General features: G+C 48.7%; 73 protein-coding genes and 1 tRNA gene (1 of these 74 only partly in view). 23 read left to right on the plus strand and 51 right to left on the minus strand.

Annotated elements, in window-relative coordinates:
- Nucleotides 1–492, plus strand: a 492-nt coding sequence (locus KNO91_RS13850) for an RNA-guided endonuclease TnpB family protein (protein ID WP_214818478.1), incomplete at its 5' end; no start/stop codon positions are given.
- Between the two features lie 122 nt (nt 493–614).
- Here the strand turns inward: KNO91_RS13850 and KNO91_RS13855 are convergent.
- A complete protein-coding gene (locus KNO91_RS13855) occupies nt 615–1,628 on the minus strand; it encodes an ABC transporter permease (protein ID WP_214818480.1) in 1,014 nt (337 codons plus the stop codon).
- The gene (locus KNO91_RS13860; protein WP_214818482.1) at nt 1,621–2,349 is read right to left on the minus strand and encodes an ABC transporter ATP-binding protein; all 729 of its coding nucleotides are present in this window, start codon (nt 2,347–2,349) and stop codon (nt 1,621–1,623) included. The genes KNO91_RS13855 and KNO91_RS13860 overlap by 8 nt, the downstream gene beginning before the upstream one ends.
- A 171-nt stretch (nt 2,350–2,520) precedes the next feature.
- Here KNO91_RS13860 and KNO91_RS13865 point away from each other — a divergent pair, with 171 nt between their 5' ends.
- Nucleotides 2,521–3,129, plus strand: coding sequence for a TetR/AcrR family transcriptional regulator (locus KNO91_RS13865; protein ID WP_214818484.1), 609 nt, complete (start codon nt 2,521–2,523; stop codon nt 3,127–3,129).
- 32 nt (nt 3,130–3,161) lie between these two features.
- Here KNO91_RS13865 and KNO91_RS13870 read toward each other — a convergent pair whose 3' ends face one another.
- Nucleotides 3,162–3,545 (minus strand): hypothetical protein, encoded by a 384-nt coding sequence (locus KNO91_RS13870; RefSeq protein WP_214818486.1) that lies wholly within the window; start codon nt 3,543–3,545, stop codon nt 3,162–3,164.
- Between the two features lie 188 nt (nt 3,546–3,733).
- On the opposite strand from KNO91_RS13870, the gene KNO91_RS13875 reads away from it, so the two are divergent.
- From KNO91_RS13875 to KNO91_RS13885, 3 genes are all read left to right on the plus strand, one after another.
- Nucleotides 3,734–5,230: a phytoene desaturase family protein gene (locus KNO91_RS13875; protein WP_214818489.1), complete on the plus strand. Its 1,497-nt coding sequence runs from the start codon at nt 3,734–3,736 to the stop codon at nt 5,228–5,230.
- 113 nt (nt 5,231–5,343) lie between these two features.
- Nucleotides 5,344–6,069 (plus strand): hypothetical protein, encoded by a 726-nt coding sequence (locus KNO91_RS13880; protein ID WP_214818492.1) that lies wholly within the window; start codon nt 5,344–5,346, stop codon nt 6,067–6,069.
- Between the two features lie 9 nt (nt 6,070–6,078).
- A complete protein-coding gene (locus KNO91_RS13885) occupies nt 6,079–6,807 on the plus strand; it encodes an AAA family ATPase (RefSeq protein ID WP_214818494.1) in 729 nt (242 codons plus the stop codon).
- A 123-nt stretch (nt 6,808–6,930) separates the two neighbouring features.
- Here the strand turns inward: KNO91_RS13885 and KNO91_RS13890 are convergent, their stop codons facing one another.
- The 13 genes from KNO91_RS13890 to KNO91_RS13950 form a co-directional block, all read right to left on the minus strand.
- Nucleotides 6,931–7,392, minus strand: coding sequence for a hypothetical protein (locus KNO91_RS13890; protein WP_214818496.1), 462 nt, complete (start codon nt 7,390–7,392; stop codon nt 6,931–6,933).
- Entirely contained in the window at nt 7,385–7,876 is a 492-nt protein-coding gene (locus KNO91_RS13895; RefSeq protein ID WP_214818498.1) for a hypothetical protein, read from the minus strand. Before KNO91_RS13895 ends, KNO91_RS13890 begins: the two co-directional genes overlap by 8 nt.
- A 58-nt stretch (nt 7,877–7,934) precedes the next feature.
- On the minus strand, nt 7,935–8,729 hold the full coding sequence (locus KNO91_RS13900; protein ID WP_214818500.1) for an SMI1/KNR4 family protein: 795 nt from the start codon (nt 8,727–8,729) through the stop codon (nt 7,935–7,937).
- A 6-nt stretch (nt 8,730–8,735) separates the two neighbouring features.
- Nucleotides 8,736–9,206: a hypothetical protein gene (locus tag KNO91_RS13905; RefSeq protein ID WP_214818502.1), complete on the minus strand. Its 471-nt coding sequence runs from the start codon at nt 9,204–9,206 to the stop codon at nt 8,736–8,738.
- A gap of 129 nt (nt 9,207–9,335) precedes the next feature.
- A complete protein-coding gene (locus KNO91_RS13910) occupies nt 9,336–9,809 on the minus strand; it encodes a DMT family transporter (RefSeq protein ID WP_214814721.1) in 474 nt (157 codons plus the stop codon).
- A 12-nt stretch (nt 9,810–9,821) separates the two neighbouring features.
- Complete coding sequence (locus KNO91_RS13915; RefSeq protein ID WP_214818504.1) at nt 9,822–10,481, minus strand: Crp/Fnr family transcriptional regulator; 660 nt, start codon at nt 10,479–10,481, stop codon at nt 9,822–9,824.
- A gap of 12 nt (nt 10,482–10,493) precedes the next feature.
- Nucleotides 10,494–10,919, minus strand: coding sequence for a DMT family transporter (locus tag KNO91_RS13920; RefSeq protein WP_214818507.1), 426 nt, complete (start codon nt 10,917–10,919; stop codon nt 10,494–10,496).
- A gap of 12 nt (nt 10,920–10,931) precedes the next feature.
- Nucleotides 10,932–11,909 carry a DMT family transporter gene (locus KNO91_RS13925; RefSeq protein ID WP_214818510.1) on the minus strand — a complete coding sequence of 326 codons (978 nt, stop codon included), beginning with the start codon at nt 11,907–11,909 and terminating at the stop codon, nt 10,932–10,934.
- 68 nt (nt 11,910–11,977) lie between these two features.
- Entirely contained in the window at nt 11,978–12,460 is a 483-nt protein-coding gene (locus KNO91_RS13930) for a hypothetical protein (protein ID WP_214818513.1), read from the minus strand.
- Nucleotides 12,435–12,935, minus strand: coding sequence for a hypothetical protein (locus KNO91_RS13935; protein WP_214818516.1), 501 nt, complete (start codon nt 12,933–12,935; stop codon nt 12,435–12,437). Before KNO91_RS13935 ends, KNO91_RS13930 begins: the two co-directional genes overlap by 26 nt.
- Nucleotides 12,932–13,435, minus strand: a complete 504-nt coding sequence (locus tag KNO91_RS13940) for a hypothetical protein (RefSeq protein WP_214818518.1) — start codon at nt 13,433–13,435, stop codon at nt 12,932–12,934. Before KNO91_RS13940 ends, KNO91_RS13935 begins: the two co-directional genes overlap by 4 nt.
- A 9-nt stretch (nt 13,436–13,444) precedes the next feature.
- Nucleotides 13,445–13,903 (minus strand): hypothetical protein, encoded by a 459-nt coding sequence (locus KNO91_RS13945; RefSeq protein ID WP_214818522.1) that lies wholly within the window; start codon nt 13,901–13,903, stop codon nt 13,445–13,447.
- Nucleotides 13,904–13,916: 13 nt separating this feature from the next.
- The gene (locus tag KNO91_RS13950) at nt 13,917–14,366 is read right to left on the minus strand and encodes a hypothetical protein (RefSeq protein WP_214818525.1); all 450 of its coding nucleotides are present in this window, start codon (nt 14,364–14,366) and stop codon (nt 13,917–13,919) included.
- Between the two features lie 162 nt (nt 14,367–14,528).
- Here KNO91_RS13950 and KNO91_RS13955 point away from each other — a divergent pair, with 162 nt between their 5' ends.
- Nucleotides 14,529–15,734: an MFS transporter gene (locus KNO91_RS13955; RefSeq protein WP_214818528.1), complete on the plus strand. Its 1,206-nt coding sequence runs from the start codon at nt 14,529–14,531 to the stop codon at nt 15,732–15,734.
- A gap of 7 nt (nt 15,735–15,741) precedes the next feature.
- Nucleotides 15,742–16,185 (plus strand): MarR family winged helix-turn-helix transcriptional regulator, encoded by a 444-nt coding sequence (locus KNO91_RS13960; protein ID WP_251126672.1) that lies wholly within the window; start codon nt 15,742–15,744, stop codon nt 16,183–16,185.
- Nucleotides 16,186–16,225: 40 nt separating this feature from the next.
- Here the strand turns inward: KNO91_RS13960 and KNO91_RS13965 are convergent, their stop codons facing one another.
- Entirely contained in the window at nt 16,226–17,257 is a 1,032-nt protein-coding gene (locus KNO91_RS13965; protein ID WP_214818531.1) for a flavin monoamine oxidase family protein, read from the minus strand.
- A 58-nt stretch (nt 17,258–17,315) separates the two neighbouring features.
- Between KNO91_RS13965 and KNO91_RS13970 the strand changes: the two genes are divergently transcribed.
- Nucleotides 17,316–17,624 carry a hypothetical protein gene (locus KNO91_RS13970; protein WP_214818534.1) on the plus strand — a complete coding sequence of 103 codons (309 nt, stop codon included), beginning with the start codon at nt 17,316–17,318 and terminating at the stop codon, nt 17,622–17,624.
- Here the strand turns inward: KNO91_RS13970 and KNO91_RS13975 are convergent.
- Together KNO91_RS13975 and KNO91_RS13980 are read right to left on the minus strand one after the other, a co-directional pair.
- Complete coding sequence (locus tag KNO91_RS13975; RefSeq protein ID WP_214818538.1) at nt 17,621–18,364, minus strand: nucleotidyltransferase domain-containing protein; 744 nt, start codon at nt 18,362–18,364, stop codon at nt 17,621–17,623. The two genes, KNO91_RS13970 and KNO91_RS13975, sit on opposite strands and share 4 nt — an antisense overlap.
- Nucleotides 18,361–18,897 (minus strand): DUF3841 domain-containing protein, encoded by a 537-nt coding sequence (locus KNO91_RS13980; RefSeq protein ID WP_214818541.1) that lies wholly within the window; start codon nt 18,895–18,897, stop codon nt 18,361–18,363. Before KNO91_RS13980 ends, KNO91_RS13975 begins: the two co-directional genes overlap by 4 nt.
- A gap of 127 nt (nt 18,898–19,024) precedes the next feature.
- Between KNO91_RS13980 and KNO91_RS13985 the strand changes: the two genes are divergently transcribed.
- Nucleotides 19,025–19,249, plus strand: a complete 225-nt coding sequence (locus KNO91_RS13985) for a hypothetical protein (RefSeq protein ID WP_214818544.1) — start codon at nt 19,025–19,027, stop codon at nt 19,247–19,249.
- Between the two features lie 25 nt (nt 19,250–19,274).
- Here KNO91_RS13985 and KNO91_RS13990 read toward each other — a convergent pair whose 3' ends face one another.
- Complete coding sequence (locus KNO91_RS13990) at nt 19,275–19,910, minus strand: DUF3841 domain-containing protein (RefSeq protein WP_214818548.1); 636 nt, start codon at nt 19,908–19,910, stop codon at nt 19,275–19,277.
- 86 nt (nt 19,911–19,996) lie between these two features.
- Nucleotides 19,997–20,419, minus strand: a complete 423-nt coding sequence (locus KNO91_RS13995) for an Lrp/AsnC family transcriptional regulator (protein WP_214818550.1) — start codon at nt 20,417–20,419, stop codon at nt 19,997–19,999.
- 145 nt (nt 20,420–20,564) lie between these two features.
- On the opposite strand from KNO91_RS13995, the gene KNO91_RS14000 reads away from it, so the two are divergent.
- Nucleotides 20,565–21,146 carry a cysteine hydrolase family protein gene (locus KNO91_RS14000; RefSeq protein ID WP_214818552.1) on the plus strand — a complete coding sequence of 194 codons (582 nt, stop codon included), beginning with the start codon at nt 20,565–20,567 and terminating at the stop codon, nt 21,144–21,146.
- A 180-nt stretch (nt 21,147–21,326) separates the two neighbouring features.
- Here the strand turns inward: KNO91_RS14000 and KNO91_RS14005 are convergent, their stop codons facing one another.
- Nucleotides 21,327–21,794: a hypothetical protein gene (locus KNO91_RS14005; RefSeq protein ID WP_214818555.1), complete on the minus strand. Its 468-nt coding sequence runs from the start codon at nt 21,792–21,794 to the stop codon at nt 21,327–21,329.
- 79 nt (nt 21,795–21,873) lie between these two features.
- Between KNO91_RS14005 and KNO91_RS14010 the strand changes: the two genes are divergently transcribed.
- Nucleotides 21,874–22,317, plus strand: coding sequence for a DUF4279 domain-containing protein (locus tag KNO91_RS14010; protein WP_214818558.1), 444 nt, complete (start codon nt 21,874–21,876; stop codon nt 22,315–22,317).
- 4 nt (nt 22,318–22,321) lie between these two features.
- Here the strand turns inward: KNO91_RS14010 and KNO91_RS14015 are convergent, their stop codons facing one another.
- The 10 genes from KNO91_RS14015 to groES all read right to left on the minus strand — a co-directional run bounded on the left by KNO91_RS14015 (nt 22,322) and on the right by groES (nt 29,295).
- A complete protein-coding gene (locus tag KNO91_RS14015) occupies nt 22,322–22,519 on the minus strand; it encodes a hypothetical protein (protein ID WP_214818560.1) in 198 nt (65 codons plus the stop codon).
- Nucleotides 22,516–22,836 carry a nucleotide pyrophosphohydrolase gene (locus KNO91_RS14020; protein ID WP_214818563.1) on the minus strand — a complete coding sequence of 107 codons (321 nt, stop codon included), beginning with the start codon at nt 22,834–22,836 and terminating at the stop codon, nt 22,516–22,518. Before KNO91_RS14020 ends, KNO91_RS14015 begins: the two co-directional genes overlap by 4 nt.
- A 179-nt stretch (nt 22,837–23,015) precedes the next feature.
- The gene (locus tag KNO91_RS14025) at nt 23,016–23,537 is read right to left on the minus strand and encodes a VOC family protein (RefSeq protein ID WP_214818565.1); all 522 of its coding nucleotides are present in this window, start codon (nt 23,535–23,537) and stop codon (nt 23,016–23,018) included.
- Nucleotides 23,521–24,489: a Gfo/Idh/MocA family protein gene (locus KNO91_RS14030; protein ID WP_214818567.1), complete on the minus strand. Its 969-nt coding sequence runs from the start codon at nt 24,487–24,489 to the stop codon at nt 23,521–23,523. The genes KNO91_RS14025 and KNO91_RS14030 overlap by 17 nt, the downstream gene beginning before the upstream one ends.
- The gene (gene rpiA, locus KNO91_RS14035) at nt 24,486–25,175 is read right to left on the minus strand and encodes a ribose 5-phosphate isomerase A (protein WP_214818569.1); all 690 of its coding nucleotides are present in this window, start codon (nt 25,173–25,175) and stop codon (nt 24,486–24,488) included. The genes KNO91_RS14030 and rpiA overlap by 4 nt, the downstream gene beginning before the upstream one ends.
- Before the next feature lie 4 nt (nt 25,176–25,179).
- Nucleotides 25,180–26,127 carry a sugar-binding transcriptional regulator gene (locus KNO91_RS14040; RefSeq protein WP_214818571.1) on the minus strand — a complete coding sequence of 316 codons (948 nt, stop codon included), beginning with the start codon at nt 26,125–26,127 and terminating at the stop codon, nt 25,180–25,182.
- A gap of 131 nt (nt 26,128–26,258) precedes the next feature.
- A complete protein-coding gene (locus tag KNO91_RS14045; RefSeq protein ID WP_214818573.1) occupies nt 26,259–26,480 on the minus strand; it encodes a hypothetical protein in 222 nt (73 codons plus the stop codon).
- A 157-nt stretch (nt 26,481–26,637) separates the two neighbouring features.
- Nucleotides 26,638–27,207 (minus strand): YdeI/OmpD-associated family protein, encoded by a 570-nt coding sequence (locus tag KNO91_RS14050; RefSeq protein ID WP_214818575.1) that lies wholly within the window; start codon nt 27,205–27,207, stop codon nt 26,638–26,640.
- A gap of 129 nt (nt 27,208–27,336) precedes the next feature.
- Complete coding sequence (groL, locus tag KNO91_RS14055) at nt 27,337–28,971, minus strand: chaperonin GroEL (protein ID WP_214697033.1); 1,635 nt, start codon at nt 28,969–28,971, stop codon at nt 27,337–27,339.
- A 39-nt stretch (nt 28,972–29,010) separates the two neighbouring features.
- Complete coding sequence (gene groES / locus KNO91_RS14060) at nt 29,011–29,295, minus strand: co-chaperone GroES (protein WP_074032569.1); 285 nt, start codon at nt 29,293–29,295, stop codon at nt 29,011–29,013.
- 258 nt (nt 29,296–29,553) lie between these two features.
- Between groES and KNO91_RS14065 the strand changes: the two genes are divergently transcribed.
- Nucleotides 29,554–30,204, plus strand: a complete 651-nt coding sequence (locus KNO91_RS14065) for a CPBP family intramembrane glutamic endopeptidase (RefSeq protein ID WP_214791019.1) — start codon at nt 29,554–29,556, stop codon at nt 30,202–30,204.
- Nucleotides 30,205–30,220: 16 nt separating this feature from the next.
- Nucleotides 30,221–30,430: a YdiK family protein gene (locus tag KNO91_RS14070; RefSeq protein ID WP_015880600.1), complete on the plus strand. Its 210-nt coding sequence runs from the start codon at nt 30,221–30,223 to the stop codon at nt 30,428–30,430.
- Nucleotides 30,431–30,444: 14 nt separating this feature from the next.
- On the opposite strand, the gene KNO91_RS14075 is transcribed toward KNO91_RS14070, so the two are convergent.
- Both KNO91_RS14075 and KNO91_RS14080 read right to left on the minus strand, forming a co-directional pair.
- Nucleotides 30,445–30,846, minus strand: coding sequence for a hypothetical protein (locus tag KNO91_RS14075; RefSeq protein ID WP_214818576.1), 402 nt, complete (start codon nt 30,844–30,846; stop codon nt 30,445–30,447).
- Between the two features lie 11 nt (nt 30,847–30,857).
- The gene (locus KNO91_RS14080; protein WP_214818577.1) at nt 30,858–32,483 is read right to left on the minus strand and encodes an ABC transporter substrate-binding protein; all 1,626 of its coding nucleotides are present in this window, start codon (nt 32,481–32,483) and stop codon (nt 30,858–30,860) included.
- Between the two features lie 101 nt (nt 32,484–32,584).
- Here KNO91_RS14080 and KNO91_RS14085 point away from each other — a divergent pair, with 101 nt between their 5' ends.
- On the plus strand, nt 32,585–33,820 hold the full coding sequence (locus KNO91_RS14085) for an MDR family MFS transporter (RefSeq protein ID WP_214818578.1): 1,236 nt from the start codon (nt 32,585–32,587) through the stop codon (nt 33,818–33,820).
- Nucleotides 33,821–33,896: 76 nt separating this feature from the next.
- Here the strand turns inward: KNO91_RS14085 and KNO91_RS14090 are convergent, their stop codons facing one another.
- Nucleotides 33,897–34,055, minus strand: coding sequence for a hypothetical protein (locus tag KNO91_RS14090; RefSeq protein WP_015880595.1), 159 nt, complete (start codon nt 34,053–34,055; stop codon nt 33,897–33,899).
- Between the two features lie 104 nt (nt 34,056–34,159).
- Between KNO91_RS14090 and KNO91_RS14095 the strand changes: the two genes are divergently transcribed.
- Entirely contained in the window at nt 34,160–34,495 is a 336-nt protein-coding gene (locus KNO91_RS14095; protein ID WP_214814791.1) for a TM2 domain-containing protein, read from the plus strand.
- Between the two features lie 39 nt (nt 34,496–34,534).
- Here KNO91_RS14095 and KNO91_RS14100 read toward each other — a convergent pair whose 3' ends face one another.
- The 5 genes from KNO91_RS14100 to KNO91_RS14120 form a co-directional block, all read right to left on the minus strand.
- Complete coding sequence (locus KNO91_RS14100; protein ID WP_214818579.1) at nt 34,535–35,113, minus strand: NADPH-dependent F420 reductase; 579 nt, start codon at nt 35,111–35,113, stop codon at nt 34,535–34,537.
- Between the two features lie 3 nt (nt 35,114–35,116).
- Entirely contained in the window at nt 35,117–35,590 is a 474-nt protein-coding gene (locus tag KNO91_RS14105; protein WP_214814795.1) for a hypothetical protein, read from the minus strand.
- A 95-nt stretch (nt 35,591–35,685) separates the two neighbouring features.
- Nucleotides 35,686–36,492, minus strand: coding sequence for an ABC transporter ATP-binding protein (locus KNO91_RS14110; protein WP_214818580.1), 807 nt, complete (start codon nt 36,490–36,492; stop codon nt 35,686–35,688).
- A complete protein-coding gene (locus tag KNO91_RS14115) occupies nt 36,489–37,535 on the minus strand; it encodes a FecCD family ABC transporter permease (protein WP_214818581.1) in 1,047 nt (348 codons plus the stop codon). Before KNO91_RS14115 ends, KNO91_RS14110 begins: the two co-directional genes overlap by 4 nt.
- Nucleotides 37,532–38,512, minus strand: coding sequence for a FecCD family ABC transporter permease (locus tag KNO91_RS14120; protein WP_214818584.1), 981 nt, complete (start codon nt 38,510–38,512; stop codon nt 37,532–37,534). The genes KNO91_RS14115 and KNO91_RS14120 overlap by 4 nt, the downstream gene beginning before the upstream one ends.
- A gap of 122 nt (nt 38,513–38,634) precedes the next feature.
- Between KNO91_RS14120 and KNO91_RS14125 the strand changes: the two genes are divergently transcribed.
- Both KNO91_RS14125 and KNO91_RS14130 read left to right on the plus strand, forming a co-directional pair.
- A complete protein-coding gene (locus tag KNO91_RS14125) occupies nt 38,635–39,567 on the plus strand; it encodes an ABC transporter substrate-binding protein (RefSeq protein ID WP_214814803.1) in 933 nt (310 codons plus the stop codon).
- Between the two features lie 84 nt (nt 39,568–39,651).
- Nucleotides 39,652–39,834, plus strand: a complete 183-nt coding sequence (locus tag KNO91_RS14130) for a PspC domain-containing protein (RefSeq protein WP_214814804.1) — start codon at nt 39,652–39,654, stop codon at nt 39,832–39,834.
- Between the two features lie 36 nt (nt 39,835–39,870).
- On the opposite strand, the gene KNO91_RS14135 is transcribed toward KNO91_RS14130, so the two are convergent.
- From KNO91_RS14135 to KNO91_RS14150, 4 genes are all read right to left on the minus strand, one after another.
- The gene (locus KNO91_RS14135; RefSeq protein ID WP_214814806.1) at nt 39,871–41,217 is read right to left on the minus strand and encodes an FAD-dependent oxidoreductase; all 1,347 of its coding nucleotides are present in this window, start codon (nt 41,215–41,217) and stop codon (nt 39,871–39,873) included.
- A gap of 222 nt (nt 41,218–41,439) precedes the next feature.
- Nucleotides 41,440–42,228 (minus strand): twin-arginine translocase subunit TatC, encoded by a 789-nt coding sequence (gene tatC / locus KNO91_RS14140; protein WP_214742996.1) that lies wholly within the window; start codon nt 42,226–42,228, stop codon nt 41,440–41,442.
- A gap of 3 nt (nt 42,229–42,231) precedes the next feature.
- Nucleotides 42,232–42,450, minus strand: coding sequence for a twin-arginine translocase TatA/TatE family subunit (tatA, locus tag KNO91_RS14145; RefSeq protein WP_034770678.1), 219 nt, complete (start codon nt 42,448–42,450; stop codon nt 42,232–42,234).
- A complete protein-coding gene (locus KNO91_RS14150) occupies nt 42,450–43,106 on the minus strand; it encodes a redox-sensing transcriptional repressor Rex (protein ID WP_214790854.1) in 657 nt (218 codons plus the stop codon). Before KNO91_RS14150 ends, tatA begins: the two co-directional genes overlap by 1 nt.
- Before the next feature lie 150 nt (nt 43,107–43,256).
- On the opposite strand from KNO91_RS14150, the gene KNO91_RS14155 reads away from it, so the two are divergent.
- From KNO91_RS14155 to KNO91_RS14175, 5 genes are all read left to right on the plus strand, one after another.
- Nucleotides 43,257–45,158 (plus strand): ABC-F family ATP-binding cassette domain-containing protein, encoded by a 1,902-nt coding sequence (locus KNO91_RS14155; RefSeq protein WP_214790852.1) that lies wholly within the window; start codon nt 43,257–43,259, stop codon nt 45,156–45,158.
- Nucleotides 45,155–45,562, plus strand: a complete 408-nt coding sequence (locus KNO91_RS14160; RefSeq protein WP_214790850.1) for a hypothetical protein — start codon at nt 45,155–45,157, stop codon at nt 45,560–45,562. Before KNO91_RS14155 ends, KNO91_RS14160 begins: the two co-directional genes overlap by 4 nt.
- Before the next feature lie 156 nt (nt 45,563–45,718).
- A complete protein-coding gene (locus KNO91_RS14165) occupies nt 45,719–46,381 on the plus strand; it encodes a type 1 glutamine amidotransferase domain-containing protein (protein ID WP_214818586.1) in 663 nt (220 codons plus the stop codon).
- Between the two features lie 86 nt (nt 46,382–46,467).
- Nucleotides 46,468–46,761, plus strand: coding sequence for a putative quinol monooxygenase (locus tag KNO91_RS14170; RefSeq protein ID WP_214818588.1), 294 nt, complete (start codon nt 46,468–46,470; stop codon nt 46,759–46,761).
- Between the two features lie 3 nt (nt 46,762–46,764).
- Nucleotides 46,765–47,928 (plus strand): iron-containing alcohol dehydrogenase, encoded by a 1,164-nt coding sequence (locus KNO91_RS14175; RefSeq protein ID WP_214818589.1) that lies wholly within the window; start codon nt 46,765–46,767, stop codon nt 47,926–47,928.
- 26 nt (nt 47,929–47,954) lie between these two features.
- Here the strand turns inward: KNO91_RS14175 and KNO91_RS14180 are convergent, their stop codons facing one another.
- Nucleotides 47,955–48,818 carry a LysR family transcriptional regulator gene (locus tag KNO91_RS14180; protein ID WP_214818591.1) on the minus strand — a complete coding sequence of 288 codons (864 nt, stop codon included), beginning with the start codon at nt 48,816–48,818 and terminating at the stop codon, nt 47,955–47,957.
- Nucleotides 48,819–48,931: 113 nt separating this feature from the next.
- Between KNO91_RS14180 and KNO91_RS14185 the strand changes: the two genes are divergently transcribed.
- Entirely contained in the window at nt 48,932–49,915 is a 984-nt protein-coding gene (locus KNO91_RS14185; RefSeq protein WP_214818593.1) for a zinc-binding dehydrogenase, read from the plus strand.
- Nucleotides 49,916–49,959: 44 nt separating this feature from the next.
- Here the strand turns inward: KNO91_RS14185 and KNO91_RS14190 are convergent, their stop codons facing one another.
- The 6 genes from KNO91_RS14190 to KNO91_RS14215 form a co-directional block, all read right to left on the minus strand.
- Nucleotides 49,960–50,526: a hypothetical protein gene (locus KNO91_RS14190; protein WP_214818595.1), complete on the minus strand. Its 567-nt coding sequence runs from the start codon at nt 50,524–50,526 to the stop codon at nt 49,960–49,962.
- Nucleotides 50,527–50,540: 14 nt separating this feature from the next.
- Nucleotides 50,541–51,563, minus strand: coding sequence for a tRNA (adenosine(37)-N6)-threonylcarbamoyltransferase complex transferase subunit TsaD (gene tsaD, locus KNO91_RS14195; RefSeq protein WP_214818597.1), 1,023 nt, complete (start codon nt 51,561–51,563; stop codon nt 50,541–50,543).
- Nucleotides 51,560–52,021 carry a ribosomal protein S18-alanine N-acetyltransferase gene (rimI, locus tag KNO91_RS14200; RefSeq protein WP_214814822.1) on the minus strand — a complete coding sequence of 154 codons (462 nt, stop codon included), beginning with the start codon at nt 52,019–52,021 and terminating at the stop codon, nt 51,560–51,562. The genes tsaD and rimI overlap by 4 nt, the downstream gene beginning before the upstream one ends.
- Entirely contained in the window at nt 52,014–52,670 is a 657-nt protein-coding gene (gene tsaB / locus KNO91_RS14205) for a tRNA (adenosine(37)-N6)-threonylcarbamoyltransferase complex dimerization subunit type 1 TsaB (protein ID WP_214818599.1), read from the minus strand. The genes rimI and tsaB overlap by 8 nt, the downstream gene beginning before the upstream one ends.
- A complete protein-coding gene (gene tsaE / locus KNO91_RS14210; RefSeq protein WP_214790828.1) occupies nt 52,667–53,116 on the minus strand; it encodes a tRNA (adenosine(37)-N6)-threonylcarbamoyltransferase complex ATPase subunit type 1 TsaE in 450 nt (149 codons plus the stop codon). Before tsaE ends, tsaB begins: the two co-directional genes overlap by 4 nt.
- A gap of 103 nt (nt 53,117–53,219) precedes the next feature.
- Nucleotides 53,220–53,229, minus strand: a tRNA-Met gene (locus KNO91_RS14215) (it continues 67 nt past the right edge of the window).

The raw sequence follows: 53,229 nt of genomic DNA on the forward strand, positions 1-53,229 counted from the left end.
ATCGACAACCCCCGACTCCTCCGGAAGTCCGAAGAAAAGGTCAAGAAGGCACAACGGACGCTGTCACGCAAGAAGGCCGGGAGCCGGAACCGGGAGAAGGCCAGGCTGATCCTCGCTAAGAGACATGAGAAGATCGCGAACCAACGCAAGGACTTCCTTCACAAGCTGTCGAGACGGATCGTTGACGAGAACCAAGTCATCGTCGTGGAGACATTGAAATCGAAGGACATGATGAAGGATCACAAGGTGGCGAAGTCGATTGGAGATGTCAGTTGGTACGAGTTCGTCCGTCAACTCGAATACAAATCAAACTTCTACGGACGGACGCTCATCAAGGCAGACCCCTGGTTCGCATCGACGCAGATCTGTTCTTCTTGCGGCGTAAAAGGCGAGAAGAAGGCGATGGATGTCCGTGAATGGACGTGTGCCTGTGGCGCGCATCATGACCGTGACATCAATGCGAGCCTCAACCTATTGATGTTGGCCGACTGACAATCCTTCAGGGCAGGGACTGCCCGACGAGCTTGGTCCATAACCGTGGCTGGTAAAAGCACGGTCTTCCCAAGAAGCTCCCACTTCCATTTGTGAAACAAATAAGTGGTGAGTAGTTCACCTTAGTGTCCTCTGTATTTCCCGAGCGCACGCATGTTCAAGAGATATAAGACACCTGCATAAAGAATCAACCCGAGTAAATACATCCAAATGCCTGAGAAACCACTTCCGTATACCATCACTTCCTTGATTGCCGTTGCCCCGTAAAAGATTGGCATGACGTAACTCAAGTTTCCGAGACCGTAAGGAATCAAGTCGAGTGGAATGAGTCCTGAGAAGAACACTTGCGGGATGATCGTAAATGGAATCATCTGAACGACCTGTAGTTCCGATCGGGCAAACACGGAGATGGTCGCCCCGAAGAGGACGGCTGTTCCCGCCATGAGTAGCATCGTCAGCATGACCCACGCCATATTCCCGAGCGAAGACAGCCCGAGTACATAAATCGAATAGAGTACGATGAAAATCGACTGAACGACCGCAAATACACCGTATCCGAGCGTATATCCTAAAATGACTTGTCCCCGCTTGATCGGCGTCATCAAGAGTCGTTCAAGCGTGCCCCCGCTCCGTTCTTTGACGAGTGCCATCGCAGAAAGGATGAACACGAAGAAGAATGAGAAGAGTGATAGGAAGACGAAGCCAAACGAATCGAACGTAGATTGGTCTTCTTCACCGTAGACGAATGACGTATCGATCTCGGCTGCCGGGTTGAGCGTCGTCAACGCATCTTGAATTTCACGAACTGCCTTTGAAGACTTTGTCGACGGTTCACGTAACGTGATGGCCGTGCCTTCCTGATCCATTTCAAAAACGGCATCGACCTGTTCATTGTCTTCGATATACATTTTCGGATCATCAAATGATGCCTGTTCCACCTCGAGCGTCTCGTCCTCAAATGCAGTGACGAGCTGTTCTGGTGCATTTTCATCGAGAACGACGGTCGGCACGTAATCCGAGTCTCCAAGTAAGAAGTAGACGAGTGTCAAAATGAGAAGCGGTGCGATTAAAATCAAAGCGACACTGCGCTTGTCGTTCAACGTTTGGAAGATGACACGTTTCGCTAAGTTACGCATGGTCACCCACCTCCTCTTTCCCAGCAATTAAGAACAGTTCTTCGACGCGACCGTTCTCGGTCTGGTCGAGCAAGTCTTGCACATGATCGTACGCAATCAATCGTCCATTATAGACGAGTGCAGCACGGTCACACTCGAGCACTTCATCCATGACGTGTGTCGAGACGATGATGGTCGTCCCTTCCGCTCGAATCGTTTGGAACTGATCCCAAATCTGGCGGCGTAAAATCGGATCAATCCCGACCGTCGGCTCATCGAGAAACAACACGTCCGGCTTATGAAGGATCGCAATGGCTAAGGAAAGACGCTTCTTCATCCCTCCCGAAAAATTACGGACGAGTTTATGCCGATCGTTTGTTAAATCAACAAGCGCGAGCACTTCGGTGATCCGTTCCTGAAGCGCCTTTTTCCCTAACTTATAAATCGAACCGAAGAAGGCAAGGTTCGCCTCGGCCGACAGGTCTTCGTACAACCCATCGTTTTGCGGCATAAATCCGATTTGTTGGAGCATGGCCATATTCGGCATCTTTGTTTCCCCGATATGGACACTTCCTTTGTCCGGTGCAAGTGCGCCAATCATGAGTCGAATGAGCGTCGTCTTTCCCGATCCGGATGGCCCGAGCAAGCAACAAATCTCTCCAGACGGGATGGTAAAGTCGATGTTGTCGATGGCGAGCTGGTCACCGAACGACTTCTCGACATGTTGCAATTGAATGTTCATGCCTATCACTCCTTTTCGGCGCCTCATCGTGTATACTCAAGATAATCGACACCGTGTTGGTTTATATGTTCAGTATAGACCTCGTTCAGAACAGCAACAATCGTCAATATTGGTCATCGTGTCGGTTTTCCGACAGATGGATGGATTGTGTTGAGAAAAAGGAGAAATAATATGGAACAAACCGATTTACGCGTCATCCGTACGAAAAAATTGATTAAAGATGCTTTCTTCAGTCTCATCGAAGAGCAAGGATTCGAAGCCGTCACCGTCAAGCAATTGACCGAACGAGCTGGAATCAATCGAGGTACGTTCTATAGTCACTATGTGGATAAGTTCGAGTTGATGGAGAAATGTGTCAACGAAATCTTTCGAGAGGCCGAACAAAAGTTGATTCATCATTTGCCACATATCTTCGGAGACGAACGGACCGACAACTCGTACCATTACCTCATTCCGTTCATCCGCTTCATCGAAGACAACCAAATCATCATGAAGCCACTTCTTGGACCGAACGGAGACCCGACATTTCAGACGAAGCTCCGTGCATTCATGCAGGCCGCCTTGTTTCAGCGTTCACCCGCAACGTTGTTTGACCTAGACAAGATGATGGTCCCGCCCCCGTATCTCGTCGCCTATCTCTCTTCGGCGCACATGGGGGTCATCTACGAATGGTTGAATAATCCGTCAGCAGAAGAGACAGCAGAGGACATCGCTCGCATCATCTATACAATCACGTTTGAAGGACCGCTCGTCGCTGGCGGTGTGAAATCAAACGACTAAAGCCTCCCGCATATTTTTGCGAGAGGCTATTTTTACAAAACTCGAACATGCACGTGCAAGCTTCCATTCTCTTCCGTTGTCGTCTGGTAAGCGTTCTGTATCGCCTCTAGATCATGCCACGCGATGCGGTACGACTTCCCTCGCATCCCTTCAAACTCAAAAGTGAGGTGCTGTAAGTCCGCGATTCGACGCAGACGGTCAAACGGTTCCTCGTGTCCGCTCCATTCGACTTGATTCGCTGAATCCTTCAATACGAGGTCGAGTCCATGCATCACTTTTTCTTTAATCACCTGACCATCCGTCGCTACACGCATCCCGTCTTTTATATCATGCATCCGACATGACTCAATGTCGTCAAACGGGATTATGATCTCATCGCCGTTCGCAAATTGAAGTGTAATTGTTTTTACGATCATCCTACATTCCTACTTTCGTTCAGACTCTGTTCCCTTACTATACAAAACTTTTCTCCGTTCAGGGATGACATCTTTGTGTGGATGTGGCAAATCCGTAAAAGCATGTTCAATTCATTTGGAAACGGGAATAGAAGAGGTAGCAATTATTCTGTTTTTTGAAAATAACACTTCGGAAAGGCGGCGAATATATGCCATCAGTGGATAAGTCAGTCATCGTCATCGGTGGAGGGCTCGGCGGATTGTCTGCAGCCATCTCGCTCACTCAAAAAGGTTACGACGTCTCGCTCTATGAAAAGAACGACCATCTCGGCGGGAAAGTGAATCGGCTCGAACAGGATGGGTTCGGTTTCGACCTCGGGCCCTCGATTTTAACGATGCCTCATATCTTCGATAAGCTGTTCCGCGGAAGCGACAAACGCATGGAATACTATGTGTCCATCAAACGATTAGAGCTCGAATGGCGCTCGTTCTTCCCGGACGAGACCGTACTCGATTTGTACCATGACCTCGAACACATGCAACGCGCAAATCCTTCCCTCTCTCGAAAAGACATGCAGGAATATCGTGAGCTGCTGAATTACGCAGCACGCATTTATAAGACGACGGAAAAGGGATACTTGGCCGAAGGCTTTGAGTCCCCTTTAGAAGCGGTCATGAAGACAGGTATTTTCCCAACTCTCTTCGGGTTCGATTTGACGTCGACCATGTATAGCGCCATCAAGAAGCGCATCAGTAATCCGCATCTTCGGGATATGCTGTCGTATTACGTCAAATATGTCGGGTCATCTCCATATAACGCACCGGCCGTCTTAAACATGATGATATACATGCAGTATGCCCAAGGCTGTTGGTACGTTGAAGGCGGGACCCACAAGCTCGCGGAAGGATTGACGAAGCTTGCCGAGGAAATCGGTGTGAAGTTACATACCGGAGAAGGCGTCGTTCGTGCCCATACGGTAAATGGAAAGATTTCAGCGATCGAGCTTGAGGATGGACGTCTCCGATCAGCCGATTATTTCGTCTCGAACATGGAAGTGATCCCGTTCTATCAGAAGATGGTCGACGCGGACGAACAGTACGTCGACAAACTCGTCGATAAATACGAACCAGCAAGCTCAGGCTTCGTCCTCCATCTCGGGGTAAAGAAAGCTTATCCACAACTCGCACATCATAACTTCTTCTTCTCCGAAAACTTGCATGAACAAATGGACAAAATTTTTGAGAAACATGAATTGCCGGACGACCCGACGATTTATCTCGTCAACGTCAACAAGACCGACCCGACTCAAGCACCACCAGGACATGAGAACATTAAAATCTTGCCACACATCCCGTATATCCAAGACAATCCGTTCACCGCAGAAGAGTACGCCGCCTTTGAAGAGCGTGTACTCGATAAGTTAGAACGGATGGGACTCGAGGGCTTGCGTGAACATACGGTGACGCGTGACGTATGGACACCTCACGATATCGAGCGGACATATGGATCGGACCGAGGTGCCATTTATGGAACGGTCGCCGACAAGAATCGGAATGGCGGCTTCAAACATAAGAAGCAGAGCGAACTCTATCATAACCTCTACTTTGTCGGTGGAACCGTCAACCCGGGCGGCGGTATGCCGATGGTGACGCTCAGCGGTCAGCAAGTGAGTGACAAAATCGCGAAACGCGACAAAGTGAAATGATTATCTTCAATCCCTCATTCGATGTGAGGGATTATTTTTTGAAACTTTTTCCAATCAACTTCCGTATATTGTGCTACGATACAAACATTCAAACATACAAACGGAGGAACAGGATGCATCAAATCACAAGTTATTTCTTTATGTATGCCAAAGTTGTCGTCACTGATAAAGTTCCATTCATCTGGACATTCGGAATTCCGCTCATGATCGCCTTGACGCAGTCGTTTTCAGATATTCGCCAAGCGACGACAGCCGAATACTACCCAGGGCTCTCTTATTTCTGGGTGTATATTATTCTTGCTACATATGTGAACGGGGTCGGCATCGAACTCGCCCGTATGCGTGAATACGGACTGATGAAAACGTACGTGATGATTTCTGGGAACAAACTGACGTATGTCATCGCCGTCATCTTGGCGCAGCTCTTATTCGCCTCCATCAGCCTACTCTTATTCACAACGATCGTCACGCTCGTACACGGGTTCTTCTCGTTCAAGTTGATTGCAACGTCTCTACTCGTATTGATCGGTAGTATCCCGTTCGCGATCGCAAGTGTCGCCATTACGGCACTTCCAGTGAAAGTATCGAGTCTCGGGACATTCGTGAACATACTGATGTTTCCGCTCTTTTTATTGGCAATCAAGTCACCTGATCAATGGTTCAGCTTCCTCAATCCATTCTATGCGCTCCATGAATTCGCGCTCGGATTGCTGCACCTGACGACTCAAGTCGACCTCTCGTTCGGAGTATGGGCGACATCCCTTTCCGTACTCGGTTATTTCATCATCGGAGCGATTGCGTTGAAACGCTTCAGTCTCGTCTCACTCATCACACGCTAGGAGGTTCTTATGCACGTAAACCAACTCACTTATCGCTATCCGAAAGCGACGCGTCCTGTGCTCGACAGCGTCTCGTTCACACTGCAACCAAACAAGTTGAACGTATTGATCGGACAAAATGGTGCCGGGAAGACGACACTGTTTGATTGTATGACGGGTACCCTTCCTGTTGACAAAGCGTCACTCGACCTCGTCCCGACGACGGACATGCTCTATTTGACGCAACTCATGTACAACCATCATGAATTGACGGGGAAAGACTTCGCCTATTTCATTGGACGACTGTCGCAGCGCCCCGACTTCAAGAAACTCGAGTCTTATGTAAATAACCTTTCGACGTCCCGAGAACAAGAACTGTTCGAACATCTATGGACGATGAAACTCGGAAAGATGTCCGTCGGGGAGAAAAAATGGCTCTTCGTGACACTATTGTCTTCCATCAAGCGTTCCCTCTATTTATTTGACGAACCGACGAGCGGGGTCGATCCGGCATCACGCATTCAAATCATGCGCCGCCTGCAACGCCTCGTCGACGAAGGCAAGACGTGTCTCATCTCAACACATCAGTTGCATGACTTGGTTCAACTTGATGCCCACGTCATCTTCCTACACGGTGGACGTATTTTATATGAAGGTGACTTCCAAGACTGGCTCAAAGAATCTGGAACGACCGACCCGGACGAATCATTCGTTCGGATGGTCGATACACCACTTGATGATGTGGCGGTAACACGATGAATGACTCGTTTTGGGAACGACACCGGTTCACATTCTATACAATCGGGATGGTCGTCTGCGGCTTTCTCGTTGCGATGTTCTCTTGAACAAATCAGCCCTGACGCGTGTCAGGGCTGATTTTTATTATTCACGATGTGCGCGTCGTAATTCCCGATTCGTCACATGTTCCGGGTCCGCTTCACGCAGTTTACGGTCCATCGGTATGTACCAGATGAGGAGCGGGATGACGCCAATTAATGCGACAACGAGTAGTTCCTGCATCGAATCCAACACGAACCACGTGAGGAAAGTAAATACACCAAGTGACACAAACATGGTGACGATGATGAGAAATTCTTGACGAACGAGGTGTTGGTATTCCTCGTCTTCGTTGAATGTGCGTAACAACTTCATCCGTCGCCACGCTTGATAGAGCATCGGCAGTTGGGTCACGAGGAAAGAGAAGGCAACCGTCGTCACCGTGACACCTTTTATGACCGAAACAACCAGAAACAGAAAGAGACCGATGATTCCAAATATCGCACTGATCCCTCGCGCGTCGAGATCCTGTTCGACCATTTTGGGGAGACGTTCTTGTTTATCCATTCTCCCTCCTCCTTTGTTGTTTCTTCCGTTCAAATTGGACATGACCAAGCTCAACGCCTGTCACATGCAACGGATCGATTGTTTTTAGTTTGCGGTCGAAGCGAACACTTAACAGCAACAAGCTAATGATTCCGATAAAAGCGCCGATGATGAACGTGAGTAACGTAATCCATCCTAATTCCACACTCAAAATCAATAGGAAAAGAAGGGCTGGCTGAGCAAACTTCAATCCGAATTCATACCGGACGAGCTGCTGATATTGTGCGTCTTCATTGAATGAAAGCAACAGTTTCATACGATGCCATGCATGATAAATGATGGGAACTTGTCCAACTACAACCATTGGAAGGAGTAAGAGAATATTCGTCTTCCAAAAATATATAAAGAAGAGCAACATGACGCCGATTAACGGAATCACCATTTGTCTCTTTCGCTTTTCATCATCCTTCAACATCTGTTCTAGTCTGACTTCATGGTCTACCATCAAATCCCCCTCGTGTGTTTTCGTTAGTCCTATATACGAACCGTTCCGAAATCAGGTTTCAATCCGGCTCAATCTCATTCTCCAGGATGTAGGTTGTCTCTTCATAGCACTGCTTACTATAGGCATCATCTTGTTTTAGTAACGAACTGAAAAATGCCTCAATCAACTCTTTCTGGCGCAACCGACGTGAAATGATGGTGCTTTGAATCGTAGAGATTGCGGTCTCTCGCAATGTCTCGTCATCCATCCATGTGAGAAGCTCCACGACCAATTCTTTAACATCGAGAACGTCTAGTGAGTTTAACCAAATGTTCGCACCAAATGTTTTTTCACTCGTCACCTCACTGTAAAGTAGATTCTGTGCATAATCCAACAGCGTCTCCTCTTCACCTATTCCCACGAATGAATCGGTCTCAATGACGCTCAGCGCTTCTTTGAATTGATCGAACGATTCGAATAGCACATCGATTTTTTCTGCCGTCGTATCTAACAAAGCGATTTTAGGGATCATCCCATCGCGATAATCGAACATGAGGAAATAGTGACCGTCGCCCGTGAATGCAATCAAACGTTCATCCTCAACGCCCCACTCTTTCAAAAGAATCTTTGATTCAACTAGTCCTTCTTGTAAACTCACGCCCATAATGGAATCAATCACGATCAAATCGTCTAGTCCGTTTAGGATCACGGCTAGCTCACGTTGCTCGATAAATCCCCCATTCTGTGTTCGAAGCAATTCAATATAACTTTTTGGTAGTTTCACGCCGAGACGTGACTCGACATCTCTCAGGACTTCTTCTGTCAAACTCGGTAATGTATTCGTATGGTCAAACTCATTCGTCCAGACAATCATTCAACTCTACACTCCTTTTGATTTCCGAAGCATCAGCCCTAACAAACTCTCGACGACATGCTCGTCATCGACTTTTAGAATCTTCCAGTCAACCCATGAATCTAAAAGAAGGCAACTTGCGATGAGCACGGCCCCTCCAAGACTCATCGTGTCTAGCGTGATGTACTTCAGTGAGTAGAACGCGAGCATCGACATGACACCGATCAAGAGAATAAACTGAATCATACCTTTTAAATAAATGAAGCGCCGATATGTGGATGAGTCATTGAACTGTAAAAACATCTGAACTTTATGCCACGTCGCTACCAGAAGCGGCATGAACATCGCCGCGCAGAAAATGAACAGGGGCAGGCTCATCCTTGAATCGTTGAACCATAACCAAAGTGCCGTCACCGCACCGATGATCATCACCAGAAGTGGACCTTTATTCGTCCATGCTTGATCGTACAAGTACTCCATTCGTTCTTCACGCAACATCTCATACACCTCCAACAGTAAAAATCACCCAATTCGCTCGGTAATTTTATCTTACCAATCTGAAAGCGAAGTTTCGAGGTTTTTCCATTAAACAGGAAAAAGCACCTGATGGATATCAGATGCTTTTCGTTAACCCGCTTTTGAGACTTTGGCTGATGTGACTCGTGTCTTCCCACTCAACTGAAACACGAGTACCCCACCAACAATCAAGACAATCCCAACGACCGTCTTCCATGTGAACGGGACGGCCGTCAATCCGAACCAGCCTAACGTATCCCACAGAAGCGCGAACAGGATTTGTGACACCATGACAATCGAGATGGCGTAACTCGGTCCGAGCCGTTCGACACCTTGCGTCACACTCATGACGACCCCGACGCCAAGGATTCCGCTAAACCAGTACCATGTCTCCATCTCATCTACTCGGAACAAGGCACTCCCTTCTTGGAACAACCCAATGAGCAGTGACGCTAAAAATCCAAGACAGAGAACGAGTGTCGTCGTCGCCCATGCACCGACACGCTTTTTGACGTTGGCGTTAAACGTATTTTGCACACAGACGAGCATTCCGCCGAAGATGGCAAGCATCATTCCAATCGCCACGGTTCTTCCCTCCTATTCATAAATGCTCTCCCCGACAATCTCTACCAACCCTTCTCGGTCAATAATCGTAATCATCCGTCGATTGCGCTCAATCAAGCCCACTTCAACAAAACGTCGAAGCGTTCGATTCACATGACGATAACTTGTCCCGATCAAATCGGCGATATCCGTCAATTGATCCACGGTCGAGCCGAGCGTTTGGTCATCTGGCGTCATCGATAACAGATAACTCGCCAGGCGTACTTCAACGGGATAGAACAGGTTGAAGCTGAGCGATTGCGACTTCCGTTCGAATTTTCGCGTGATTTCTTCTAACAAATAATGTAACCAGGCGACTTCTTGGTGCGCGTGCTGGACCAAGTCCTCGAACCGGATGACGAGCATCTCGACTTCTGTGACCGCCTCAACCGTATTCAAATAAGGAGTTCGTTGAATATATTCGATATCCCCAATCAAATCGAGCGGATATTTGAAAGAAAGGACGAGTCGCTTGCCGGTAGCGGAAGTGTGTGAAACGCGAATCTTTCCTTTCACTAAGAAACGGAGGTGCTCCGCTTCATCACCTTGTGTACAGATGACGTCGCCCGCTTCGTAATGGACGAGTTGCAATTTTTGTTGCGCAGCAACGGGCAAAACGTCTAATTCAAATTGTTTCACGTATGCATCAACCATTTCCGTCTCCCCTTACCATTTTAATAAGATGACGCCCGCAATCATCATGAACACCCCAAACAACTGCACCCCGTTCAAATTCCGACGTACCATCCCGAACCAGCCGCGCCAATCGATGACGAGCGCAAGCGCCAACTGTGCAATGAGAAACAGGGAAATCGTAAGTGTGACCCCGAGCTCATGAACGGCCGTCATATTACTGAACAAGATGAGCGCCGCAAACGCACCACCCGATAAATAAAGCGGGTTCACATGACGCATCTGTGCATACGTGCGATCTCGCAGTACTAACATGACGAGAAGGGCGACAGCGAATCCCGTGAACTGCGTCAACGTCGCCGCTTGCCACGTCCCAATCTGTGAACTGATTCGCGCATTTGCCACACTTTGTAGCGTCAGAAAGAAGCCTCCACTGATTGCAAACAACACACCTCTCATCTTTCTCCCCCTTTATGACAAACGAATCAATACAATCCCAAGTACCATGACGATCAGGCTCACGAGTTGAACACCGGTGACCGGGTTCTTCTTCGCTCCGAACCAACCGAAGCGATCGATTAGCAAGCTACCACATAACAGTCCGACAATGACGATAATGACAGCAATCCCCGTCCCGACAATCGGAACGATAAGGACGTTTCCTCCGATGAAGAGCGCCCCAATGATCCCACCGAGCCAGATCCACCATGGTTGACCTTTCAATCGTCCGAGCGGAACCGGTTGGCGCGAGACGAGCAAGATGAGCAATAGCGCCATCGTCCCGACAACGAAGGAGACGAGTGCCCCTTTCAGTGCCGATTCGAGCACCGTTCCCAAATAGCCGTTAATGGCCGTTTGCGTGGCACTCATCATTCCAGTGAAAATTCCGAACAGTCGCCAGAGGTTCAAGTTCCCCGTGTCCGTTTCCATGGAGACAACAAGTTTTCCTCTCCGACGATTGAGCCAGTCGGATAAGGCGACCGTTCCGATGACGCCAAGTAAGACGAGCACGACCCCGAATAAGCGCAATATCGTGATCGGATGCTCAACGGAGTTGAACCAGCCGAAATGATCAATCAACAATCCCATTAAAATCTGCCCAAAGATCGGCATGATGACCGTCTGGACACTTCCAAGCCTCGGGAACAACAAAATATTCCCCGTTAAAAACAAGACACCTAATAATCCGCCAATCCACATCCAACCTGGACCTTCCTGAATCACTGAGCCGTCAAACCCGAATGACTGCCCGGTCAAAAGGAGCAACAAGGACAAAAAGATGGTCCCGACGGTAAACGATAAAAACGATGCGACGAACGGGGAGCCGACCACCTGACGCAAACGAGAGTTCACGCTCGTCTGCATCGGCAACAAAATCCCAATCGTCAATCCAATCAAAATAGCCAACATGAATGTCTTCCTCGATTCTTCTACTAGTTCTACGTACATTGTCAGCTTACGCCTCCGTACCGAAGAAGAAAAGGACCGATGTCCTCAAATAAAAAAACGAACCCTTTTCAGGTGTTCGTGTTGGATTCATGGAAGCGTTGATCACGCGCTTCACGCAATTCTTTCCCTCGTACATGATGGGAATCAAGGGTGTGCAAGTAGCGATTGATGACATATGGTCCAAGAATCGATAGGGCACCGATTCCGAATAACCCGGCAATCGCTAAAATAGGAGATAACAAATCGGCATAATAGGCGGCCAATAGGCAGATGGTCGAGACGAAGCAGAGCCACTGGATCCCGAAATCTGTATATACCACACGTTGATAACGCGCATTCTCGTTAAAGGTGAGGAGCAGTTTTGTCTTCCGCCACTCGAAACAGAGATACGGGAAAAAACTAATAAATACGATGAGGGGGGCGTATAGTTTGGACTGCGTAGCGATGAGGAATGTCATCACGACAGTCGCGATGGCGACGCCCCATCCCCAACGCCAATGACTGTCATCCTGCTCGAGTAACCGTTCAATTCGCTTTTCTTTCGTCAGCATATGTACTCCTTTCGTAAGATCGATAGTGCTTCGTCACCTCATCCCGTGTCGGTTGATCCGGGTCGGCATGTCGTAATTGCCGGACGGTCTGATAGTGGATCCATGCTAACATGACGATGCCTAGAACAATGATGCCCAGTACGATGAAACCTAGACCGATTGATGAAACCTCAAGGCGACTGAGAAGGACCATTCCTGTGATCGCTCCGATCCAGTAAGAGTAGAGGCGGTACAAACGCTTCGTGAGTGACTTGGCTTTTCCGGACGTCATGGTTTGCAACTGTTTACTTTCTTGACGTGTTAGATAAATGAGTCCAGTCGCTGCTAGCGTCGACCCAATTCCCCATATCCACCATGTGTCAAAACCGAGCACGAAACTGTTGCAGACAACGAGGACCGCTGTAAGCCAGATGCTCGTATTTTGATGCATTTTCCGATATGCCCCGATATATTGAATTCGTTCTTGTTTCGTCATGACTCTTTACGACCTTTCCTTGAAAAATCATCTAACGCATGTTTCAAACGTTCCCGGTTTGTCCGAGTCCATTCACCCGATGTGACGTGGTGCTCGTCAAGCGCGGACTGTTTTCGGTCAATCCAGCGTGGAATCAATATGAGACACGGTCCGCCGATGAGGAGCGTCCAACTTATCCACGGTAAGATATTGATTCCATTAAAATGCATAGCAATCAAAATCATGAACCATATTAAACTGATCAACATGACAGCAAAATCGATTCGCAATAGACGATGATAGCGTGTCGAGGGATTGAAGGATTGCTGCAGTTTCATCTTGTTCCATTCAAGCCATGTCGTATAGAGAAGCGCGGCACCGGGTAAAAGAATGCTATACGGACTCCATATCGAAAGAAAATAGATGGATACGCCCAGCATGACTACACTCACGATGATGTTGAGACGGGTGAATCGTTTCTCAAACTGTTCAATTCGTTGAAGTCGTTCCGCTTTATCCACGGTGTCACCTCAATCTTTCACGAAGTCGAGTTTGATTTCGTGACGCATCGGCTGCTCCACGTCATACTCAGGAATCTGTCGGTCGAGCTTTTTCTGTGCGACTTGCAATAAGATAACCCCGCCCAAGAATACAACGAAGAGCGACCATTCCGGCCAATTGATCAAGACGATGAATGGGAAGAGAATCGCCAACAAGACGAGTAGCCCCATTTCTGATACATACTGCCAATCGATGATCCGTTTGGCTTGTTCCACATTCGTCAACTTTCTGACGAAGCGACGCTCTCGTCCGATTGCGAACAACATACCCGCTAATGTGATCCCTAATGGCATGATATATCTTGACGCACCGTCTGACTGGAGTGCCAGAAAGACGAACATCCCGGTCAGACCTGCCAGCCCCATTCTCCAAAAAAGCCAACGCTGCTGATAACGATAAATCGTATTGATTCGTTCTTGTTTATTCATCTCATTCATCCTTTCAGAATCGTCGAATCTCGCGACGTGTCGGTTGTTCCGGGTCGAGCCAGCGGATTTGTTGATCAAGCTTCTCTTGCGCCCATAAGATGTAAAGCAATGCCCCACCGATGAGGACCACAGGAATCCAAGACCAGTCTATGATTCGGATGGCTAGCGGATTTACGAGTCCGAGCAATGCGATAAAGAGGAAGTCCAGGTGATACTGCAGTGTCACGACACGTTTCACCTGTTCCTGGTCCGACAATTGACTGATTGCCTCTGCTTCATTCGAAAAAAAGTAACGCGTCGCAAGTAACACCCCGCCGATGATGGCGAACCCGATCCAGATGTTCCCGTCAGTTCGCATGAGGAAGTAAACTGCAAGACCTGCCGGAAGCGCTAAAAGTAAGCGTTGCAGGAGTCGCTTTCGATTTGATTGTTTGATTGTATGTAGTCGTTCTTGTTTATTCATCTCGTTCACCTCTTATTTTCACTATACGGGATGAGCATGAGAAAAGTTCCGTTATTTTACATTTTCGTACCAAAGTCATGTTTCTTGACGATATGACTGTCTCGGCTTATAGTTTAGTTAACTTAACTATATCTTAAAGAATGAAAGTAAGAGGTTATCAACATGAGTTTATTAAGCAATTCCCGATTTGTGTTTACCTGGTTATCCGGGATGACGCTCACGCTCGGGTTTTCAATTTTCTTCTTGAGCGTCTCGTGGTTGACAATCGATGTGTTGAAGCAACCAGCACTTCTCGGGATTATCTTGACTGCGGTCTCGTTGCCGCGTGTCGTCATGATGGTGTTCGGTGGTGTGTTCGCCGATCGGTTCCAAAAGAGTCGCTTGTTATGTTTAACGAATATCGGGCAAGGCGTGTTGATGTTAATTGTCGTCTCGCTCCATTTTGCTGATGCGTATTCGGTGACAGCCCTCTTGATCATCTCCGTATTGTTTGGTCTTTTAGACGGCATGTCTTACCCAGCGCTGTCATCACTTATGCCTTCAATCGTATCAGGTCAACAGTTACAACGTGCGAACTCCCTCTTCCAAGGGTCGCTCGAGCTGATGTTCGTCATCGGTCCGTTCCTAGCAGGGATCCTACTGACGTGGGGAAGTTTTGGTCTCAGTTTCGGCACGTCGGCTATGTTGATTTTTCTCTCCGCAATCTTGATTATGCCAAAGCTGATTCAAGACAACATTCCCGAAGTTGCTCCACTCGCACCAAAAGATGTGCTCGTCGATTTGAAAGAGGGCATTCGTTACGTATCGCAAACTCCAGTGTTACGCAGTGGGACGTTCGCCATTGCCATCGTCAACTTGTTCGTCATGGGACCGCTCATCATGAGTATCCCGATTCTCGTTGGCGCGGTCGGAGGGACGGCTTTTGATTTAAGTATCATCGAAGGCGGGCTCGCTGTCGGAACGTTCGTCGCAAGCTTCCTGATTCTATTGTTACGGTCGGTTCATCGTGGACGCTTCGTCTTCCGCGCCCTGTTCCTGACACTCGGTGCCTTCTTCCTCTACACGCAAGTTCAATCGATTCCGCTTCTCGCCGTCGCGGCTTCTATGAGCGGATTTATGATCATGCTCGTCTACTTGCCGACGGTCACCATCATGCAGGAACAAAGCGACCCTGACAAAATCGGGCGCGTCATGAGCATCATGTCGCTCGCCGCCTCTGGTCTTGAGCCGATTGCATTTGCCATCTTATCAGTGCTAGTCGCCTTGTCCGTCCCGATTCAAACGCTCTTATTGGCATTTGGTATAATCGGACTAGTGTGTGGTGTTCTCTTATACCTCCGGAGCGAAACGTTCCGACAGACACCGTAAAGAAAGGATGAATGACACGTTGAATGAAACACGAAAACAACAAGTCCTCACGATGTACCGCCAAATCGATGAGCTCGACTTGCTGTTCACGAAATATTTTACGGAACTGAACGAATTCGAGTTGAGTTATCAACAAGAACAGATGCTTCTTCTCTTCAAGCGCCAAGAGACGTGGACGACGACAGAGATCGCGACGAAGATGTCCATCTCCAAAAGTGCCGTCAGCCAGGTGCTCAAAGTGCTCGAACAACGTGATTTCGTCGTTCGGGAAAAAAACCCCGAGAACCTTCGGGAAAGCTTCATCCGGCTCGGTCCGAACGGTCTGGCGTACTCGAAACAAATCGATGCGATTGAAGAGCGCCTCGCCGAAGAGATGTTTTCGGTCCTCGAGGATGACGAGATGAAGATGATCAATCGCTCGCTCGCGTTGATGATTCAGAAGTTTAAATGAAAAAGACAAGTCGTCTCTAGTCGGACGATTTGTCTTTTCTTTATACCAACACTTGTACGATTCGATTTGCCGACCGCAACGCCCCTTCGATATGTCCGCCGAACTGGGCATCTGTCTCCGAACCAATCAAATGGAGTCGGTCTCCGAGTTCGATCGGACCGTAAGCCGGGAATGCCGTGAGCGGCATGAGGTCATCAGATGTCGCCGTCTCTGATTCTGTCGACCAATCCATGTAATGAAATCGCACGAAGTCATTTGCTTTCGGACCGTATAACTTCTCCAGCTGTTCGATGACACGCGTCTTCACTTGTCCTTCCCCTAACGCCGTTCGTTCATCCGGTGACAGGCGGAAGAATCCGAACAACGCACCTTGTCCGTCCATTGGCGAAGCGTCATGAATCTCTTGGAGCGGGCCGACCCAACTCATCCCAAATCCAGACAGACCTTCTTCTCGCCAAAACGGTGTCTTGTATACGATGAGCGCCTTCGCCTGAGACGCCATCCAGGTCGGGGTCGTCTTGAGCGCATTGCGTGTTGAAGCGGACAGCGTAGGTGCAATTGCTATATCTGCAACGAGACGTGGTGGAATCGCAAGAATCACGTCGTCTGTGTAATGCACCGTACCATTTTGAAATGTCAGTTGGACTCGGTCTGCCTGTCGCTCAATCGAGGTCAGGCGGTGTCCAAGTCGAACGATGTCATCGGGCAACTTCGCATGCAGAGCTTCCACCAGACTCGTCATCCCACCGACTAAACGCTTGGATAAGACGATGCTCTCTTCCGGCAACACATGTCGTTCCGGTGCGGTCGTCGTTTGACGTTCGAGCACCATGTGTCCTGTCGTATGTTGAACGAATGACTCGAGTCCAAGTCTATCCACGAGTGCAGAGATCGTTTTCTCCGTATCTGGCCAATACCACGTCGGACCGAGGTCATAGCCGTCCTTGGTGAAGATACGTCCACCAACTCGATCACGTGCCTCAAAGATTGTGACGTCATATCCTTTTTGATGAAGTTGGGTCGCAGCATAAAGTCCACTGACACCAGCTCCGTTGATGGCGATTGATTTCATTGTAAAATCTCCTTTGTCGTCCGTCTCTCCTCGATTATACTGAGTTAGATGGTGTTACATGTACAAGAAAGGACGGCATCAATTGAAAAATATGTTCTATTATCTTTTCTTACCTTATCTCGTATTGATGCGCATCCTGTACCGATTTATTCGAACAGAGGGCGGGATGACTTGGGCGGTGTGTCTCGTTTCACACTCTATATGGTTTCTTTTTTTATTCGACTTCATTCAATGGCCAATCGCAGTTGAGATTGTTATCGTCCTTTACTTAATGAGCGCTCTATACATGCCCCAGCTCTACTTTGAGACGGACGTGAAGCGAAGACGACCGAACGGTTATATCCCGATTGAGGAACGACATCGTTAAGTCCAATCTATCTCATTCAAATAGTCTAGAAGCTGTTGATTGGAAATCTCGTTCTGCATCAATAGCTTCTCCCCTTTTTCTATCCTCTGATCGCCTGGGTAGTAAAGTCTCAAAATTTTCAAGCATTCGTCTACAGTCGTCGCAAAACTCTCGTCCTTCACGTTGATGGTCAAATACCAACCTCGAATGACGCGCTTCACGATGGAGCGCTTCTCCAGATGAGAAATCTGTCCACAAAGCAATTTGGACTTAGCTGTTTCGATTGAGGAAACCAAGTCCTGATTCAACGCCTCACTCACACGAGCATCCGGCTTCATGCGCGGGAATTGAATCGAGACATCTTCCCCGTCCACACACGTACAAAGATGTCTTAGCCAAAAGCCCCATTCAAAACGATTCGCCGGATCCAGTGCCACATTCAAACGTCCAATATCATAGTCGATTTTAATGACTTCCGGATGTTGCGTTAGCAATTTCTCCGTCTGTTCCACCAATTCTGTCGCATCGACGTCCTCATGCACGAGAACCGTCAAATCTAGATCCGATTGCCCAGCAACGGCCGTCCCGCGCCCAATGCTTCCATAAAGATATATGCTGTGTAACTGTTCATCGAATGCTTCTTTCACCAATTCGATTGCTTTAAAAAGGACGATTTCAAACTCAGGCTGTACATGACGGATGGACGTTTGGTTGATGACGTATCCAGCCTCGTCCGTTCCAAGTCGGGTCGGCTTATTCATGACACACCTTGTTTGATGAACGTTTGGACATCAAGCACCTGATGAAGATGGATCTGGTCGACGATATAATAATACTTCGTATTCGATTCGGGATATGCCTCAACGATCGCTTCGCACCATTCATGGTCGAACATCTTCTCCCACGATGTACGCAGCTCTTCCTCGCTCTTTGCCTCACGGTCTTCAAACGAGAGGAACCATCGATTTAAGGCGAACACCCAATAACCTGCCTCAAGTTCTAAAACGGCCTCATCAGGTAGCTCGACGGTCAAGACGACACCCTGTTCCCCAACCTCTAAAAAACCACCACGTGCGACATTTGGTTTGGTGTCACTAAGCCAGACGGGATCATTCCCATTCAGTAACCGTTTCTTGCGCTGCTCATATTGATCAGCCAGCCAATCATAGGCAGGTCGATGATTGGCATCTTTTTCATCTTTGAGCATGCCGTAGTTCGGATCGCCGAATAAAAAGCCATTTCGCTTAGCGGCCTCCCATGCAGCTGCATGTTGATATGTATAATAGATTGCCATTCTATCGACTCCTTTCAAATCTCTGTATTCAGTGTAACGAGAATATAGGATACAATGCCAGTGACAGTCTTTCAATCTGGATGTATTTGGAAGTATAATGAAGACGTAGAAAAGGGGGCATGTCTATATGAACGTCATCATGGTTTCATTATTCGGACTCATCTTCACGATTTTGCCAATCGCGGTACTGATTATCGGTATATTGTGGATTCGTAATGTCGTTGTACGATCTGAGAAACGGGCAGACGAGCAACTCTTCATGGAACGTGAACGCTCGAAGCAGATGCAAGAATTGATCGAACGTCTCGACCACATCGAACAACAATTAGATTCGAACACAAAACGCAGCTGACGTAAGTTAGCTGCGTTTCATCTGATCACGCTTTCCATTCAAACGGTTTAAATCGAATGAGTCCGAGATTATGCCCGATTCGCCATCCCATCCCCGTTACTCGATCCAACCAATTGTTACCTCGTCCTACAAATGGCATGACCGCTCGCACTTGCGTAAGCTCGATACGATGGGTGACATACTGATAGATCAACCCGACATTTGGTTGGTCCGCGACGGACGCTTCGCACCATGCTTTGTCAAAGATACGTTCCCACGATTGACGCACGAACAGTTCGTCCGGTTCGTCTTCTCGGTCATACTCTTCTAACGTTTCATACAACGGAAAATTACTAAGCACATGATGCCAATAGGAAAACTCAGATGCTAACACCTCTTCATCGGGTATCTCAACGGTCAAGACGACACCTCGATTCCCCTCGCCAATATGTCCATCTCGTCCTAAGTCGGGGAACTCATCCCAACACCAGATTGGATAGTTCCCATTTAATGAAATACCAATACGCTTCTCGTATTGTTCGACCATCCAATCATAGGCAGGCTTGAACTCTTCCAATCCGTCTTCACTGAACAACGCATATTCTCCACTCGCTTCAAGATATCCTTTCTTCAAAGCTTGCTGCCACGCTTCTTCTCGTTGATGTGTGTAGTAGATGCCCAAAACCTTTCAATCCTTTCATCGTTCCTCTTCTGCTAGTTTAAAAGATTTCAGCAGAAGTACCACAATAAAAAAATAACCGGGTTATATTATATTACCGGTCTGAATGATACGGGTGAAGATAGATTAATCAGGGACGAGGGACGACCGTATTCCATCGATTCGTCGATGAACGTCTCTAACGTGCGCACGTTCTCCGTCACCACTTTGACAAGGTAGCTATACTGCCCGGCTAAGCGATGACACTCGATAACAGCCGGCTGTTGACGACAAAATTCACGGAACGCCTCGCACCGATGGGTGTCATAAAGAATAAAGGCAGTCATATGTTTATCCATCTTTTCGGGATTGACGACTGCCCGGTATCCTGTAATGACTCCGCGTTCTTCGAGTCGCTTCACCCGTTCGGTCGTAGCGGGCGTGGACAATCCAACCTGTCGTCCTAATTCGGTCATCGAGATTCGGGCCTGTTGTTGCATCACTTCAAGAATATGACGATCAATTTCATCCATTTGGCATTCACCTTTCAAAAATAAAGTGAAACGGTACATAATCCGTTCTTTCTTAAGTCATTCGCTGAAACTTCCATCAAACCTTTATGTATCTATATTCCACTGTTGCATACACTTGAAGTAACCAATTCAAGGGGGAAACTACATGCAAACACCAGTCATTCCATTACTCATCATCGATGTCCAACAAGCCTTTCATGATCCAAGCTGGGGAAGCCGCAACAATCCACAGTGTGAAGAGAATATCGCACGGTTAATTGAAGCGTGGGAAGCGCAAAATCAACCCATCATCTATGTACAACATGTGACACAAGTACCGACTTCACTCTTTTATTTCAAAAAAGACGGTCATTTGTTCCAAGACTTTATACAACCACGGGAACAAGATGTCATCCTGACGAAACAGGTGAATAGCGCCTTCATCGGAACGGACTTACAGGAACGACTCGAATCACTTGGTGCGACACAGATCGTCATCACCGGATTGATCACCAACCATTGTGTTGAGACGACAGCTCGGATGGCGGGTAACCTGGGCTTCAATCCAATCGTCGTATCCGATGCGACAGCAACGTTCGACCGTCAATCGATCAGCGGGACATGGATTCCCGCAGCGGTCATCCATGACGTGTCGCTCGCTAGTCTAAATGAAGAATTTGCATCGATTCAGACGACGGAAACGATGCTCCAGTTCATTCAACAAAAAGAAGTACAGCCCTTCTCATGAAGGCTGTACTTCTTTGATGTCATCCTGCTTGATCTTGAAGCGCATAAACAAACGTCAACATTCGTCCAGGTATTCTTGCCGATATCGTGTAGGACAAATCAAAGGGCAGTAAACGTATGCAAGGTTATATGTCATTCAAGTAATGGTAGATGCCCTTCTCCTTTTCTAATCTTACGTTTTTCAATCAATCTGGCCGGCTTTTCCCCGACTGTACAATCGATGTGTCACATGACATGCGTCGACTTGCTTCAATTTGTAATCAAGGCTCTCGGATGCAACGATGACAAATAAAATGAGACTACAAGCCAACAGCAATCCCGAACTGTATTCTTCTCTATACAAAATCATCGTACTCAATAGCACAAACGTTCCAATCATTCCAAGACCTAGAGCACACTCATACCAGACGAGTCGTCGATATCTCACTCTTTCGTTAAATGTCAAAAGAACATTCGTCCGAAACGCAATCTTGATACACGCTGTGATGGGAAATAAGACGATGAACCAAGTGATTTCGGCTAACTGTTGATGACCACCCCAGTAAAACAAAGCACCACTGAAGACAATCAAGAGCCCTACTTGAATCGCAAGACGGGTCGAGCGTTTTCCAGATGCGTAGAGTTGAGAAAATCGCTCAGAACTATTCATCTAGAGAATCCCCCTTCTCTATATATTCAACTATACTCAAATTATTGAATAACCATTAACTGCGAAAGAAGGAATTGAAATGTTTACTACGAAATCAGAAGTCAATGTCTACTTCAAGCTTGTCGGTGATGATTTTTCGATTGACGAAGTGACAAGGCTACTTGATTTAACCCCAACCGAATTCTATAAATTGGGCGAGACACGTGAACCTTCTAAACGTCCATCTACCTTTACCGCATGGATGATTGGTACTGGTTATCAACCTTCATTTGACGTGAACGATCAGCTAAAACAAATTATTAAAAAATTAAATGGGAAAGAACTAATATTAGACCATCTCTATCAAACATATGAAAATCTACAAGCCAAATTTGTCATCGTCATCGTGATTGAAGATGGACAGGCTCCAGCGCTAGTCATCGATACGGATACAATCCAGTTTGCTCACCGTATTCAAGCCGAGTTTGATATTGACTTGTATGCGAATCCTTACGAAGAAGATGACTTTTTTGATGAAACTTAACGCATCACTCTACATGAATTCGTTTCATCTGTCTCCAGTGCACAAACGCATTCGCAAACCAGATGACTGTCAACAGCGGGAACATGATGTTCATCCAGTTCGCACGTTCAATGTGGAACAAAGGAATCGCAAGAAAAAGAGCCAAGTTCAATATACCTGCTACGAGATACATGACGAATAGCAATCGGTGATTCGATTTCATCTTGAATCTTCCGCACTCAAAATCGGATACTTCACTGCGTTTTTCACGAGCTTGTCTTCAATCGCTTTTGACACATCGATGTCAGCAGCATGTGCGAACGTCAGGGCATAGATCAACACGTCTGCCAGTTCTTCTTCCATCTCCGTCTTTTTCGTCTCAAGCGCTTCTTCACTCGAGATCCACTGGAACACTTCAAGTAACTCACTCGCCTCGAGCGACAGCGAAAGTGCCAAGTCCTTCGGGTTATGATGAAACGCCCAGTCGCGCTCATCACGGAATTTAATGACCTCGTCCATTAATCGTTGTACTTCGTTCATACTCTTCACGTCCTCATACACAATTTTGTTCTCATTAAACATAATTCCATATTACCAAAAGATGGCACTTTAATACGCTTTTATCTGTTCACATATGCCCCTAATACGTTCTTGTGAATGACAAATAATACGGACTAAAAAAGAATCGCCTGCGAAAGGACGATCCTTTTCATATACACTCATTTACGTTTCGCCGGTGTCCAACGTTCTTGTTCACTCGACGCAGGGTAATCAATTCCGTCTGGATAGGCAATCAGTTCGATGAGTGATCCCCATGGTGCCTTCCCGTATACACCTTGGTTATCTCCATTGTCTTCGACGCCGGCTAACGGATGTGGTTTCGATAACAACTGTCCACCCGCACGTTCAAAGCGCTGAGCCGCCTCTTGCATATCGTCCACATAAATCGCGAAGTGATGTAAACCGTACGATGAAATTCCAGTCGGTTCGGTTTCTTTCACATGAGCGACTTGAAATAATTCAATCGATGGTCCCGATTTGATTTGAATCAGCCGCATATGGATAATTTGTTGTTCGTTTGGTAAGTCCAATTGCTGCTCCGCCTCTTCTCCTTGCATCGGTTCATCTTCTGGACGCTGCACGTCATAACAAATCTCAGCGTCGAACGCGTCCTTCAAAAAAGTAGTTGCCTCCTCAATAGAAGGCACTGTCATTCCGATGTGATCAATTCCTCTGTTCATGATGAGTCCCCTTCCATTGTTGACGAATCCGATCCATCCACGTCATGACATCCCGTGAATAAAGTCGCGTCTCGTCAGATTCACCAGAAATGACACGGTGCATCGCGTCGATTTCATAGCGTAATGCCTGCTCCGTCTCCCCAAGCTGAACGGTCTCGACCGAGCCATCTTTCGTATACGTGATGGTCGCCTCCGTTGCACGAGGAAACGCATTGACGGTAATGTACCCGTCTTCTCCCGCGATTACTCCTTGCTTCGGTAACTTTGTCCGCATTGCCAATGTGATGTTCACCATTTGATTTGAGCCTGTTCGAAGGATCGTACTCGATTGTTCATCAACCCCGGTCCTATAAGGTTTCATCGTCGTCAACACTTCCACTACTTCTTCATCTAAGAAACTTCTAGCGAACGATAAAGCGTACGTTCCGATATCGAGCATCGCACCCCCAGCCAATTCCGGATTGAAGAAACGATTAGACGGATCATCTTCTTTATAACTGCCGAACGTCACATGAATCATATTGACTCGTCCGATTGCACCTGCCTGCACACGCCGTCTCAACTCTTCAAAGAGTGGCATATGATAAATCGTCATCGCTTCGAGCACAACCACCCCTTGATTGTCAGCCAGACGATGAATGTTCTCGAGTTCCTCACTATTTAAAGTGATGGCTTTTTCGCAAAGGACATGCTTTCCATGAGCAATCGCTTGTTCCATCATCGAATAGTGGAGATGATGAGGCGTCGCCACATAGACGATGTCGATGTCAGGTGACGACAACATCTCGTCTAACGTCTGGTACACATGTTTCATACCATGTTCTTGCGCAAATTGTTCGGACTTTTCAACATCTCGTCCCCACACTCCGTAGGCAATCCCCTCTGATTGTGCGAGTGCTTGAGCGAATTCTGTCGCAATCGTTCCAGGTCCAATGATTCCCCATTGCTTCATTCCACTTCCCCCGTTTCTGTTGAATAGACGACTATATCCTGATTCGATGCGACGATGATGTGCGTGACGACATCTGTGAACAAGGACGTATCGACCACACCACGTACTTGAGATAGTTGGTGTTGCATCTCAATCGAATCTTTAGACGGGTGGACGACCACGTCGAGTAATCGGTTTCCGTTCACCGTCACTAGTGCTCCATCACTGTTCAAACTTTGACGAACTTGTAGAGATTCCACCCATGGGAGCTCTTGGACTTTCTCGCTAACATAGGTAAATGCTTGTGGAAGAATTTCTAAGACAACCGGATGATCGAACGTCAATCGTTCCACAAATTTAGAGTCATCCACCAGTAATACATATCGCTTCGCCATCGTCGCGATGAGTTTTTCTTCTGTATGAATCCCACCCCCGCTTTTCAGGGCGTGGTGTCGAGCATCGACTTGGTCACAACCGTCAAAGGCAAGGTCGATCAGCGAGACATCCCCTGTCTCGACAACCCGAAGTCCTTTTTCCAAACAAGCGCGTCGTGTCACAAATGAAGGTGTCACGATTGTCACGTCCAGTTGATTCGCATGAATCCTATTAATTAGGTGTTGAATCGTACTGCCACCCCCAAGACCGATTGTCATCCCTGACTCAATCCAAGGGAGCGCTGCTTCCGCACACTTCTCTTTTACATCCATCCGTTCATTCCCCCTGTAACAGTTGTTGGGCTGTACGATCGGTTGTCACGATGACATCAATTAACTGATGCTCGGCGGCGACTCGAATCGCATCTACTTTCTCACTTCCATAGGCTACTCCGATTTTAAGTGGGACCTTTGCGAGCTGTTGGTGCTCGATATGGACCGTCCTATCTGATAAGGACGTCGTCATGAGTTCCCCTTTTTGATTATAAAAATTCGAACAAATATCCCCGACGATTTGGAGGTCGTTCATTTCCTCGGTGAACGTCTGGCCATAGAAGGCCAACCAGTTGGTTTCTTGGTTCAGTTGGGATGACCCAATCCCAAAGAGAGCAATGTTCATCCGACCCCAAAGCTCCACGACTTCTTGAGCATGTGTCGACTGGGTTAATGCTTGCTTGATAGCGGCATTCGGTAAAATAGCAGGAACATCGATTAATTTAGAACGTCCACGCCATTTTCGTGAGGCTTCATACGCTAACGTGTTCGCATGAAAACGACTTTCGAGCTTTCCGTCCGGCCCACCGATGAGTGGCACACATTGGATACTCGAATATGCTTCTTTCGGCGTGAGTGCTTCCACAACGGCTGCCAGTGCGGTTCCCCATGAAAAGCCAATCACATCACTGTCAGTGATGATTGTCCCGATATATGTTGCGCACGCTTCCCCCATACGCTGTAACGTCTCTTCGCGTTGTCCTGACTTTTCAGGTACAAGGATGACATGTTTTAGACCGAACCGCTCTTTCAGTTGGGCTGCCACGTCAATTGATTGAAAGCGATCGTAATCAATTTGGAACTTCACAATTCCTAATTCCCGAATGCGTTTTAACATGCGACTAACCGTGGCCCGATTGACATCGAGCGCCTCTGCAATCTGGTGTTGTGTTTGATTCTGTTCGTAATACAAGTGTGCTACTTCGTAAAGCCTCTTCAGTTCTTCTGACATACAGCCACACCCCTTTGCACAAATGTACACCTAAATGAACATTTGTGCAAATCAGGATATGTTTGATTTAAAGAAGACACAAAAAACGCGTCACGATCGATATCGTGACGCGGGTTTCGTATTCAAACGATTTATGGAAAAGGTTCATTCTCGTCGCTTAGTCGGATTCGAAATAAAAGAAATGGAACAAACAGAAGACTTAAATAGCCTAATGTAAACAGCCGTTGCGTTTCACCAGAAATATATTGCGTGTGTCCACAGTTCGGACACGCTTTTCCGTCTTTTGAGAATCCGAGTGACCATACCTCTTTCGCTTTCCACTTATACTGACAATTCGTGCAACGTGATACCATCGAAATCTCCCCCTTTCTCACTCATTACGAACAAAGGGGAAGGAAGTTTCGATTTTCAACATTTTCATATTCCTTGGGTATATCTATTATGGAGATTGACGATTTTGACTCATTCGCGCAATGAGTTGGACCAATTAATATCCTCAATCTAAATAACTCATTCACGAAGCAAACGTCCACCGTCATTCCAGTGTCCGTACATTTCATTTGCTCTCGTCTTCTCAATCAATTTATTGAGACGTTTCGTATACAACTCACGGTCTTGACGAACGCTTTGAATCGTATCAATTCGAATACGGCGATATAGTTCGGGAAAAGTCATGAAGTTCGCATACACTTGAGGATCTTCCTGTAATCGCAATATGATTTCTGAATCAACGACAAACGACGTAACGCGCATATCAGGAAGAACGCTTAATCCTCGTTCTTGCATAAGTCCGAGTCTTATCAAACGTCTTACCCTCTCTTTGTTTAGCTCCGTCCAATTACTCTTTTGTCGTCTGGGTGAAAAACGTTGGGCGAATTCTCCCTCTGCTGTCTTCTTTGCAATCCCATCAATCCACCCGAAACATAACGCCTCTTCCACAGCATCGAGATAGAGTAATCCGTCCCCACTATTCTTTCGGCTGAGAATGACCCAACAAAAAGATTCATCATTCGCATGTTCATGAAGCCATTCTCGAAATTCACTTCGCTGTTTAAAGCGTAATACTTTGTCGATTTCCATAACGCTTGTCCTCTCTTCTATTTTCTTCATTATCCTATCTGTACGAGAAATAGAAAACTCTATCTAAGAAGCACAAAAAAACCACCCACCAGCTTTCGCTGATGAATGGTTCCTGTGAAGACGTATAACTTACATCATGCCGCCCATTCCACCCATGCCGCCCATGTCAGGCATTGCAGGAGCGTCTTTTTCTGGCTTGTCTGCGATGACGGCCTCTGTTGTGAGGAACATCGCTGAGACAGATGCTGCGTTTTGGAGTGCTGAACGCGTCACTTTCGCCGGATCGACGATACCGTGTGCAATCATGTCGACGTATTCGCCAGTTGCCGCGTTGTAGCCGACACCGACTGACTCGTTCTTGAGTTTCTCGACGATGACCGAACCTTCTTCACCCGCGTTTTCCGCGATTTGACGGACCGGTGCTTCGAGTGCACGAAGGACAAGTTTGACACCAGTTGCTTCGTCCGCTGTCACTTCTGCAAGCAACGCACGAACGGCTGGGATGACGTTGATGAGTGATGTCCCACCACCCGCAACGATTCCTTCTTCGACGGCCGCACGTGTCGCGTTGAGCGCGTCTTCGATGCGGAGTTTACGCTCTTTGAGCTCTGTCTCCGTAGCTGCACCGACTTTCACGACGGCTACACCACCTGCGAGTTTCGCGAGACGCTCTTGGAGTTTTTCACGATCGAAGTCAGACGTTGTCTCTTCGATTTGGTTACGAATCGTTTGAACGCGTGCTTTGATCGTTTCTTCGTTCCCTGCACCTTCAACGACAGTCGTTGTGTCTTTTGTGACGACGACTTTCGATGCGCGACCGAGCATGTCGAGTGATGCCGATTTGAGGTCGAGACCGAGGTCTTCTGTGATGACTTGACCACCTGTGAGTGTCGCGAGGTCTTCGAGCATCGCTTTACGACGGTCACCGAATCCTGGTGCTTTGACGGCTACCGCATTGAACGTACCACGAAGCTTGTTCAAGACGAGTGTCGCGAGGGCATCGCCTTCGATATCTTCAGCAACGATCAAGATTGGCTTCCCTTGCTGTACGACTTGCTCGAGCACTGGGATGATTTCTTGAATGTTTGAGATCTTCTTGTCTGTGATCAAGATGTACGGATTGTCGAGTGACGCTTCCATCTTGTCAGAATCTGAAATCATGTAAGGTGACAGGTATCCGCGGTCGAACTGCATCCCTTCGACGACGTCGAGTTCTGTCGTGAAGCCGCGTGATTCTTCGATCGTGATGACACCGTCGTTGCCGACGCGTTCCATCGCTTCTGCGATCAATTCGCCGACTTCTTCGTCCGCTGCCGAGATAGCCGCAACTTGTGCGATTGCTTCTTTTGACTCGATCGGTTTTGAAATCAATTTCAACTCTTCGAGTGCACGACGAACCGCTTTGTCGATTCCTTTACGAAGGATCATCGGGTTCGCGCCCGCTGTGACGTTCTTGAGCCCTTCACGAATCATCGCTTGTGCGAGGACTGTCGCTGTTGTCGTACCGTCCCCTGCGACTTCGTTCGTCTTCGACGCGACTTCAGCAACGAGTTTCGCGCCCATGTTTTCGAAGCGGTCTTCGAGTTCGATTTCTTTCGCGATTGTCACACCATCGTTTGTGATGAGTGGTGAACCGAATTTCTTCTCAAGGACGACGTTACGTCCTTTTGGTCCAATCGTTACTTTGACTGCGTCAGCGAGTGCGTCGACGCCGCGAAGCATCGCATGACGTGCATCTTCTGAGAATTTGATATCTTTTGCCATCGTTCATTTCCCCCTAAAAAAGTTTTTGAATAATGGTGCTTAGCCTACGATTGCGAGAATGTCGCTCTCGCGAACGATTAAGTACTCTTTTCCATCATGCTTCACTTCGGTACCTGCGTACTTCGAGTAGATGACCAAATCATTTTCTTTCACGTCGAGAGCGATACGCTCGCCTTGGTCTGTCACACGGCCCGTTCCGACTGCGATGACTTTCCCTTGTTGCGGCTTTTCTTTCGCCGTATCAGGAAGCACGATGCCCCCGATCGTCTTTTCTTCTTTCTCCACGACTTCGATGATGACACGATCGCCTAGTGGTTTTAACATGGAAAAACCCTCCTCCGAATATGAATGATGTAATGTGTATCGTAAGGTTTTAGCACTCAGTTAAAAGGAGTGCTAACATTGATAAGTGTAGTATGCAACGATTAAAAAATCAAGTGGGGAACATCAAAAAATGCTCTCACTCGCGGTCAAGAGAACTTATTTGTTACAATGAGAAAAAGGTAGGTTCATTCTTAAAATTAAGGACGTGTTGAATTGGCTACATTAAACTCAAACCAATCGATAAATACCCGTTTTTCGATGGCGCCTAACATTCGTCTCCGGCACCTCACCCCGATTTTATTATATGCGTTCGTCCAACTGTTCCCGCTCGTCATCCGTGAAGTACGACCGGAATGGTTAACCGAAACGTTCATCGGGCTCTGGATGGCCATCGGGTTTACCGTGACGATTGTATTGTCGTTATTACTCATTTGGCCGGACTTGAAGCAATATAAGGCACAAGGTGTTCAATCTAACTTGAATGACACGGTAAAATGGATCGGACTCGGGATTTTGATGCAATATGGGCTCGTCATCGTCGCGAATTTGATTGAAACAGCCATTTCAGGCGAACTTGTCGAATCGATGAATACACAAACCATCGCCGATATGGTGGAAGTCATCCCACTCATGATTTTGCCTGTCATTTTGCTCGGACCGATTATCGAAGAGATTCTCTTCCGTCATATTTTGTTCGGGAACTTGAACGTGCGCTTCGGATTCTGGATTGCCTTCGCGGTCAGTTCGATCCTATTCGCGCTCATCCATCAAGACAATCGCTTCCTCGTCTATATCGCGATGAGCTTTGCGTTCTCATACGCTTATGCGAAGACGAGACGCTTGATCGTCCCAATCGCGATTCATGCGTTCAACAACGCGCTCGTGATGCTCGTACTATTTTTAATGTAGAAATGAGGTGGCAGTTATGCCGCGACAATTAAAAGTGATGATGCTCTTCAGTCTTTCGTTCGGTGTGTTGTTCACCGTCCTCGCGTACTTCTCGGTACAAGAGTATGGGTTCAGCTTCTGGACATACTTCATCATCGCCGTCGCCGCTTACGACTTTTTCAAAGTGTATCAAATCTTGGCACTCGCTCGAAAAGTCAAAAAAGAAGGCACGGACAAATCCGCATAATGAAACCCCGAGTCTTACGAGCTCGGGGTTTTTCTTATCGTTGCAACTTTCGATTGCTCTTGTATTACTTCTTGATAGACACTTCGAATGAGCAGTCCACGCAGACCAAACGATACACCTAATACGATATAAATGGCATCGATCAGTAGGATTTGTGGTTCATCCAAGAAGAAATTGATGACCACTCCAATGACCAGCAAACCGTAAATCATGATGTTCATGAGTGTCGCATCGACTTGTCTCATGATTCTCTTGCTCACCTTTTCCTCAAGCTTTTCAATTTCTTCGTGTCGATAGCCGTAGATGGTGAATCCTAGACCCACGATTGTGATGCTAAGAAACACACCATCCCATAGCGCGAATAAAAACAGTCCTACAAAAAAGATCATGAACCCAATGAGTAACTTCTTACGCACCATACCCCTCCTTACGACGGAATCCATAGTTTTGCAAAATCAAAATAGCCGAACAAGTCGACACAGACATCCTTCAACTCGACCGGGAACGGAATCGTCCGCTCCTCATTATAGAGCGGGATGAAGTACGACTTTTCTTTCAACTCGCGTTCGATTTCCCGGTGAAGGGGTAACCAGTCCTCAAACGGCAAGTCATCGTACCGTTCAATACGTTCCGCGATTTCCTCCATGTAAGGCAATACTTTATGTGGCGGCGAGTATTCGTTCGTCATGAACTGTTCAAAGCCGAGCGTCACGTTCCGTTCGAACACTTCCCCGTGAACGACCAAATCGACATATTCATAATACGATTTGTCATGAATCGAATCTTTGAAACTGATGGGCACGAACTCATAGGCAATCCCGTGACGCGTCAACATCTCGGCAATCCAATCGGTCGTATCGTTCGTGTAGTCTGTCTGTTTGATCCGTATCGGACGATCGAGCGTGACAGGTGGCCCTTCTGGAACATCATACGTCTCACTCAGCAAGCCGAGAAACCCTTGATCGTTCGGCGTTCTTCGCTCATGCAACGTCCCGATTTCCGGTCGAATCTCCGCAATCAACCGATGCATGTAATGGCGCGCCTCTTCGTGTGCGAACACACTATTCGGATGACTGTTCAAGATGACAAGCCCGAACCCAGACGGTGTCGAGATGTGTCCGGTTTCTTTGGAATCCCTTGATGAGATGCGATACGTCGGATCATATCCGTCTGGCACTTTGATGAACTCGACCCGATCTAAAAGTGCTCGGACCCCAAAATAATTCTCGAAGGCGAGAAGAACCGTCTTCTCCTTGTCATGGCGATCCAATTGAAACGGTCCCGTCCCGACACTTCCTTTGGCGACACTCGTATGAATCATCGACAGTTTCGGGATGTACGAATTTCGACGCCTGTCGAGCGTGACATCGACACGATACGTTCCGTTCGATGCGATATGCCGGACGTGCCGATACATATACCGATACGCATCCGACTGAACGAGCATACGCAGACTTTTCGTCACATCTTTACTCGTCATGAGCGACCCGTCATGGAAACGGACCCCTTTCCGAAGAAACAAGACGAGCGTACTTCCTTGCCATTCGTAATGATGAGCAAGCTCCCCTGTGACCTCACCGGACGCATCAATCATAAAGAGACGATTGAATACGTTTTGGACGAGGTGGGCGCTGTGGATGTCAGCCGCCTCGAGTGGATGTGTCGTTAAAAAGTGACGACGGCGCGGAATGATGAGCGCATCGCTCGATGTCTGGACATATCCGAACTTCTTCTCAAGTTGGCGCATAAACCGCCCTGCCTGTGCAGGCGACCAGTCCCACTCCAACTGACTCGTCACCGCTTCGACCGACTCTTTCTCCATGCGTTCGAGTAGCTGTTTCGCCAAATCGCGCTCAACGTGTCGCAGCCATTCGAGTCGCGTCAAGTTTCCCCGTCCGCGTCCGCTCGTATACGTGAGCCATCCTTCTTCCTGCCACCGTGCCAAATGGCGCTTCGTTTGTTTCGGGCTTAAATGAATCGCTTCCGCCATATCGGAAATCGTGTACGCCCCATCCCGACACTCTTTCCATAATCGAAATAAATACGCATCCACCTCGCATTCCCCCTTAAAAGTGGACATCCTTTACCCATGTCGTCCATTTTTCAAATCCATTGTCTTGTTTATCATACAGGTACAGAATGGAAGGTGACAAGATGAAATGGAAAGATATACCTAAACCAATAAAAGTTCGACTCGTAACCTCATTTTTCAATCGTTCGGTCTCATTCGCAATCATGCCGTTCATGGCACTTCTCTTTGTCAAAGCATTTAACGAATGGATCGCGGGCGTCTTCTTAGTCTCGCTCGTTTGTCTCGGATATGTGATTGGGTTGATTGGAGGATACCTCGCTGATAAATTTTCACGGAAGAGACTCCTCGTGTTGACGGCAAGTCTCACAGCATCGATGTTTCTCGTCATGACGCTCAGTCTTCAATTTGACCAGATGATTGTCTTCATGATCGCCTACACGATTTTCACGGTCACGAACAACCTTGGACGTCCGGCGATGAGCGCCATCATCATCGATGCGACAACGCCTGAGAATCGAAAAGCCGTGTATGCGCTCGATTACTGGTTAATCAACTTATCGATCACGATTGGGACGGCGCTCGGAGGCTGGCTCTATGTCAGTAACCAGCTGTTACTGTTTTGGATTTTGACGTTCACGTCGAGCATGTTGCCGATTGCGTACGCCATTTTTCTCGAAGACACGAAGCGGACGTGGACCTCACAGAAGCTCCGCCTCGTCTTCGTCGACGTATTCCAAAGTTATCAAATCGCCTGGCGTGACCGCCCGTTCGTCAAAGTCGTCTTCGGCTCAATGTGTATCCTCGCTGCCGAGTTCTCGATGGGTAGTTATGTCGCGGTAAGGCTCGCCGATTCGTTCGAACCGCTCTCGCTTGAAGACTGGACAATCAACGGGGTGCGGATGATGAGTCTCATTCAAATCGAGAACACGCTCATCGTCGTCGCATTGACGTTCTTCATCCAACGTCTCGCCTCACGTTTCTCAAACAAGCATACGCTCCTCGGTGGGCTCGCGTTGTACACAATCGGATACGCCGTCATCACGAGCGCGAACTCGATGATGCTTCTCCTCGGTTTCATGCTCATCGCTACGTTCGGCGAATTGTTGTACTCGCCAGTATTGAATACGGAGAAGGCGAACATGATGCCAGAAGACCGACGTGGTGCGTACTCGGCATTTGCGGGAACCTCATTTGCTGGTGCCGATTTCTTATCACGCTCGACGATCTTGATTGGTTCACTTCTCACCCCGTTCATGATGAGCGTCTACATCGGACTGTTGGTCAGCTTCGGCTGTTTCCTCGTCTATAGCGGCATCTATGTAAAAGAAAAGCTCGTCCTACGACGAGCGGCGTCCTAAATCAAAACCATCCCTTCTCAATAGAACGGATGGTTTTTTGTTGAGTGACATGACAAGCGTGATTGTTCGCACCACATCATAATCCAATCACTGCCACGGTCAATCCACCGTAGACGAATCCGAGGACAATCGCACTGATGGCCATTCGTTTATATTGTGGATATTGATACAACGCAATCGCACCGCCGACGACGTGTACGAACGCGACGATGAACGTCAAAATCGGAAAAAGCATAGAGAACCTCTTTTCTTTTTAGGAAATCATGGAAACAAATCCATTTTCCGATATACTAGAATCCGAACTTATTATAACAATAATGAATAGGGAGTTGAAATCCGATGAATGTTTCACGTATGGATTTGACGACGGAAGAAATGCAACTCGTCAACAGCGAAGTCGAGAAGCGGAAACGCAGCTTACTCGTTGCGTACTTACTTTGGTTTTTCGTCGGTGCACTCGGTGCACATCGCTTTTATTTCAAAAAGATTGGGTCAGGGATCGCCATGGTCCTCCTCGTCGTCTTGACGCTCGGTTTCGGTGCCATCATTACAGGAATTTGGGCACTCGTCGATGCGTTCCTCATGCCAGGTTGGCAACAGCGCGAAGTCGAACAAATCGAACGTGAGACGATTGAACTGCTCCAAACACGCTCTGACCGCTACACAGGATTCTAATCAAAAAAGACGATCGAGGCATCTCGCCCCGATCGTCTTTTAGTGTTCATTTAAGTAGAATGCAAAATCTCGTGTCTTCCGTTCTTTCACCGCGTAATGAATCCACAGCCACGCCAACCCTTCTAGTTCACGAGCAAGCTTCAACCCATGGAGCGGATGCGTATCGAAGCCGATCTTGTTCGATAGCTCGACAACAAGCCGCACCGCTTCTTCATCATCTCCTGCGACAAACATGACAGAACCATCCGGATTACCTAAATTCTCGACGCCCGTCTGGTTAAACGCTTTGACAACTTTCGTATCGGGAACGAGTCGCTGCAAATACTCCGCGCCCGACACCCCGTCCGGTCGCTCGACTTCGTTAAACTCGATGGCGATCGGATTCGTCACATCAATCACTACTTTTCCATCCAGTCCGTCGAGTGTCGGCAATAGATCGACCGCTGCCGCAAATGGCGTACAGAGCAGGAGCACATCACTCGCTGAGGCGACTTCTTGTAACGTCAACGTTCCTTCCCGCTCCGTACGTGTTCCATACAACACCTCATAACCGGCCTGTTCGAACTGTTCCCCGAGCGTGCGTCCGACCTTCCCGGCACCTAAGATTCCGAGTTTCATGGCTCACAACTCCTCGTCTGTCCGCGTGACCGTTCCTCCATACTCTTCTGCGAGTCCGTCTAAAATCGATGGGTCGAATTCTTCCCCGATGGCCATGACTCCGGTCTGACCTGGTTCGATGTTACCGACCGTCCGTTTGAATGTATCTTGAATACCTTGCATATGCTTCACGTCTTTTGTGCCGCCGATGAGACCACCTGTGAGTGTTCCGAATAAAATTCCGAACGGTCCACCGAGGATTCCAACCGCCATCCCGATGAGCGCACCTTTCGTCGACTTGTTGACCGGTGCGAGTTGCGCCGCATCCTCGAACGAGAACGCCCCGTTTTCTTCACGCTTGATGATGACCAATTGTTCGAATCCGACGAGTCCATCCGAATGGTACTTTTTCAGCTTACTGAACGCCTGATACGAGATGGCTTCTTCCGGGAATGTGAACGTGACGATGTGATACGGTTGTTTTTCCTTTTTAGCCATGAAAAATTCCTCCTTTAAGGTAGAAAACATGACGAGCACGTACTCTACTCTTTTTCCCTGCTTTCCCGTAAAAAAACCTAGTCCGTAGACTAGGTTTAGGTCGGTCGTTTTTCATTCAACTCGTAGTGCGAATACGGTACACAGAGCGGTGTCCCGTATAACGGATCTTCTGTCACCACGACTTTTAAACCAAACACGTCTTTCATGAACGTCTCGTCGACAACGTCGTTCGGACTGCCTTCGCGATACACGTTACCACCGGCGAGGGCGATGACATGATCGGCATAGCGACAGGCGAGATGGAGATCATGGAGTACCATGATAATCGTTTTGCCTTCTAATCGGTTCAAACGATACATCAAATCCAAAATCTCAATTTGGTGCGACATATCTAAATATGTCGTCGGTTCATCAAGCAAAATCGTCTCCGACTCTTGGGCGAGTGCCAACGCGATCCATACCCGTTGCTTTTGTCCACCTGAAAGATTGCTGACAAGCGTGTCACGGAGCGAAACCGTATCCGTGAAGGCGAGCGCCCTCTCCACGGCTCGTTCATCATCTTCTGAGTATCGTTTGAAGAACGTCTGATATGGATAACGACCGAAGCGGACAAGCTGTTCGACGGTCAATCCATCCGGTGCCACGTTCACTTGTGGCATGAACGCCATGAGCCGAGCCGCCTCTTTGGCGCGATACGAATTAAGCGGTTTTTCCCGAAATGTGATTTCTCCGCCCAGTGCATCCCGCTGTCGTGCGAGCGTCGAGAGAAGCGTCGACTTCCCGCAGCCATTCGCCCCGAGAAGGACGGTGATTTTTCCATGGGGAATGGAAAACGACAAATGATCGAGTACCGTCTTCTGTTCATATCCGATGGTCACTTCTTTTAAATCAAATGTGTTCATCTCATGCTTCCTTTCATCATCCGTCGAAGTAAATAGAAGAAATACGGTGCTCCGATGACGGCTGTCATCACGCCGGTCCGTAACTCGTACGGATAAAAAATGGTTCGTGCGAGTACATCCGCCAACATCACAATCGTCGCCCCAACGAGAAGCGTTGCCCATACGTAAGGGAGCTTCAATCCTTGACGAGCGATATGAGGTGCCATCAACCCGACAAATCCAATCGCGCCGACAAAAGCGACACCAATTCCGGCGAGTAAACACGATAACAATAGCGTGCCACGCTGAATCCCGCGAACCGGAACACCGATACTTGTCGCCGTCGCCTCACTGATGTGTAGCGGACGCACGTGACGTTCAATCAAAAAAGCAGCCAATAAAAAGAGGAGTACGAACGGCACCATGATCTTCAATTGATTCCACGTCGCAGCGTACACGGTACCAGTGAGCCATTGCTGAATATCATTCTTCCGGTAGACGTTCGAAGCGAGCATCATGAACTGAACAATCCCTTGCGAGAAAATGCTGATTCCGATTCCGACGAGTGCAAGACGGACCGGTTGAACTCCACGTTTTAATAAATAGAAGAGGAACATCCCAACAACAATCGCCCCGAGGAATGAGGCGATCGGGATATAGGCGAGCGGGACCGACAGTTGATTCGTTCGCTCATCCGTGAAAACTGTAAAAAACGTGGCCGTCGCGACTCCTGCGCCACCGACAATCCCGAAAATCTCCGGGGATGCCAATTCATTTTTGATTGTCAGTTGTAACAAATGTCCACTGACGGCGAGACTCGCCCCGGCAGTCATTGCCATCAACACGCGGGGCATCCGGAACTCAAAGACGACGAGCTGTTCGAACGCATCTCCTGCCCCGACGAACAAGGCAGCGAGTGAAACTGGACTGAGGAACGTGTCACCGATGGCGAGCCCGAAATAAATCGATAGGAGTAATCCGACGATGAGTAGAAGCGCCAACTCGATTTCACGCTTTCGGAGCGTGAACGAGACGGGACCTTTTCGAAAGCGGTATGTTTTCATGATTTAAAGACTCCTTGTCTGACACTGACGAGATAGATGAAGAATGCCCCACCGACGACCGCGAGCACGACGCCCACCGTCACTTCGCGTGGGAACAGGATGACGCGTCCTAAAATATCAGCCGAAAGCAACAGAACGCTTCCGATGAGTGCACTTCCTGCGAGACGAGCGAAAAAGGCCGTGCCGAACAAATATTTCGCCAAATGGGGTGCGAGCAGACCGACAAATGCAATCGGCCCAGCGAGCGCCACTCCGAATGCGGAGAGCACGACGGCAAGCGTCACCGCAACAAACTTGATGACACCGACGTTTTGTCCAAGCGAACGCGCCACTTGGTCTCCGAGCGATAACGTCTCGAGTTCTTTACTGAGCAAGAGCACGAGCACGACTGCACCCATCATCCACGGTAACAAGGTTTCGACGAGCATGAGTGACCGCCCGGCGACCGATCCGGTCAACCAGAACAATACCTCATCGAGTGCGCCTTCCTCATAAGCGATAATCGACTGAGTGAATGAGCTAAATAAAGCCGCTAGTGATGCACCAGCAAGTGTCATATACATGACGTTTCCACCGTTCGCACTGAGCAGATATACAATCACACCAGCGATAAACGCTCCGATGAGCGAGGCTGTCGTGAATGAGGCGATACTGCTGAACCCAAAAAGGGTCACAAGCACGATGGCCAAACTCGCACCTGCGTTCACGGCCAAGATATCGGGGGATGCGAGCGGGTTACGCGTCACGAGTTGAAAGATGAGACCGGCAAGACCGAGCACACTGCCAACGAGTAACGCCACGATTGTACGTGGGATGCGATTGTCTGCCAATGCAATCATCGCCTGTGATGAACCGTTCGCTTGAAATGTCATCACATCTTCATGACTGACTACGATGACACCGACACGTAAGCTGACATAACTTAAAATTGGTAGGCAAATGATCAAGAAGAGTAATTTGATCCAAGGTTTTTTCATGTCCTCACTTCTTTCCTTTCCTACCATAGCAAATATTACGTTCCAGAAAAAGGGGTTGACAGTGAGAATCATTATCATTTATAGTCAGGTAGGAAAATCACTTACATAGAGGAGAATTTTAAATGAAAAAGTGGATGCTTGCGTTACTTACGCTTTGCTTAACTGTCGTCCTCGCCGCTTGCGGTGGATCAGACGATACAGATAACGATACAAGTTCAGATGCGGCGACGCGCTCGATCGAGCACGCAATGGGAACGGCCGACGTACCTGAAAATCCGGAACGCATCGTTGTTTTGACGAATGAAGGGACAGAGGCCCTTCTCGCCCTTGGCGTCAAACCGGTCGGAGCCGTCAAATCTTGGAACGGTGACCCGTGGTATCCACACATCGAATCCGAGATGACAGATGTCACAGAAGTCGGGACAGAAAGTGAAGTCAACTTAGAGGCCATCGCGAAACTCAAGCCAGACCTCATCATCGGAACAAAACTTCGTCAAGAGAACATCTACGACAAATTGAACGCCATTGCGCCAACAGTCATGTCAGAAACACTCAAAGGAGATTGGCAAGAAAACTTCGCCCTTTATGCGAACGCACTCAACCTTGAAGAAGAAGGAAATGAAGTGTTAGCTGCTTACGATCAGCACGTCGAAGATACGAAAGCTGAACTCGGAGACGCCGTGAACAAAGAACTCTCTGTCGTCCGCTTCCTTCCTGGCGCGTCACGTATTTACTTCACGGATAGCTTCTCGGGTGTCATCTTAGGAGATGTCGGGGTAAAACGCCCAGCTTCGCAAGATCGTACCGAGTTTGCTGAAGAAATCACGATGGAACGCATTCCAGAGATGGCTGGCGACCATATCGTCTACTTCACATACGGCGGAGCAGACGGATCAAAAACAGCAGAAGAATGGCAGTCGAACCAGTTATGGAAAGACCTCGATGCCGTCAAATCAGGTGAAGTGACAGAGGTCAGTGATGACATTTGGAACACATCAGGTGGTGTCCTTTCTGCCAACCAAGTACTTGATGAACTCGTCGACATTCTAAAATAAACAATAGCGCACCAATTGATTCGGTGCGCTTTTTCGTGAGCTCATATGGTAAAATTTTCATATCAACTCATAAGGAGATTTGCTATGCAACGTACCTTTCGAAAGTCGGCGACCGACCGTTCCATTGCCGGAGTATGTGGCGGGATTGCTGAATATGTGAATATCTCTTCTTTTGGGATTCGTCTCTTATTCGTCTTTTTGCCAGCAAACTTTCTCATTTACATCTTACTTGCCAATTTGATGAAGGATGAACCGCACTATCTATAAGAAAACGCGAAAGCTGTTAGCTTCCGCGTTTTTTTGTTAGGCATTCACTTTGTCTTTCATCGCTTCAAGCGCACCGCTGTTCAGGAAGTGCCATGGTTTGTTGTAGTGCGGTTGGAAGAAGAAGTCGACATATGCGAGCTCTTCGATCGTCATCTCGTTTTGGATCGCAAGAGAGAGCGTGTTGACCGCTTGTGTCAAATCCGCTTTCGACAACACTTGTCCTCCGACAATGCGATGCGTCTCTTTTTCGTAGACGAGTTTGAATTCAACTTTCTCTGCGGTCGGCATGAACTCCGGACGATACGCATCCTCGATGACGACACTTTCTACGTCGAGTCCGAAGAGTGTTGCCGCTTCTTCCGTTAACCCAGACGACGCGATGTTCCAGTCATAGAGTCGTAGTCCTGACGTTCCTTGTGTCCCTTGATAGCGGACACGAGGCTGCATCATGTTTTCTGCGACGAGCGTTCCCATCCGGACCGCATTCGTCGCAAGTGGGATATAGGCGTGTGTACGCGCCGGGTTGTAGTAGACGGCACAGCTGTCGCCTGCCGCAAAGATGTCCGGGTTGCTCGTGCGCATATATTCATCGACGATGATGGCACCGTTTCCGAGCATGTCGACCTGTCCTTCTAAGAGTCCTGTGTTCGGACGAAATCCGACACACAAGATGACGAGGTCCGCCTCGAATTCACCTTTGTCCGTCACGACATGTGTGACGTTTCCGCTCGTTCCACGGAATGCCTCGACCGTCTGACCAAGTTCGAGGTCGATTCCGCGACTTGTCATATCCGCTTCCAATTGATCCGTGAACGACTTGTCGAGATATTTGTTCAAGATACGGTCGGCACTGTCGATGAATGTGACATGTTTACCGTATGCTTCAAACGCCTCGACGAGTTCGACCCCGATATACCCCGCCCCGATGACGGCAATCTTCGTCGCGTCTGTCGCCCGCTCGATAATGCGTTGTGCGTGCGCATAGTTTTTACAAAGTTCGATTCCATTCATTTCGATTCCTGGGAGCGTCGGGACGATCGGCCATGAACCTGTCGTGACGATCAAGCGGTCATACGTGTCATGCACGTCTTCTCCCGTCTCGAGATTTTTGGCGTGGACCGTCTTCGCTTCGACATCGATGGATAAGACGTCATGTTTCATCCGCATTGTCGCTCCGAGTTCTTCAAGTTCACGTGGAGATGAGTAGAATAATTCTTCTGCACGTTGGACGACCCCACCGACGTGGAGCGCAATCCCACATGAGAGGAAGCTGACGTTGTCGTTCCGCTCGTAAACGGTGATGTCGAGATTGTCGTGCTTTGCGAGTAACCCTTTGACAGCTGCTGTTCCTGCGTGTGTACATCCGATGACTGCGATTTTCATATGAGTCGTCTCTCCTTTTATGTTAGACCGTACGTTTCTTTTCACATTGTGATAAATATCACATTTAATTCTTGACCTTAGTGTACTATTTCACAATATAGGATTCAATGACTATGCTCACTATTTCACGTAAAAGTGTCTAAAATTTGAACAGTATGAACTTCCAATTGAACTATAGTGTAGTGCACATAAAAAAGCATCGTCCCATTTACGGAACGATGCTTATTTCTCATTCATCTGTTTCATTAAATCCATCTGTTCTTGCACCATCGCTTCTTTCTCCCGACGCAGTACTCCTTTGTAGGCGACGCGTGAAATCGATAAACTGATTTCATATAGGAAGAAGAGTGGCAATGATACCATGAGGTGCGATGTCAAATCCGGCGGTGTGATGAATGCCGCGACTACGAATAGCGCGAAGTACGCATACTTACGAATCTTCGATAAGAAGTACGGTGTCACGACACCAATCCGGGTCAAGAACATCGTCACAACCGGCAATTGGAACAATAGACCGAACGGGATCGTCAGTTGCAACAAGAACGTGAAGTAATTGTTCGCACCGATGATTTGTTCGAGTCCGAGGTCTTGCCCGAGGTCCGTCGAGATGTCGAGGACGAGCGGGAACAACCAGTAGTAGGCGAACGCAAGACCGATCAAGAACAATCCGAAGATGATCGGGATATAGGCAAGGGTGCCTTTCCGTTCATTCGGATGCAGACCGGGTGCGACAAACGCCCACACTTGATACAGTAGGAATGGGCTCGCCGCAATCAGGCCGATGATGAGCGCCAAGTTCAAGTAAATCATGAGCGGGTCCGCGACCCCAAAGGCGTTCAGTTCGAGCCCGCGTTCGACGAGATCTTCTTGCAAGTACGCGAGCACATATTTGACACTCGGCAAAGCCATCAAAAAGAAGGCAAAGACGACAAATGCAGATAGCATCAGTCGTCTTCGCAGCTCTGTCAAGTGATCGGTAAGTTCCCGCTCTTGATCAGGTTGATGATTCATGGCTTACTGCTCTTTCTTTTCGATAGCTTTCTTGTCGTTCTCGTCGTGCTCGTTCATCATGCCGTTCGTTGCATTTTTGAACTCACGAAGCGTCTGTCCGGCCGCGCGACCAAACTCCGGTAATTTCTTCGGTCCGAAGATGATGAGCGCGATGATGGCGATGATGAATAGACTCGCCCCACCCGGAATTCCGACGACGAGTGATGATGCTAGTAATTCCATTATTGATGGACCCCCTCAGCGGTTGGATAGTGTTGCATAAAGTAAATGAGTGACTGCAGCTCAATCGACAAATCGATGTGATGAACGCGAACCGTGTCCGGTACGGTAAGTCGTGCCGGTGTGAAGTTCAAGATGCCCTTGATGCCGAAACGCACCAAGTCGTCTGCGACGGACTGCGCATAGGCAGAAGGTACCGTCAAAATCGCGACGTCAATCTTGTTTTGCTCCATAATCTGTTCCATCTCATCGACGTGATGAATTGGGACGCCTGACATCGTCGTGCCGACTTTTGTCTCGTCTGCGTCGAACCCGACGACGATATGTGTGTTATTGTTTTTAAGGAAGTTATAGTTGACGAATGCCGTCCCAAGGTGACCGACCCCGACCAAGGCGACATTCGTAATCTCGTCCTGATTCAGTGTCTTTCGGAAAAAGTCTAACAGATACTGCACGTTATAGCCATATCCCTTTTTACCGAGCGCACCGAAGTACGAGAAATCACGGCGAATCGTAGCCGAATCGACCTTGACCGCCTCACTCAGTTCTGCTGAAGAGACACGTTGTTTCCCTGACGCATGCAGGCTTTGAATAAATCGATAGTATAGTGGCAACCGTTTGGCTGTCGCTTGTGGAATCTTTGGTTCGTTTTGACTCAACGGAAAGAGCCTCCTTTTTACGACACGTTACAAACGAATCTGAATTTCATACACCTTGATTGTAAACGAATTCACATGACCACTCAACGAATATACCTAAAATCGCTGAAAAATACAGTATACTAAATAGAGAGAAAGGGGTTTTTTCACTTGATCCTACTGCAAGTCAATAACTTATCCAAATCCTTCGGCGTTGAGCCGATTTTAGAAAACGTAAAACTCGAAATCCAAGAAGGCGAACGCGTCGCCCTCGTCGGTCGTAACGGGGCCGGTAAGTCGACGCTTTTGAAGGTCATCGCTGGTGAATATAACTATGACTCTGGGGACATCATGAAGCCGAAAGACGTCACGATCGGCTATCTCGCCCAAGACTCAGGGCTAGAATCCGATGAGACCATTTGGAACGAGATGCTCACCGTCTTCACGGGCTTAATCGAGCAAGAAAAGACGCTCCGTCGCATGGAAGCAGATATGGGCTCGGAACGGATTTTAAATGACGCTGCGGCGTACGAACGTCTCCTCTCTTCTTATGATGAAGAGCAGCATACGTTCAAAGAACGTGGCGGATATCAATATGAAGCAACGATCCGCTCGGTCCTCCATGGAATGCGTTTCTATCCGGACGATTTCGAACGTCGCATCGACACACTCTCCGGTGGACAACGGACACGCCTCGCCTTGGCGAAGATGCTCCTTCAAAGTCCCGACCTACTCATCTTGGACGAGCCGACGAACCATTTGGACATCGAGACGCTCGCCTGGCTTGAGAAGTACTTGAGCGGCTATAAAGGCGCCGTCCTCATCGTCTCCCACGACCGGTACTTCCTCGACCGTGTCGTCTCGGTCGTCTATGAGCTGTCGCGTCACCGCAGCCGCCGTTTCGTCGGGAACTATACGAAGTATCTCGAGCAGAAGGCCGCCCTCTACGAACAAGAAAAGAAGCAGTTTGAGTCGCAGCAAGAAGAGATTGCCAAGATGCAGGACTTCATTCAGCGAAACATCGCTCGGGCGACAACGACGAAACGTGCGCAAAGCGTGCGGAAGCGTCTCGAGAAAGTCGACCGCCTCGATGCTCCAGATGGTGACGAGCGCAGTGCCGTCCTTTCCTTCTCCATCAAACGCCAAAGCGGAAACGATGTATTGAGCGCGAGTGACCTCGCCATCGGATATGAGGACGCAATCGCCCAACATCTTCGCTTCCAGCTACAACGCGGTGAATCGGTCGCCCTCGTCGGTCCGAACGGGGTCGGTAAGTCGACATTACTTAAAGTGTTGACGAAACAGCAAGCCGCCCTCACTGGCGAGATTCGCTACGGGACCGGCGTCGAGATCGGCTACTACGATCAGGAACAGCAAAACTTGTCCGACGCGAACCGTGTCATCGACGAGATTTGGAATGACTGGCCACTCATGCGCGAACAGGAAGTCCGGAGTCTTCTCGGACAATTCCTCTTCAGCGGCGATGATGTCATGAAGCGCGTCCACGAACTCTCTGGTGGCGAACGGGCACGTCTCACGTTGGCCAAATTAAAGCTCGAGCAGCCGAACCTGCTCATCTTAGATGAGCCGACGAATCACTTGGACCTCGACTCGAAGATGATTTTAGAGAACGCGCTCCTCGACTACCCAGGTACGATCCTCTTTGTCTCACACGACCGATACTTCATTGACCGACTCGCGACACGTGTGTTAGAAATCACGCCGAACGGCATCGACGAGTATCTCGGGGACTACTCGTATTACGTCGAGAAGAAAGAAGAACTCGAAGAACTCGCGCGTCTCGCTCGTGAAGAGACGAAGCAGGTCGTCGTGAAGAAACAGCGTGCCGACAAAGAGCAGCAACGGGAAGAGCGTCGGATCAAACAGCGCATCGAAGAGATCGAACTTGCGATTGAGCAACATGAGAACCGCCTTGATGAAATTGAACAATTGCTCTGTGAACCGGATGTTTTCAACGACTTCGCCCGCGCCCAGGAGTTGTCGACCGAATCAGACGCAGCGAAAGAATCGATCACAGCTCTCTATGCGGAATGGGAGGAACTCCATACATGATGCGTACCCGTGCCATGCGAATCGAGTTCATCCAAGCGTTCCTCACGGGACTGGCCTACATTGTGCCGACCGGAACCGAGTTCGTGTCTGAACTCATCCGAGGCGAATCGACGATCGTCCCGTCTATTCTCTTTTACTTTTTACCGGTCGTGATTGGCTTCATCATTCAGACGTGGCCAGGGATTCTACTCAGTCTTTTCAGTGGCCTTCTCATGAGCACGCTCTTCATCCGTATCGTCGTCTGGCCGGTCGATGTGACCGTTCATACGTTCTATGCGCCCGGCTCGGTGTGGGCTCACTTCTATGAAGAGACGCTCTTCATGTGGATTCTCGCCCTCCTTGTGTTTATCGTGAGCCGCATCAATACATGGCATCGCGAGAACTATCGACAGCCGAAAGCTTGAACCGTCCGTCCTCTTTTTTGCGAGAGGACGGCTTTTTGATTTATGTATAAATTTATTTATAGATTAGGCGTTTTTTCTTAATTTGTTTTTCGTTAGAGTGCGCGTTATTCTAGTCACGTACCGAAACAACGGATTATTTCTTAGGAGGAATGACAGATGAGTAAACATGTATTAATGGTCGTGACGAACGCAAAAGAAATGAAGGACGGTCACACGACTGGACTTTGGTTATCCGAATTTGGTGAGGCATACGTCGAGTTCAAACAACAAGGATATGACATCACGGTCGCTAGCCCGAACGGTGGTCAATCTCCAATCGACGCACGCAGTTTAGAAGGAGAAGTACCGGCTGACATTCAAGCGACGGCTCCTCTTCTCGAAGATACGATTGATTTGAAGACGATCACCAACTTCGATCAATTCGATGCCATCTTCATGCCAGGTGGTCACGGAACAATGTTCGACCTTCCACAAAGCGAAGCGTTGAATGTTGCCATCCGTTCGCTATTTGAAGCAGGTAAAACGGTTGCTGCCGTCTGCCACGGTCCCGCTGGTCTTGTCGGTGCGACATTGTCTGACGGGACACCACTCGTGAACGGTAAAACGATTGCGACGTTCACGGATGAAGAAGAACGTGCGACAGGTCTTGATATTTACATGCCGTTCCTACTTGAAACGCGTCTTCGTGAACTCGGTGCGAACATCGTGCTCGCAGACAACTTCACAGAAAACGTTCAAGTCGATGGAAACTTGGTAACAGGCCAAAATCCACAGTCGACGGTTGCTGTCGCAAAAGCCGTCATCAACACGTTAAACTAATCGATTCTTTCTCGTTGCCAATCGATGAAAGAGGACGACCCGCCTGTTCTCGAACAGGCGGGTTTTATAGATGAGGAGGAATGAAGATGATTACCATTTTAGCTCAGATTCAAGCGAAGCCCGGTCTCGGCTCCGCGCTTGAGACACATTTACGAAAAGTCGTCGCCCCATCACGCGCCGAGGCAGGTTGCGTCTTCTATACGTTACATCGTGTCGAAGGCAACCCGGACGCGTTCGTCTTTTACGAGAAGTGGGCCGACAAGGCGGCACTCGATGCGCATATCGCCTCACCCCACTATCAAACGTATCGCAAAGAAGCAGAAGCATTGCTTGCTCGTCGCGATGTCCAATACTTAGAAGAAATCAAGGAGGTAGACTAACCGATGGAACGTTTTCACTATCACAACCCGACTAAACTCTTATTCGGGAAAGGACAACTGCAATCACTCCGTACCGAAATTCCACAATACGGAGACCGCGTCCTTCTTTTATACGGTGGCGGGAGCATCAAAGCAAACGGACTTTATGATGAAGTGACTGCTCTTTTATCCGACATGGGAGCAACCGTCGTCGAACTCTCTGGCGTCGAACCAAATCCACGTCTGACGACAGTTCAAACAGGGATCGACTTAGTCCATGAACATCACATCGACCTCATCCTTGCTGTCGGTGGAGGTAGCGTCATCGACTGTGCGAAAGGAATCGCAGCCGGTGCAAAATATGACGGGAATCCGTGGGACATCGTGACACGACAAGTCCCCGTCACAGATGCGGTACCAATCGGGACTGTGTTGACACTTGCGGCAACTGGATCAGAAATGAACGGTGGAGCCGTCATCACAAACTGGGAGGCACAGGACAAGCGCTCGTTCGGTTCACCCCTCACTTATCCGAAATTCAGCGTGCTCGACCCAACGTACACGTTGAGTGTACCGGCGAACCAAACCGTTTACGGAATCGTCGATATCATGTCGCACGTCTTCGAACAATACTTCCATGCTTCAGAGAACGCTTTACTCCAGGAACGCTTCGGAGAATCGATTTTACGGACCATGATGGAGACGGCGCCTCGTCTCGTTGAAAACTTGAATGATTTCGACGCACGCGAAACGATGTTGTTGAATGGAACGTTCGCCTTGAACGGGACGTTATCGATGGGCGTGAAGACGGACTGGGCGACCCATATGATTGAGCATGCGGTCTCTGCCGTCTACGATATCCCGCACGGTGGCGGTCTCGCCATCCTTTTCCCGGAATGGCTTCGCTACGTTGGGAAGACACGCCCCGAGCGCATCATTCAACTCGGTGAACGCGTCTTTGGTATTGACGTGAATGGCAAGTCGGATGACGTGCTCGTCGAGGAGACGGTTCAGGCGTTACAAGACTTCTGGACATCAATCGGTGCCCCGTCACGTCTGAGTGATTATGAGATTGACGCCACACACCTCGAATTGATGGCAGAACGGGCGATGGTCGCTGAACAGATCGGCCAGTACGTCCCACTCCGTCAACAAGACGTAGCGACTATCTTAACAAATGCATTATAAAAAGTAGGGCCCACGTGGGTCCTACTTCATTTTGCCTCCTGCAACGCTTTGATGACTTGGTTGATGACGGGGTCATGCTTCGACTCGGTCCGGTGCGCGAGGTAAATAACGTTCGTCGCAAAACGCTCAGGCGACACGACTTGAACCGTTCCTCGCTCGAGTGCATGCCGAATTAAATAGTTCGGTAAGATGCTGATGCCGCACTTCGATTCGATCGCCGCAAGGATGGCATCAACGTTCGGTAAAATCATCTCCGGACGGATGTCTGGACGTTCCCCGAACTGGGTCTGATAGTAACGACGGATGATGGGAAGCTCCAATCCGTAACTGATCCACGGCTGGCGGTCCATCCAGTCTTTCAACTCGTCGGTCGGAACTTCCCAATCGTTCGGTGCCACTAATAGAAATGATTCGTCGGCAATCGGAACGTATTGGATCCCTGGCTCCTCCATCCGCTTCGTCGCAATGACGAAGTCGAGTTCCCCGTCCGCCAAACGCTTAATCAAATCCGCGGTCATTCCAAAATCTGCGATGTACTGTGCAATATCAAGCGGTAAAGCGGGTATAATCTCATGTGTGACGAACTCGGTCGGTCCACCGAACTTGAGGACCGGACGCGGTTGCTCCCCTGAGACATATTTCATCTCAAGTGACAACTCTTCGAGACGGTCGATCAACCCGACCACTTGCGTGTACAGTTCCTTCCCCGCATCCGTCGGAATCATCTGACGTGGTGCACGTGTGAAGAGGGACGTCTCGAGTTCCGATTCAAGTGCGGCGATATGTTGGCTGACAGCCGGCTGTGTTAAAAATCGGACACGCGCCGCAGCCGATACGGAACGTTGTTGGTACACGTGGATAAAACTGCGATACCATTCAAAATCAATCATCTGTGTAAACTCCTTTTGTATTCGTTACCTTCAGTATAAAAGGGAGTAAATCATAAGACAAATAACGTTTAAAGGATACATCGATAAATAAATTTATAAGGAGTGGATTGAACATGAAAGCTTTATTACTACATGAACCGAACGCATGGCAAGCGATGCAAATCGAGGAGGTCGACGCACCGACACTTCGTTCCGGCGAAGTATTGATTGAAGGGGAATACGCCGGCCTCAACCCGGTCGACTATAAAACCGCGACCAACGGCAAACCCGAATGGTCATATCCTCACGTGCTCGGGCTCGATGTTGCCGGTACGATTGCCGCTGTCGCGGATGACGTGACGAATGTACAAGTCGGTGACCGCGTCCTCTATCACGGCAACTGGAATGAATGGGGCGGATTCGCTGAATTCACTCGTGCCAAAGCACACATGGTCGTCCCGATCCCTGAATCCATCTCGTTCGCTGATGCGGTCGCGTTACCGACAGCCGGATTCACAGCATACCAAGCCATCTTTGAAAAACTCCCGATGAATGCGATCGATACGATCCTCATTCACGCCGGGGCCGGTGGCGTCGGCGGATTCGCGATTCAGCTCGCGAAGTATCTCGGGAAACGCGTCATCACGACCGCTTCAGCGCGCAACCATGACTGGGTCAAACAACTCGGAGCTGATGAGGCGATCGACTACAACACGGAAGATTGGCAACAACGGGTGATGGAACTAACGAATGGTCACGGTGTCAATGCCGTCATCGATCCCGTCGGTCGGGAGACGGCGACCGCTTCCCTTCACGTCATCGCCTATAACGGACACATCGCCCATATCGCAGGAGCCCCTGACATGAGTGTCATCAAACCGTTCACACGCGTCATCTCCTACCATGAGGTCGCGCTCAATGCAATCCATCATCAACAGGACCGCGTGAGCGAGGCGAACATCGTCCGCATCGGTACGCACATGCTCGAACTGCTTGCAGCGGGTGAGATTCGACCGATGATTCAAGAGACGATTCCATTCGCGGACATCCCGAAGAAATTGGTCGAACTGTCAGACCGACACGTCGTCGGGAAAATCGTTGCCAACTTGAAGGCATGAAAAAAGAGGTCAGCGTATCATGATACGCTGGCCTCTCTTTATAGTTAGAAGTATCGCAACGGTTGGAATCCAATCGTATGGAAGTCGAGCTTCGTCCCGTCTTCTGCAATAAAGAAGACAGCCTCGTTCGTATCAACGTCACGTGTGAACACTTTGTAGAACGTCATCGATTTTTCGTCATTCGTCACATAGCGTGCCTCATGTGTCGAGATGACTTGTGCGAACAGTTGCTGTTCATCGAGTTCCTCGATCAAAGCGTCAAACTTCGCAGCCTCTTCTTCCGTTGCCTCGCGACCTCGCTCGATTTCATAATAAGCATCGCTCGCCTTCGGCTGTACACCAAGATTGCGATCAACGACGATCACACGCTCTGGCTTTTGATCAACGACACTTGCGTAGCCATATAATGACTCAATCAGCGTGTTCTCTCCGGTCACACGACCAATGCCCTCTAATGACTCTTCTCCAGTCAACGACTTTACTCGCGTCTCTTCTGGGACAATCTCCTCTTGATAGGCGATATTGTAAGCGCGGATGATCTCTCGTACTTGTAAGAACGTCGCAACGACGAGCAATACGATAAGTCCTCCGATGATGATGCGTTTCGTCATGTCTCTATTTCCCCCTAGACTGTCATGCTCTCTTCTAAGGATAACCCAGGAACCGCATTCATCGCTAGTGTATCGCGCTTGCCGCGCACATACGCGTGATGTGCCGCAACCCCGATCATGCCAGCATTATCCCCACACAGGTCAAGTGGTGGGATGACGAGTTGAATCCCTTCGGCAGCAGTCGCTTCTTGAAGCGCAGCACGAAGTCCACGGTTTGCCGCGACACCACCAGCAACGAGCAATTGCTTCGCCCCTTTTTCTTTCACGGCGCGAATCGCTTTCTCGACGAGTACTTCGACGACACTCGCTTGGAAGCTTGCTGCCAAGTTTTCCGGGATGACCGTTTCGCCGCGTTGCTCCGCATTGTGTACGGCGTTGATGACTGATGACTTTAAGCCACTGAAACTGAAGTCGAAGCTACCTGGTTCAAGACGGACGCGTGGGAAATTGTACGTGTCTTCCCCGACCGCTGCCAAACGATCGATCGCCGGACCTCCCGGATATGGAAGACTGAGTGTGCGTGCGACTTTATCGTACGCCTCTCCTGCCGCGTCATCACGTGTCTCACCGATCACTTCGAATACACCGTGTTCTGGCATATAAACGAGCTCTGTATGTCCACCTGAGACGACGAGACAGACGAGTGGGAACTGCATCTCTTCGACGAGTTCGTTTGCGTAAATATGTCCCGCGATATGATGGACGCCGATGAGTGGTTTTTGATGGGCGAACGACAATGCTTTAGCCGCACTGATGCCGACGAGAAGGGCACCGACGAGACCCGGTCCTTGTGTGACCGCGACCGCATCGACGTCTTCCATCGTCACGCCTGCTTCGCTCAACGCATCGTCAATGACATACGTGATCCGCTCGACATGATGACGAGACGCCACTTCAGGGACGACGCCACCAAATCGTTTATGACTCTCGATTTGAGAAGAGACGACGTTCGACAAGAGCGTCTTTCCGTCTTTGACGAGCGCAACAGACGTCTCGTCACAGCTCGACTCGATCGAGAGAATCAGTGATGTGTTCATTCTGAGTCACTTCCTAACTTCGCCCAATAAATATAGGCGTCTTCATTATTATCCTGATAGTAACGTCTTCTTCGTCCGGCTTGCATAAACCCAAACTGTTCATACAGTTTTTGCGCGCCTACGTTCGACACGCGGACTTCTAACGTCAATCCGACAAGCCCCTTTGACTTGGCAAACGCGACAAGTTCCGCTAACAGTTGATTCCCGATCCCTTGCCCACGAAATTCGGGTAAGACGGCAATGTTTGTGATATGTCCTTCATCGACGATTTGCCATACCCCTACAAAACCGATAACCCGTTTGTCATAGACCGCGACAAAATAAATGGCCTGTTCATTCCGAAGCATCTCGTTCATGAACGCCTCTTTTGTCCACGGAATCGAGAACGACGCCTCTTCGACTTTCGTCACTTCCTCGACATCGAGCCACGTCATTCGACGAATTTTCACGTCAGCCATTGTTTTGTCCCTCTAACCATTTTGCTTCCGCTTCGGCGAGTCGCAAATACTCCGGTTCAAACGCATGGACGTCATTCGTCTCATCACTGAAAACAACCAAATCGCTCGCACGACCGTAACGATGAGCAGCCGGTGCTTCGACATACTCATATTCGCTCAACACCTCACGGAACGGTTCGACGTCTCCAACGACGAGGAAACGTCCTTGACTATTGAGTCGCAACCAGTCGGCGACTGACGCATGTTGATCGTGCGTCAGTGCCTTGTTGTGCTGATAATATCCGATATAGGCGTTGCCACGTCGCGCGTCAATTAACGAGACGACCGGCAAATCCGTATTCGGTGCCGCTGCCATGAGTTGAAGGGCAGATACCCCAATTAGTGGAATGTTCAGCGTATAAGCGAGTGTCTTCGCTGTCGTCACTCCAATCCGAATTCCTGTGTACGACCCAGGTCCTGTCGTGACAATGATCCGTTCAAGCATATTCGGTGTCCACTTGACCGCTGCCATGAGCTGTTCAATCATCGGCATGAGTGTGACCGCATGATTTTTCGAGACCATGACTGTCGCTTCAGCTTGAATTTCTCCAGCTTCACTTAATGCGACAGACAAACGTGTCGTTGCGGTATCGATCATTAATTGCTTCATGCGAGCACCTCCTTGGCGATTCGAACGTAACGGTCACCTGTTGGAGCGAGCGTCAATTTCCGTTCCTCGTCACTGACCCGTTCAATTGTGATGGCCAGGCGTTCTTCCGGAAGAGAAGACTCAATCAAGTTCGACCACTCCACGATGGCGACACCGTCACCGTTGATGTATTCCTCAAGACCGATGTCATCCCCCGTATCTTCGAGACGATAGACATCCATATGATAGAGCGGCAAACGCCCTTTGTATTGTTTCATAATCGTAAACGTCGGACTGTTGACGTTCCGCGTGACACCGAGTCCTTTTGCGAACCCTTGTGTGAACGTCGTCTTGCCCGCGCCGAGGTCACCGTTTAATGTGATGACCGTTCCTGCTTCGACGAGCGTAGCCAAACGTTCTGCCACCGCTTGCGTCTCCGCCGCAGAATGCGTAATCAATGTATACATGAATGGTTCTCCTTTTATCACTTCTCATACGTACTCATTGTACACTTCATTTTAAGCAAAAAAAAACACGAAACGCTATCGTTTCGCTATCTCATTTAAAAATTGGTTGCGGG

The sequence above is a fragment of the Exiguobacterium sp. s59 genome, from assembly GCF_018617475.1.
Lineage (GTDB): Bacteria > Bacillota > Bacilli > Exiguobacteriales > Exiguobacteriaceae > Exiguobacterium > Exiguobacterium aestuarii.

Bases quoted from the DNA above. Each gene is read 5' to 3' on its own strand.
- KNO91_RS14090 (WP_015880595.1), bottom strand. From the start codon at position 34,055: ATGCTTTTTCCGATTTTGACGTTCATCGTCGCGTTCGTACACGTCGTC.
- KNO91_RS14160 (WP_214790850.1), top strand. From the start codon at position 45,155: ATGATGCGTACCCGTGCCATGCGAATCGAGTTCATCCAAGCGTTCCTC.
- KNO91_RS13955 (WP_214818528.1), top strand. From the start codon at position 14,529: ATGAGTTTATTAAGCAATTCCCGATTTGTGTTTACCTGGTTATCCGGG.
- KNO91_RS14170 (WP_214818588.1), top strand. From the start codon at position 46,468: ATGATTACCATTTTAGCTCAGATTCAAGCGAAGCCCGGTCTCGGCTCC.
- KNO91_RS13890 (WP_214818496.1), bottom strand. From the start codon at position 7,392: ATGGATAAACAAGAACGTCTCCCCAAAATGGTCGAACAGGATCTCGAC.
- KNO91_RS13860 (WP_214818482.1), bottom strand. From the start codon at position 2,349: ATGAACATTCAATTGCAACATGTCGAGAAGTCGTTCGGTGACCAGCTC.
- KNO91_RS13995 (WP_214818550.1), bottom strand. From the start codon at position 20,419: ATGGATGAAATTGATCGTCATATTCTTGAAGTGATGCAACAACAGGCC.
- groL (WP_214697033.1), bottom strand. From the start codon at position 28,971: ATGGCAAAAGATATCAAATTCTCAGAAGATGCACGTCATGCGATGCTT.
- KNO91_RS14085 (WP_214818578.1), top strand. From the start codon at position 32,585: ATGAAATGGAAAGATATACCTAAACCAATAAAAGTTCGACTCGTAACC.
- KNO91_RS13985 (WP_214818544.1), top strand. From the start codon at position 19,025: ATGAACGTCATCATGGTTTCATTATTCGGACTCATCTTCACGATTTTG.
- KNO91_RS13925 (WP_214818510.1), bottom strand. From the start codon at position 11,909: ATGTACGTAGAACTAGTAGAAGAATCGAGGAAGACATTCATGTTGGCT.
- KNO91_RS14180 (WP_214818591.1), bottom strand. From the start codon at position 48,818: ATGATTGATTTTGAATGGTATCGCAGTTTTATCCACGTGTACCAACAA.
- KNO91_RS13880 (WP_214818492.1), top strand. From the start codon at position 5,344: ATGCATCAAATCACAAGTTATTTCTTTATGTATGCCAAAGTTGTCGTC.
- KNO91_RS14185 (WP_214818593.1), top strand. From the start codon at position 48,932: ATGAAAGCTTTATTACTACATGAACCGAACGCATGGCAAGCGATGCAA.
- KNO91_RS14070 (WP_015880600.1), top strand. From the start codon at position 30,221: ATGCCGCGACAATTAAAAGTGATGATGCTCTTCAGTCTTTCGTTCGGT.
- KNO91_RS14105 (WP_214814795.1), bottom strand. From the start codon at position 35,590: ATGGCTAAAAAGGAAAAACAACCGTATCACATCGTCACGTTCACATTC.
- groES (WP_074032569.1), bottom strand. From the start codon at position 29,295: ATGTTAAAACCACTAGGCGATCGTGTCATCATCGAAGTCGTGGAGAAA.
- KNO91_RS13975 (WP_214818538.1), bottom strand. From the start codon at position 18,364: ATGAATAAGCCGACCCGACTTGGAACGGACGAGGCTGGATACGTCATC.
- rimI (WP_214814822.1), bottom strand. From the start codon at position 52,021: ATGGCTGACGTGAAAATTCGTCGAATGACGTGGCTCGATGTCGAGGAA.
- KNO91_RS14095 (WP_214814791.1), top strand. From the start codon at position 34,160: ATGAATGTTTCACGTATGGATTTGACGACGGAAGAAATGCAACTCGTC.
- KNO91_RS14110 (WP_214818580.1), bottom strand. From the start codon at position 36,492: ATGAACACATTTGATTTAAAAGAAGTGACCATCGGATATGAACAGAAG.
- KNO91_RS14130 (WP_214814804.1), top strand. From the start codon at position 39,652: ATGCAACGTACCTTTCGAAAGTCGGCGACCGACCGTTCCATTGCCGGA.
- KNO91_RS14030 (WP_214818567.1), bottom strand. From the start codon at position 24,489: ATGAAGCAATGGGGAATCATTGGACCTGGAACGATTGCGACAGAATTC.
- rpiA (WP_214818569.1), bottom strand. From the start codon at position 25,175: ATGGATGTAAAAGAGAAGTGTGCGGAAGCAGCGCTCCCTTGGATTGAG.
- KNO91_RS13865 (WP_214818484.1), top strand. From the start codon at position 2,521: ATGGAACAAACCGATTTACGCGTCATCCGTACGAAAAAATTGATTAAA.
- KNO91_RS14025 (WP_214818565.1), bottom strand. From the start codon at position 23,537: ATGAACAGAGGAATTGATCACATCGGAATGACAGTGCCTTCTATTGAG.
- KNO91_RS14010 (WP_214818558.1), top strand. From the start codon at position 21,874: ATGTTTACTACGAAATCAGAAGTCAATGTCTACTTCAAGCTTGTCGGT.
- KNO91_RS13950 (WP_214818525.1), bottom strand. From the start codon at position 14,366: ATGAATAAACAAGAACGACTACATACAATCAAACAATCAAATCGAAAG.
- KNO91_RS14065 (WP_214791019.1), top strand. From the start codon at position 29,554: ATGGCGCCTAACATTCGTCTCCGGCACCTCACCCCGATTTTATTATAT.
- KNO91_RS13915 (WP_214818504.1), bottom strand. From the start codon at position 10,481: ATGGTTGATGCATACGTGAAACAATTTGAATTAGACGTTTTGCCCGTT.
- KNO91_RS13875 (WP_214818489.1), top strand. From the start codon at position 3,734: ATGCCATCAGTGGATAAGTCAGTCATCGTCATCGGTGGAGGGCTCGGC.
- tatA (WP_034770678.1), bottom strand. From the start codon at position 42,450: ATGGAATTACTAGCATCATCACTCGTCGTCGGAATTCCGGGTGGGGCG.
- KNO91_RS13870 (WP_214818486.1), bottom strand. From the start codon at position 3,545: ATGATCGTAAAAACAATTACACTTCAATTTGCGAACGGCGATGAGATC.
- KNO91_RS14175 (WP_214818589.1), top strand. From the start codon at position 46,765: ATGGAACGTTTTCACTATCACAACCCGACTAAACTCTTATTCGGGAAA.
- KNO91_RS14165 (WP_214818586.1), top strand. From the start codon at position 45,719: ATGAGTAAACATGTATTAATGGTCGTGACGAACGCAAAAGAAATGAAG.
- KNO91_RS13895 (WP_214818498.1), bottom strand. From the start codon at position 7,876: ATGGTAGACCATGAAGTCAGACTAGAACAGATGTTGAAGGATGATGAA.
- KNO91_RS13885 (WP_214818494.1), top strand. From the start codon at position 6,079: ATGCACGTAAACCAACTCACTTATCGCTATCCGAAAGCGACGCGTCCT.
- KNO91_RS14120 (WP_214818584.1), bottom strand. From the start codon at position 38,512: ATGAAAAAACCTTGGATCAAATTACTCTTCTTGATCATTTGCCTACCA.
- KNO91_RS14005 (WP_214818555.1), bottom strand. From the start codon at position 21,794: ATGAATAGTTCTGAGCGATTTTCTCAACTCTACGCATCTGGAAAACGC.
- KNO91_RS14020 (WP_214818563.1), bottom strand. From the start codon at position 22,836: ATGAACGAAGTACAACGATTAATGGACGAGGTCATTAAATTCCGTGAT.
- KNO91_RS13930 (WP_214818513.1), bottom strand. From the start codon at position 12,460: ATGCTGACGAAAGAAAAGCGAATTGAACGGTTACTCGAGCAGGATGAC.
- tsaD (WP_214818597.1), bottom strand. From the start codon at position 51,563: ATGAACACATCACTGATTCTCTCGATCGAGTCGAGCTGTGACGAGACG.
- KNO91_RS14040 (WP_214818571.1), bottom strand. From the start codon at position 26,127: ATGTCAGAAGAACTGAAGAGGCTTTACGAAGTAGCACACTTGTATTAC.
- KNO91_RS14100 (WP_214818579.1), bottom strand. From the start codon at position 35,113: ATGAAACTCGGAATCTTAGGTGCCGGGAAGGTCGGACGCACGCTCGGG.
- KNO91_RS14125 (WP_214814803.1), top strand. From the start codon at position 38,635: ATGAAAAAGTGGATGCTTGCGTTACTTACGCTTTGCTTAACTGTCGTC.
- KNO91_RS14000 (WP_214818552.1), top strand. From the start codon at position 20,565: ATGCAAACACCAGTCATTCCATTACTCATCATCGATGTCCAACAAGCC.
- KNO91_RS13980 (WP_214818541.1), bottom strand. From the start codon at position 18,897: ATGGCAATCTATTATACATATCAACATGCAGCTGCATGGGAGGCCGCT.
- KNO91_RS13920 (WP_214818507.1), bottom strand. From the start codon at position 10,919: ATGAGAGGTGTGTTGTTTGCAATCAGTGGAGGCTTCTTTCTGACGCTA.
- KNO91_RS14190 (WP_214818595.1), bottom strand. From the start codon at position 50,526: ATGACGAAACGCATCATCATCGGAGGACTTATCGTATTGCTCGTCGTT.
- KNO91_RS13965 (WP_214818531.1), bottom strand. From the start codon at position 17,257: ATGAAATCAATCGCCATCAACGGAGCTGGTGTCAGTGGACTTTATGCT.
- KNO91_RS13855 (WP_214818480.1), bottom strand. From the start codon at position 1,628: ATGCGTAACTTAGCGAAACGTGTCATCTTCCAAACGTTGAACGACAAG.
- KNO91_RS13960 (WP_251126672.1), top strand. From the start codon at position 15,742: ATGAATGACACGTTGAATGAAACACGAAAACAACAAGTCCTCACGATG.
- tsaB (WP_214818599.1), bottom strand. From the start codon at position 52,670: ATGAAGCAATTAATGATCGATACCGCAACGACACGTTTGTCTGTCGCA.
- tatC (WP_214742996.1), bottom strand. From the start codon at position 42,228: ATGAATCATCAACCTGATCAAGAGCGGGAACTTACCGATCACTTGACA.
- KNO91_RS14050 (WP_214818575.1), bottom strand. From the start codon at position 27,207: ATGGAAATCGACAAAGTATTACGCTTTAAACAGCGAAGTGAATTTCGA.
- KNO91_RS14015 (WP_214818560.1), bottom strand. From the start codon at position 22,519: ATGAAATCGAATCACCGATTGCTATTCGTCATGTATCTCGTAGCAGGT.
- KNO91_RS14045 (WP_214818573.1), bottom strand. From the start codon at position 26,480: ATGGTATCACGTTGCACGAATTGTCAGTATAAGTGGAAAGCGAAAGAG.
- KNO91_RS13970 (WP_214818534.1), top strand. From the start codon at position 17,316: ATGTACAAGAAAGGACGGCATCAATTGAAAAATATGTTCTATTATCTT.
- KNO91_RS13935 (WP_214818516.1), bottom strand. From the start codon at position 12,935: ATGACGAAACAAGAACGAATTCAATATATCGGGGCATATCGGAAAATG.
- KNO91_RS13905 (WP_214818502.1), bottom strand. From the start codon at position 9,206: ATGTTGCGTGAAGAACGAATGGAGTACTTGTACGATCAAGCATGGACG.
- KNO91_RS13900 (WP_214818500.1), bottom strand. From the start codon at position 8,729: ATGATTGTCTGGACGAATGAGTTTGACCATACGAATACATTACCGAGT.
- KNO91_RS14135 (WP_214814806.1), bottom strand. From the start codon at position 41,217: ATGAAAATCGCAGTCATCGGATGTACACACGCAGGAACAGCAGCTGTC.
- tsaE (WP_214790828.1), bottom strand. From the start codon at position 53,116: ATGTATACATTGATTACGCATTCTGCGGCGGAGACGCAAGCGGTGGCA.
- KNO91_RS13945 (WP_214818522.1), bottom strand. From the start codon at position 13,903: ATGAATAAACAAGAACGAATCAATACGATTTATCGTTATCAGCAGCGT.
- KNO91_RS14115 (WP_214818581.1), bottom strand. From the start codon at position 37,535: ATGAAAACATACCGCTTTCGAAAAGGTCCCGTCTCGTTCACGCTCCGA.